Here is a 57,671-nt window from a genome sequence, read left to right on the forward strand (position 1 = left end):
ATGCCGCTCAGGTCATCGGTGCTGGCCATGATCTGTCCGTTTTTACTGTCGTTGACTGCCTGCTTGTCCTCAAGCTCAGCCTGCATGGTGCGCACTTCCTCGTTCAGCTCTGAAATCATGGACTGCTGGAACAAAAGACCGATGCAGACCACAAAGATAAGCACTGCCGCGATCATCAGGTAGGATAAGGCGGTAAGCTCCTTGGCCTTGGCGCGGCCGCGGTGTTTTCGGCTGCCTGCCCTGGCGGCTTTTACGTTACTTTTAGCTTTTTTATGTGATTTTTTGCGGGTGCTGGCATGGCCCAGGCTTTCGCTGGCTGAAGCAGCATCCAAATTCATGGTATCAGAAATAACCCAACTGTTCTGCATGTTCTCCATTTTGATTTTGCTCCTTGTTCTATAGCTTTTCTGCAATTCTTAATTTAGCGCTTCTGGACCTGCGGTTGGCCTCGATCTCCTCCGCTGATGGAAGGATCGGTTTGCGCGTTATAATCTTGACTTCCGGTTTTTTCCCGCACACGCAGGTGGGGAACTCCGGCGGACAGGTGCAGGGGTTCTGCTTGTCCTTGAAAAAATGCTTGACGATCCGGTCCTCAAGGGAATGGAAGGTAATGATGCACATGCGCCCTCCGGGCTTCAGTGCTTCGATCCCCGCTGAAAAGGCATCCTCTAAAATGTCCAGCTCATGGTTGACCTCCAGGCGGATGGCCTGAAAGCTTTTGCGCGCCGGATGCTTCTCCTTGAAGCGCTCTTTAGCCGGGTAGGCGGCCTTGATGAGCTCGCTGAGCTCCAGGGTCGTCTCGATGGGCTTCGTTTCCCTTTCCTTTATAACGGCGTTTACAATACGGCCGGCAAAACGCTCCTCCCCATAGACCTGCAGCACCTTTTTCAGGCGCTCCGGCGGATAGGTGTTGACGACCTCATAGGCCGACAGCGCTGCCCCGCTGTCCATACGCATGTCCAGTGGGCCGTCGTGATGGTAAGAAAAACCCCGGGTTTCATCATCGAACTGAAAGGAGGAAACCCCCAGGTCGTAAATAATGCCGTCGATCTGTGAGACGCCGATCCGCTCGAGTACCTCTTTCAGATTGACAAAATTATTTTTGACAAACTGCTTGTGGCACGCGCAGGGCGCGAGGCGTTTGCCCGCATAGTCCAGAGCAAAATCGTCCTGGTCGATGCCGATCAGGGTTCCGTCTTTACTCAGGCGTTTGCAGATCAGCTCTGAATGGCCGCCGCCGCCCAGGGTACCGTCTACATAGGTACCGTCTGGCTTAATCATCAGCCCATCTACGGTTTCGTGCAAAAGCACCGTTGTGTGTGAAAATTCCAAAGGCTCCCTCCTTTCTGCTAAATTCCCAGCTCTGCCATTTTATCGGCAATATCGCTGACGTCCATATTGTTGTAGTTGTCCCAATTTTCTGTGTTCCAGATTTCAAGCCGGTTGGAAACGCCGATAATCTTGGTTTCCTTCTCCAGCTCCGCATGCTTTCTGAGCGTCGCGGGAATGGAGATACGCCCCTGCTTGTCCAGCGCGCACTCGGAGGCGCCGCTGAAAAAGAAACGTGTGAAATCCCGGGCGTCCTTATCCGAGATGGGCAGAGTTCTGAGCTTGTTCACAAAGATCTCCCACTCCTCGGTTGAAAAGACAAAAAGGCAGCAGTCAAGCCCCTTGGTGATGACAAAGTCCTTGCCCAGCGCCTCCCTGAATTTGGAGGGGATGATCAGACGGCCCTTGTCGTCAATATTATGCTCGTATTCGCCAAAGAACATACCAAACGCCACCCTTTCTTCCACTAATCTCCCACTTTATTGGGTTACTACTCCAATTCTCCCCACATTATACCACAATGCACCACCCAGGGACAAGTTATTACCACCAATCTTAAAAAATTAAATATTTACTTTTGCTCTTTATTTTAATGATTTTTGGGTATTACTTAAGCTGAAGTCCGTTTCAACCCACATTACCCCTTGTTCTGCGCGCTTTTTTAGTTTAATATAGTAGGGATCATTCAAATACTTTAACGCTATTAAATTGTAAGGAGTACGTGTATAAATGAGAGCAGTAGTTACGGTCATTGGTAAGGACCGCACAGGAATTATTTACAATGTGTCCAAAATTCTGGCAGAGAGCAACGCCAACATTGAGGACATCAGCCAAACGGTTATGCAGGACTTTTTCACCATGATCATGCTGGTGGATGTCACCAAAATGACCTGCGATTTCGCGCAGCTCAAGGAAGAGCTGGAAGCGCTCAGCAAGACCATCGGCATGTCGATCCGTATTCAGCATGAAGACATTTTTAATGCCATGCATTCCATTTAAGAGGTGATGCGCGATGGCAATGTTTAAAGATGTGCTTGAAACCGTCCGTATGATCGAGAAGGAAAATCTGGATATCCGTACCATTACCATGGGGATCTCTCTGATGGACTGCATCGACGCCGACGGCGAAAAAGCCCGCCGCAAAATTTATGACAAAATTACCCGAATGGCTGAACACCTGGTATCCCAGGGCGAACGCATCGAAACCGAGTTTGGCATTCCAATCGTCAACAAGCGCGTCTCGGTGACGCCCATTTCTCTGATTGCGGGGGCCAGCAATGACACGGACTATGTGGCCTACGCCGAAACCCTGGATAAAGCCGCCCACGAAATCGGCGTCAACTTTATCGGCGGGTTCTCCGCGCTGGTGCCCAAGGGCTTTACACGGGGGGACCTCAACCTGATCAACTCCATTCCCGAGGCGCTGGCCTGCACCGAGCGCGTCTGCTCCTCTGTCAACCTTGGCTCCACCAAAACTGGAATCAACATGGACGCGGTTAAAATGATGGGCGAGATTGTCAAACAGACGGCTTACCTCACACGCGACGAGGACTCCATCGGCTGCGCAAAGCTGGTGGTCTTCTGCAACGCGGTCGAGGACAACCCCTTCATGGCAGGCGCCTACCACGGCATCGGCCAGCCGGACACTGTGCTGCATGTGGGTGTCAGCGGACCGGGCGTTGTCAAAAAGGCGCTTGAAAAACACCAGAATGCCAGCTTTGACGAGATGGCTGAGATCATTAAAAAGACAGCCTTTAAGATCACCCGCGCCGGCCAGCTTGTGGGCACCACAGTCGCAGAGCGCCTGGGCGTTCCCTTTGGCATTCTGGATCTCTCTCTGGCTCCAACTCCCGAAATCGGCGACTCTGTTGCCCGTATTCTTGAGGAGATGGGACTGGAACACTGCGGCGCCCACGGAACCACCGCAGCGCTGGCCATGCTCAACGACGCGGTTAAGAAAGGCGGCATCATGGCCTCTACCTCCGTTGGCGGCCTGAGCGGCGCTTTTATTCCCGTCAGTGAGGACGAGGGCATGATCGAGGCAGCCTCCATCGGTGCGCTGTCCCTCGACAAGCTGGAAGCCATGACCTGTGTCTGCTCCGTCGGCCTCGACATGATCGCCATTCCGGGCGATACCCCTGCCGCGACCATCTCCGGCATCATCGCCGACGAGGCGGCCATTGGCATGATCAACGCCAAAACCACCGCTGTGCGCCTGATTCCAGTATACGGCAAGGGCCTTGGCGAGTCTGCCTCCTTTGGCGGGCTGCTGGGTACTGCGCCCATCATGGCAGTCAATCCCAACGACTGCTCGGTCTTTGTGAACCGCGGCGGCAAAATTCCCGCTCCGATCCACAGCTTTAAAAATTAAAAAAATTCGAATTCAAATTTAACGCCCGGCCTAAGATAAATGGCAAAATACAAGACGCAGCGCCGTTCATAACGAAAGCGCATCCAATATATGCAGCTGATTTTGAACGGTACCGCAGCGCGGCATTCTGGCATTTATCGGCGGCCGGCAAACAGGGGGAGAAAACATGGAAGATTTAAAAGTAGCAGTTTGTGTCTGTACAGAATGTGTCATGAAAGGCGCCATGGACATCATCGAATCCATCGAGAGCTTAAACGATGTGAAGGATGTCCTGGAGCTCTCACGCGGTATTTATATCGAAACGGTTAAATGTATCGGCGAAGCAAGGCATGGAATGAAATCCCCTATTGTTTCTGTCGGAGATGTTGTGATCGAAAAGGCAAATACTGAGACTGTTATGGCACAAATTCTTGAAATGACAAAATAATCAAGAAGGAAGTGAATTTGTAAATGAGAGGAATTTACACACCTGTGACCAAAATCCGTCGTCAGGTTTTTGCCGCCATTGCCAAAATGGCCTATGAGGGCGGCGATTACGCCAGTAGAGTGGAAGAAATCCCTTTTGAAATTATACCCGGAGAGGTCGCAAACTACCGGGACAGCGTTTTTAAGGAAAGGGCCATCATCGGGGAGCGCCTGCGTCTCGCCATTGGCCTGCCCTTATACCCGGTCGACCAGCCTTCTCCCATCTCCAGAGATGTGGAGGAGAGCGCCATCGCTGAAAAGGTCTATGATCCACCGCTGGTTAATGTTATTCCTTTTGCCTGCGACGCCTGTGAGCCCAAGGCTTTCATGGTGACGGACAACTGCCGGGGCTGCCTGGCGCACCCCTGCGTATCGGTCTGTCCGGTAAACGCAGTCTACATGAAGGACGGCAAATCCCATATCGATAAAGAAAAGTGCGTGCGGTGCGGCCGCTGCCGGGAGGCCTGCCCATACGAGGCCATTGTAAAATACGACCGGCCCTGCGCGGCTGCCTGCGGCGTCGACGCCATTGAGAGCGACGAGCTGGGACGGGCCAAAATCAATTACGACAAGTGTGTTTCCTGCGGTATGTGCCTGGTCAACTGTCCCTTTGGCGCCATCGCGGATAAAACCCAGATTTTTCAGCTGATCCACGCCATCAAGGAGGGCGATGAGGTCATTGCCGAGATTGCCCCGGCCTTTGTCGGCCAGTTTGGCCCCCTGGCAACACCGGAGAAGATTAAAGAGGCCATTAAGGAGCTGGGCTTTGCCGATGTGGTGGAGGTTGCCCTGGGCGCTGACCTGGGCGCGGTCGAAGAGGCCCACCACTATGTCAACAAAGTTGTTAAGGGTGATGATCCCTTTATCGGCACCTCCTGCTGCCCCTCCTGGTCTGTCATGGCCAAGACAAAATTCCCGGAGATCGCCCACTGCATTTCCGGCGAGCTGACCCCAATGGTGGCCACAGCCCGTATTATTAAAAAGGAACACCCCAAGTCCAGGATTGTCTTTATCGGCCCCTGCGCGGCCAAAAAGCTGGAGGCCTCCAGAAAAAGCGTGCGCAGCGACGTGGACTTTGTCATCACCTTCGAGGAGCTCATGGGCATGTTCGTGGCCAAGGGCATTGAATTCGGCGACCTCGGGGACGACGGCAAGCTGGACGACGCAACCGCGGCCGGCCGGGGTTATTCTGTGGCCGGGGGCGTCGCAGACGCCATCTGCAACGCGGTCCACGACCTCTACCCGGGCGTGGATGTAAAGATCGACCGCGCCGAGGGCCTGAGGGAATGCCAGAAAATGCTGAAGCTGGCCCAGGCTGGCAAGCGTGACGGCTACCTGTTGGAGGGCATGGCCTGCCCGGGCGGCTGTATCGGCGGCGCCGGCACACTCATGCCGATTAAGAAGGCCGTCACAGCGGTTACCAAGTTCCAGAAAGAGGCCGACGAAAAACTGGCGACCAAGAGCGCCTATATGTCTGAGCTGAATCTGATGGACGATAAAAAATAAGCGCTCTAGAGAGCATCTTTATAAAATATTTATACGATCCGCCAAGCCTTAACACCACCTTCACGTCAAACGTGATAAGCTATCCTTAAAGAAGGTGGAAACTATGGCAAATATCTTTTTACTCGTAATATTCATTTTTACTGGCATCGCGGGCTATTTCGCCGCCTCCCACATCGACAGCTTTATAAGAAAGCTGCGCACTTACGGGTGGCGCAGGCTGTGAAGTGATCACGTATCATTAAAAAGACGACCGTACGAAACAGGCGGCCGTCTTTTTTTGATACTCCCTCCCTGCTTTGGGTATAAACGAGACAGAAAGGCATTTATGCCGTTTACGATGAGGAGGAAAATAAAATGACCAAACACACCATTGCAGGCGAATTTGACAAAATAAAAAACAAGCTGCACCGCAAAGATAAAGCCGGGCATCCCAAGAAGCTGGATGTGGAGGATGTGATTTCGGAAGAAATTGATCTGAATTCAGAGGCAGCGGTAAACATCAGCGAGCACAACAGCCGCGAACACGCCAGCCATCCGTCCATTGACGATATGACCCGGTAAAACCACGATAAGCGGGCAGGCCTTTTGACCTGCCCGCTTTTTTATTCTCACTATCCAATAATACGCTTAACTTCCTCTACCATGGCCTTGCCAAGCAGCTCGTGCTGGTCTGCCTGAAGGTGGAGGCCGTCCTCATCGCTGCTTTTTACCACTGTTCCGGCGTCGAAGAACTCGACCCCGTAGGCTTCAGCCACACCCTTGTAGAACTGGGCGACATCCTTGGATTTTTCTTCGTTGCCTGCAAACATGTACTTGAACACGCCGTCTGCGATTGGCCCCAGCGGCGGCGGTCCTACCAACAGCACCTTGGGCTCGCCGGTATAGTCTCCGACCTGATGCAGGGCCTTATCCACCAGAATACCCACACCGTTGGCGATATCCTGGGGCGATACGGTATAGCGCACTTTGAGGTCATTGGTGCCCACAAAGATGATGATCATGTCAAAGGGCGCCTGGGCGTCCATGGTTGGAATGATCTGGTCCTTGCCGCAGCGGTATTCCTCGATGGGGTCGTCCCAAACTGTAGTACGGCCGTTAAGCCCGTCGGCAATGACCTTGTACCCGTCCCCCAGGCCGGCCTGCAGCACGCCCGGCCAGCGCACATCGTCATCCCAGCGCTCCAGCGGCTTGATCATGTCGTTTGAGGGCTTCCAGCCCCAGGTGTTTGAGTCTCCAAAAATCAAAACAGTCTTTTTCATTATATTACCTCCACTAAAATATATTTTAAGCCCGAAGGCTTATGAACCAATGGTCTGCCATAATGCCGGCTTGGTAACGGCCGCGGCCAGGGCGCCATTATCCAGGGCTGCTGTCACCAGCGCTTCCTCCATGCCCAGCCCGCCTGCCAGAAGCGGCACCCGTATCTGGCGCAGAATGGCCTCGTAGATGCTGCCCGGTATGGTCATGGGCATGACCAGTCCCGCGTCGGGCCGGCTCTCATTAATGCTCTGGATGCCTGTGGCCAGGGCGTTGGTATCAATGAGGAACAGCCCCAGAATCGAGAGCATTTCCTCCTCCTTTATCCACCGCACACACTGGGGCTTCATGGTGACCACTGCGTCCGCCCCCAGCCTTGACAGAAAATCGATGCTGGTGCGGTCCCGGGCCAGCCCCTTGATGGAATCCTGATGCACCACCGCTTTGCGCCCGTACTGGTGAATGAGCCTGATGATTTTTGGCAGGGTGTTAATATCTCCCAGCTTGAGCATAACGCAGGGCAGGCTGGTCTTTGTGAGCACACACTTCAGCCCCTCTGCCGAATTGACCGACGGGATGATCCGCGTGCCGGCGAGCAGCAGCTCCAGTTTAGACGTTTCCAAAGAAATCCCTCCTGATTTTAGGTATAAAAAATCCGTATCATACCTCATCGCACAACAAATAAACGTTACACTGTGTAACAAGGTATAATACGGACAACTCTTAGACTCAAGTCCCTAAATGAATGATTAATTGTTTACATTATATGCTAAACCTTTTCAGTTGTCAAGCTTTAAATTAGAGAAGCCGTAGAGGGGCAGATTTGCACCTGAACTTTCCACTATCCACTTTCAACTTTCAACTGAACAGTCCTCTCTTTAACGCTCTGCCTGTTCATGATATCCTTTGTCTGCACTCTGAGACGGCCGCCCGTTTCGTACGGTCGTCTCTTTCTTAATCGTTCCAGCCAAGAATGTGGATGAGCCTCAGATCAGAATAGGCGTAGGCACTGGCCGGGTAATTGATCCGGTCGGTGGTGTTGGAGTTGATCAGGTAATCCTTGACGCTGCCATCAACGTCTTTCACCACATCGGTGATGATCACAGAATGGTTCCACTCGCCGTCCACGCCGTACTGGAGGATATCCCCGGCCTGTCCTGTGTAAAGATTGGCGGTGGTATCCGCTGCCAGGCCATAGCCGGTGTTACCTTCGGCATAGTCATAGAATTCCTCAACCCCTGCCCAGGAGCCGGAGCGGCCGCTTGCTGTCTGGCGGGTATTAACGGAATCACCATACCATTTCCACTGCTCCTCCCCCTCGGTATCCATGGGGATACCGCCCGCGTACAGGCACTGTGAGATATAGTTATTGCAGTTGCCGCCGTATTCGTCATAGCGTCCCCAGGCGTCGTTTCGGATAACGGACAGCGGGTCCACCCAGTCCATGGCGTAGGCCACAGCGGCAGTCCGGTCATAGTCATGGCCGCACAGGGCAGCGGGCTCACTGCTGGCCGCAGCCTCGCTTTTTGCCTGGCTTAACGCGTCAATATCCTGCCGCGCCTGATCCAGCAGCTCTGATTTGATCTGGTCCAGAATCTGGCTGGACTGAGCGTGTACCGCGCCCTGGCTTTCCTCGTCATAGAGCTCCTCGATGAGCAGATAGCCGTCCTCCTCCTTTTGGTGCTCAATGATCCGGCAGTTGTTTCCATCCCGGCGGATCACAAAGCTATGCTCAATGCCGGAGCTGTAGGAATCAACCCCGTCGGTAAAGCTGAAGCACACCGTATGGTCCTCCTCCAGCGTCACCTCCAGATCGCCGTTTTCCAGCGTCTGGGCTCCGGTATAGGTCACGCCGCAGCTATAGCCCGTAAGCCGCAGGTCATTATCCTGGAGAGACCGCACCCCCACCAGAAAGGACAGGGCTGTCTGGTCGATGGCGGCGCTGACAGCCCCCTGGCTGTCGGACAGGTCAAAATACTGGGTCACGTCCTGCTCGCTGAGGTCTGCCAGAGCGCCAAACCAGGTGTCCAGATAATCCCTGATGGTGTCCTCCTCGCCGCTGTCGATGCCATAGGCGGTTCGGCTGTTGCGCACAACCACCTTCTTTTTATCCTCCGAGCTGTCTGTGGCGGCCTCCTCGACCGGCGCCTCAACGCTGCGCCCCGCGGCCAAAGCCCTTGTCACATGGCGCACAGCCGCAGAGCCCGCCACGATGAACACTGCCATCAGCGCCACCAGCGCTGCCGCCTGCCGCCTCTTTCTGTTCTTTCTTCTGGTCTGTCTTGTATCTGGTCGTCTTTTCATTTATCAATTTCCGATCCTTCCTCAAAGATAGTTTACATTATAGACGACTTTTGTGACAGTTTCGTGACAATTATGTGACGTAATAAAAAAAAGATGATGAATGGTTTCATCATCTTCCTTTAATCGTTCCAGCCCAGCACGTGTATAAGCCTGAAATCATAGTAGGCATACGCGCTGGCCGGATAGCTGATTCTGTCGGTTGTGTTGGAATTGATCAGATAGTCCTGAACCCTGCCATCCTCGCCGTAGATCACATCGGTGACGATCACGGAGTGCCGCCATTCCCCGGTGGCGCCGTACTGCAGGACATCTCCGGGTTCTCCGGCGTACAGGTTTGGATGAACATCTGCCACCAGGCCAAAGCCGCTGTTGTTCTCGGCGTAGTTATAGAACTCCTCGACCCCTGCCCATGCCGGCGACCGGCCGCTTGGCTGGTTCCAGGTATCCACCTCATCGTCAAACCATTTCCATTGGGCATAGCCGTCCCAATCCATGGGGATGCCTCCCGCGTAAAGGCACTGCGAGATAAAATTATTGCAGTTGCCGCCGTAGCCGTCGTAAAGAAACCAGTCCGGGTTGCGCTTTACGGTGAGCGGGTCGACCCACTCCATGGCGTAGGCCACTGCCGCGCTCCGGTCATAGGGATGGGCGTGGGGCTTGTCGGCCGCCTTACTGTCTGCCGCTGTGTCACGCTGGGCGTTCTGGTAATCGATGGCCGCCCTGGCGCTTTCGAGCAGCGAGGACTTGATCTGGTCCAGAACCTCTTTGACATTGGCGGGGTCTGCGCCGCCGGTTTCCTTCTCATAGCATTCCTCAATGAGCAGGTAGCCGTCCTCCTCCTTTTCGTGGGCCACAATGCGGTAAGCATCGCCGTCTTTGCGAAGTGTAAAGAGATGCCGGATACCGGTGCTGCAGGCATCGACCTCCGGAATAAAGGCAAAATTGACGACCTGGTCCTCTAACACCTCGATCTGCACGCTGCCGTCTGGCTGCGGCACTGCATTAACATAGGTAACGCTGCTGCTGCAGGCGTCCATTTTAAGGTCGTTTGGCTGCAGCGCTCTCACCCCGATCAGGTAGGAAAGCGCGGTCTGGTCGATGGCCGCGGCCCTGGCGGCCTGTGGGTCCGCGAGGTCCTGTTCTTCCAGGGAGGCCACACTATCAAAATACAGGGACATATAGCTCAGAATGCAGTCCTCTGCCGCGGTGTCAAGGCCAAAGGACTGGATATCGTTCCGGGCCGTTACGGTGATTTCATGGGCTTCTGTCAATCCCTCCAGGTCTCTGAAGCTTCTGGACCAGTTTTCATAGGCCAGGGCTCCGCCGGATACAAAATCGTAGGCTGCCAGCCCCTCCAGGAAAACAATGGCCAGAATCAGAATGGTCAGAACCAGCTTGCTGCATGGCTGCACTGTTTGCTTTTTATCACTCATTCTGTTCTCCATTTGAAGGTATTCGCTTCATTATATCATTTTTGGAGCCGTCTGTGTGATAAAATTTCACTCAATTCCATCAAGAATCTGTATTAAGGGCTTCCTCCAGGCGTGCCAGCATAATCTGGCTGGTGCGGATAAAGTCCTCCCGCTCCTCCCGCGTCATTGCACCCAGGGCCTTTTCCTCAAAGGTGCCCAGATCCTTTAGCAGCCGGCCCGCATACTCTGTGCCTGTCCTGGTAAAGACGATACGCTTGTTGCGCTTATCCGAGGGGTCGGCCTTTTTCTCAACGATTCCTTTTTTGGTCAGCGCCTCTAAAATAGTGTTGACGGTCTGCTTTGGCAGCATCAGCTTCTCACAGATCAGCCGTTGGTTACAGCGCTCCGGATACGCGTCCACTGTGTAGATCACAAACAGGGTATTGACTGTAATGCCCTGCTGTTTGGCCCATTTCTCGTACAGTGCGTTGCAGCTGAACCAGAAATCATAATAAGCGCTTAAGGTATCATGAATGCTATCCGGCATACTCTGCCTCCCTGCTCCTGAGCGTGCTTCTGTGCAGCCCCCATAAAACCATGAGCACTGCCATGATCAGCGCCTGGGCGCCCGGGAGCGCCATCCACACTCCCTTGAGGCCAAAAAGCCTGGGCAGGATAAAGATGCACAGCGGCGTGAACAACACCGGGTCCAGATAGACCAGCAGGGTAGAGTACAGGGTCTCGCCGCAGGCATAAAAATAGGAGGTGAACAGCTTGCCCAGGCCCATCATCGGGAATGCCAGCCCCAGAATGGGCAGGGCCGACCGGATGATCTCAGCAGTCTGGGCCGAGGTGCCAAAAAAGCCGGGCAGCAGGTCCACCGCCGGCACACAGGCGATCAGGAACAGCGCTGAAAAGACGAGTACTGTCATCAGACCCTTGTTTTTCAGCCGTTTCATGGCCCCGTAATCCCCCGCGCCGCTGGCGTAGCTGATCAGCGGCTGCATCCCCTCTCCCACGCCCTCCAGCAGCAGAAGCACTGAGCCGATAAAGTAATTGATGACCGCGTATGCCGAGACGGCCAGATCGCCGCCGTAGGCCAGGCACTGCAGATTATTGTAGATGGTGATCACCGACGGCATGAGCGACAGGCCAAAGGGTGACACGCCAATCTTCAGCATCCTGGCCATCATGCGCTTCTGCAGACGGAAATGGCTCCTGCGGACAGGGTGTGCACGATCTTTGAAAAGACAGGCCAGGCTCCCAGCCACTGTCAGCGACTGGGCGGTGATGGTGGCCAGTGCCGCGCCAGCCAGCCCCATGGGGATTATCATGGTAAAGCAGGCGTCCAGAATAATATTGCAGACAAGGCCAGTGCCCATGATCATCATGGCCTGAATGGTCTTGTGGCTGTTCCGGATCATGGGGATCAGGCCCGAGGCCAGTATCTGCATGCTGCCGCCGATGGAAATAATCCGGATATAGGCCATGGCCGCGTCGTACACCTCGCCCCTTGCCCCCAGGGCGTATACAAGCGCCGGATTCATAACGACCAGCAACAGGGTGAGCAGTGCACTGGCAGCCGCCAGCAGCATCAGGGTGTTGGCCCGAGCCGCGTTGGCGTTTTCATCACACCCTGCGCCCCGCGCCGTGGACATCAGCACTGAGCCGCCCACCCCGATGCCCATGCCCAGGGCGATGAGCACCGCTGTAATAGGCCATACGAGGCCGATGCCTGCCAGGCCCACATCTCCCACCGCATGTCCCACAAAAAAGCCGTCTACAATGGTGTAAAGCCCATTTAAAAACATGGTAAACATGGAGGGCAGGACAAATTTAAAAAACTTTTTATCAATCGCTTGCGCTTTCATTTTTCACCTCATCAAATTAGTCCGGATTCGGACTAATAAATTTTAACACAGGCTTAAAGAAAACGCAAACCAAAGTTTCGACTGGCCTTTTTGCCAAAAGCGTGTTATAATCATTTAAACAAAATAATTAGCACGCAAAGGAGTTGACCGTCATGCGCTATGAAGGACGTGTATTCCGGCCGCCCAGCGAGGCATACAGCCTGATCATTCAGGCCACCGTGGGGTGCAGCCATAACAAATGCCGTTTCTGCGATATGTATAAAGAAAAAAGCTTTCATGTCCGGACTCTGGAGGAAGTCGTTGAGGATCTGAGGCAGGCCCGTGAGGCCTACGGCCCTGTGGGCAGGATCTTCCTGGCCGACGGGGACGCCCTGGTCCGCCGTTTTTCAGATCTGGAGGCCATCCTGTGCGCCATTCAGGAAATCTTTCCGGAGTGCTGCCGGGTCACCAGCTACGGCTCGCCCAGAAGCATCCTGATCAAAACACCGGAGCAGCTTAGAAGGCTCAGAGCCCTGGGGCTTAAGATGATCTATATGGGCCTGGAATCGGGCAGCGACGCCATTCTCTCCCATGTGAATAAGGGCGAGACTGCCAGCGAGATCATAAAAGCCGGCCAGATGGTGCGCGAGGCCGGCATGAAGCTGTCGGTCACGGCTATCTCCGGCCTCGGGGGCAAAGCCCACTGGCAGGAGCACGCTGTCAAAACAGCCGAAGCCCTGAACGCCATGAATCCCGAGTACATTGGCCTGCTCACCTTCCGCCTGGAGGGGCAGGCGCCCATGATCGCCGAGGTCGAGCGCGGTGATTTCCAGATGCTCACCCCCATCGAGGTCGCCCAAGAGACCCTGCTGATGCTGGAGCATCTGGACAGCCCCGGCTCGGTGTTCCGTTCCAACCACATCTCGAACTATATCAGCCTGGCTGGTACCCTGAACCAGGACAAGCCCCGGATGCTCGCCGAGCTTCACGAGGCACTGGGAGGACACGTGGCCTTTAAGAGCGAGGAAATGCGCAACTGGGACCTTAATTTTCATTAACACAAAAAAGACTGTTCATTTTTTTGAACAGTCTCAGAGTGTAGACAAAGACAAAATGTAGTTACAAAGTTAAAGCAAGAGGCGACTTCAATGGAGAATTGAGAATGCAGAATGGAGAATTAGAGGAACAAAATGCTGCGCATTTTGATTGGATTTTCGGCCAAAGACCGCTGTTTCAATCGTTTTTTCGGCAGAAAAAGGGCTCAATCATTCTCCATTCTCAATTCTACATTCTCCATTAAACAACCCTCACTTTAACGTTTCATCTCCTTATGATAACATTTGTCTACACTTTAAAAAAGACTGTTCGTTTTTGAGCAGTCTTTTTATATGCTCTGATTTTATTTTGAAATAAACGACATTTGTGTCATTTATACACACTTTTCAGAAAAGCCTTGTGTTTAAAGCGATTTTTAAAATACAAAGCGATTTCTTTCTTCGTGTTCTTAAATCTCAACATGGATGTAGCCATGGGCATAATAAGGCAGGACGTTTAAACCCACATCCTTTGCCGCCCCGGCCAGCTCTCCCACCGCCACACCGGGACAATAGAGATCTGCCGCGCAGCCCCGCATGTGGAAGGACCACGCCACACCGCCCACCTCCGTGTTGCGCGCCTCGCAGCGCACGCCGGAGGTAATGATGACAGGACGCCCAAAATAGCACCGGAGCGCCTCGATCTTCTCTAAAAGCTCTGGCCGCATTTCACAGGGCCAGCCGCCGCAGTAGCCCGCGCAGTCACACCGGTATTCCTCCATGGCGAAGTGGTCGGTGGCCATGAGTACTGGCGTTTCAACCTCTGGCACTTCCTCCGGTACCCCGGCCGGTACTTCCGGCTCAGCGGGCAGCTCCTGCTCTGGCTCCCCCACTGCCTGCTCCGCTGTCGGCACAGGCTCCTCCTCCGCCCTAAGGCTCAGACCTATGAGAAAGACACAGGAAACGAGGAGGAGGACTGAGAGGATTAATCTTTGACTGATGGTTTTATAAATGTTTTTCATGGTTTCTCCCTTCCACTTTCAACCTTCCACATAAAAAAGGGGCCTTTCGCCCCTTTTTTTAAGCTGTTTCCTCAATGGCCACCTCGGTTTTGGTGGTGTCGACCTTCACCGCGCCCACCACCTTGGCCAGGGCGAAGCCGTCGGGCTCGAAGGCTCCCTGATCCACAATGGCCTGGGCCCCGGTCTTGATCTCGGCGTCGGTAATACCCTCCTTGTAATCCGGGATGGTGATCTTGTGGTCCTTCCCGTCTGTACGCTGGAATGTGATGGTTAAATCCTTGTTGGTTGTTGGCATTTTAAAATTTCCTCCTGTTTTTTAATTTTGTGCTCTTGTCTGCGGCACGACGAGGGCGTCGTGCCCTACGTTTTTTAATGGAAGGTTGAAAGTTGAAGGTGGAAGGTTAAGGGCCAAATTCGCATAGCGAATTTGATCTAAATCAAATCAGCAAAGCTGATTTGCACCAGAACTTTCCACTTTCCACCTTCAACCTTCCCCCCCCATTAATTGCTGCTATTTTCCCATTACGCTACTTCAATTAACTCTTCCGCCGTCACCTTTACCTGCTTTTCCCGGATGGGCTCCTGCATGCCGGTGATGGCCTTGGCGGTGGCCATAAAGGCCTCGTCGGTCACGTTCTCCTTGATGTCGCCGTAGGTTTTTGAGGACTTGACGATTTTTCCGTTCTCCTCGCCATGATTGACGGTGATCTTCATCCCTACGGATTCGGTGTTTTTCTGAATGGTTGCCATTTTTCTTACCTCCTGTATTTGCGTTTTGGCATCGCTGCCTTACACTAATACAATCCGGTTTTAGCTTAAATTTTAACCCCCTGCTTAAAAAAATTTAAAAACACTGGTCATAAATGCCGCTTCATTGCTGCCAGGGCCCGTTTGTGGGTCTGGGTGACGGCGGCCGGGCTCACCCCCTTTTGCGCCGCCAGCTGGGAGAGGGTGCCCTTTCCAAGATACTGCCACTGCAGCACCTCCCGCTGTCCGGGCGAAAGCTTTTTGAGGGCACGCAGACACGCTTTTCTCTGCTCCGACGCCACACAGGCGCCCTCGACATCCGCCCGCTCATCCAGAATCAGCTCGATGAGCGCCACAGCTCCGTCTTCGCCCTCCACCGGCATGTCCAGAGACACCGCGCCTGTCACTGAGGTGCTAAACCGGCCCTCCCGCCGCTTTAGAAAATAGTTGACCAGCCGCCCCCGCATAAAGGTCTGGAAGTAGACGCCGGCCTCCAGTGCAAAATCCCGGACACCCTCCATAAACACCACGCAGGCCTCCTGATACGCGTCCTCGAGCGCCCCCCGGTCATAGACATAGCGGCCGACCACCGACCAGAGCAAGGGCTTAAAGGCCAGCAGCAGCGTCTCTAAAGCGGCCTTGTCCCCCTGCTGGCCCCGCCGGACCAGCTCGTCCAGATACGTGTAATCCAAGGTTGTTTTTCCTTTTTGCAAATAAAGCCCCCTTTCAAAATAACGGGTCCTCCTCCCGGAGATCCCGCAGCTCCAGAACAATTTCCGGAAAGTGGTCCTCCACCTGGGCCGCGTACGCCTCAAATTCTGCCTCGGCCTCCCCGGGGCTTCTGGCCCAGAGCATCAGCCCTGCCCGGCAGTCTGCCCGGGCATAATAGGGGCGGCGCATGCTCACCACCGGTCTTCCTCTGCCATATCGGTTCATCCTTTCACCTCATTCCTCGTAAAGTTTAAAAATATCGGTTCCAAATACGCTGTTCACGTTGCGCTTCATGGCTTCCATGGCTGCCTCCGGACTGTGGGCCACGCCGCCGTCAGGAATACTACTGCATAGAGAAGCATGCTTATTGTTTAAAGCATTGTTTATAAACAGTCCGCCTGTGTGTCCGCTTTTGGCGCTGGTTTGCGTCCACACCTGTGTCCGCTCCGCTTGTTTTTCAAGCTGCGCCCACCCGGGCTCAAGTCCCTTATCAAAGGGGATCATCCGGTACCAGCCCGCCCGGTTGCCGGTGTCCTTCTCATAGGCCACCAGGCCGGCCTCAACAAGCTTGCTTCTCTGTCGCATGACTTTGCGCCGGTCGTCAAGGCCAAGGTACGCCATGACGACGGAGTTGGGTGCTTTAAAGGCGACAGGCCAGTGCCAGACGCCGGACACATCGGGCAGGGCGCTCTTGTTGTTAAAATACATGAGCAGGTGCCAGTAGGCCTGAAGCAGCCCGGGCATGGGGTGGGCCGAGAGCCAGTGGTAAAAGGCCAGAAGCTCGGTCAGGTAGTTCAATTATGCCGGCCCGGTTTTGCCCGGCGCGCGGTATCTGCATGGGTGGACAGCCACCTCACCCAGACGGGCCTTTTCGTGAAAGAGCCTTAAAAGCTCAGCCTGCCCGGTTCCGGTCACCAGCACCATGGTCTCGAGCACCGAAACGCCGCCCAGGATGCGGCGCTTCTCCTTTACCTTAAACCACCCTCTTTCCATACACCAGGCGTAAGGCGTGTTAAAGCTGCTGGGCTGGGAGCAGAGGTAGCCCCAGCGGCGCAGCAGGCGGTACAGGTTATTCCGGCCAAGGGGACAGTCGTTATCCTCGTTTAAAAAACCTGCGTTTGCCAGCATTTTGGCCGTATCGCCCATGGAGCTGGCGTTTTCGGCGCCGCCGATGGTGTCGTAAAATTCGATCTTGGGCTGGGCCTCGGTCAGCTCGTCCAGCAGGGCGCAGCTGTGGGCCTTCTCACGGCTCAGCGCCTCGAACAGCGCGTCTCTGGCCGCGTCGTCGCTCTGGGCCTGCGCCAGCACCTCAGGCTCCATATAGGCCCCGTAGCGCTGGATGGAGGGCAGCACCACCCGCTTCACAAAATCCCCCAGGCGGCGGGCGTCCTCCATCTGGCTGCCGAAGATGAGCCCGTATAGGCCTGGCTCGTTGATGATCCACATCCGCTGGCTGCGTCCCGCGCCGTCCACGACCGTCCGTTTCGTACGGTCACCGGGCGCCACGTGGCGCAGAATGGCGTGGGAGGCGTTGCGGTACTCCAGAATGTCGGCCGCGTCCTTGCCCACAAAGCCCACATCCCGCCGGGTGACGGGGTTTCCGAAAGCGTCGTGGATGGCCTCGCCCAGCTTATCATAAACCGGCCATTCAATGACCAGTGTCCGCAGGCTGGTGACGCCGTCAAATTTAAAGACGCGCTTGAGTAAATAATCCTTTTTCATCACAGTGTCTCCCATCCTCGTTTTAATTTCACATCAATGCCGAGCCGCAGCGCCTGCTTTCCCTCAAGGAGCCTTTCGATGTTGACGCCGACCAGAGCCAGCTCCTGGCTGAGCGCCCCGCGCAGCTGCGGGTCCACGGCTGTTTCCAGCAGCAGCGCCCGCTCCAGGCCCAGGTAGTCCAGAAAATAGACCTCGCGGCAGCCCTCGTCGCTGGTATCGTCGGGCACCTGAAGCCGCACAGGCTTCAACAGCTTAAAATAGCGCTTCAAAAAGCCGAAGAATTTAATCCCCAGCAGGGCCGCCAGTCCCTCACTGCTGAAAAGCGCCTGGTTCTTGTCCCTGAGCACACACTCCAGATCGCCAAGCTCTCTGTGATGCCAGATAAAAAGCCGCTGCTCCACACTGCTCTCATCCACGCTGTCAAAGTGCAGACCATCCGGAAAGTAACCCATATAGCCCCGGTAATTCATGCACAGGCCTTCATAATTCTCCAGGGTGGCGTCGAACAGGCAGCCCCCGTCCTTGCCGAGCCCCCTGTAAAAGCAGTTCGTGCACATACACTGCTCCCTGTTTACCTTTCGCACTGTTTTCTGTTTTTGGCCGCAGGAAAACAGAGCCTCCCGTGTCGATTTTTTGGAAAAACCCTTTTGTACCGATTGTTCTTTCATTTAATCAGTACCTCCTTGTTTATGATTAACGCCGCGCTTGCTACCGCCTGCGTTGGGATTATTATATTCCCGTTTTAACCTTGAAACCATCCACTCTGCGTTGGATTTGCTTTTATTGGGATCAAATTTTACCAGCATGGGTCCCCATTTTCGTCCGAGCATAGCCGCCGCAGCCGGCTGTACCAGTTTTTGACGGGCTCCGCTTCGCCTGCGCGGCGCACCTGCTCCCTTGTCCAGACCACCAGCTGTTTACGTCTTAGCAGCAGCCGGTCCTTCCGGCTGGGCTTCTCTCCCCTGCGCAGCCAAAGACGGATATCCTGGGGGATCACCCGTTCTGATAAGGGCCCGGACAGCCTGGCCTGGGCGTAACCGACTGTTTTCTGAAAGTCCCGTTTGACAGCCACAGCCTGCTCCTCGCTGAAATAAACCTCCACCTCCGGGTATTTTTTGGCAAAGCCCTCGCAGATCAGCGCTTCATAAACCGCTGACTCATACTGCCGCCGCTTTACCATGGATTCCGGCAAAATCCGGTGGCAGTACTGAGCCTTAAAGGCCTCATCCATGGCCCGCCGCTCCTGGCAGTCCGGACACAGCAGCACCGGCGCCAGAAAAATATGGATATGATCCATCAGGCTGATGAGAACGCGGATGGCAAACCCGTTTTTGTTCAGCCGCTGTCCGCATTTTTCGGTATCTCCGGTCTCTCCAGGGTTATGAGGACGTTTCCAATCCAGCCCGGACTTCTTTGCTCCCAGCACATCCGACACCCAGTCAATGGTGTTTTCGCAGAAAAAGTCTTTCAGAAGCCTGATCCTGCTGACCGCCGGCGAATACCCGAACTGCCTTTTAATATCTGTGAGCAGTGCTTTTAAAGCCCTGCTCCTGGTTTTTTTAAAGGCTGTGTCAAAATCTTCGTTCTCCTCAATCAGAACCTCCAGCTCAAACGTGCCCGGCTCTGCGCACTTCGACATAAAACCCTCCTTGCCGCTGATTTAAAGTAATAAAAAAACCGGTACGCGAAGCTTTTACGCTTCGCGTACCGGTTGATTGGGATGTGTCCCGGAAACCATGTTTTGTTGTGGGGTGGGTAGGTTTGTTTTTTTGTTAATCCTTAGATTACAATCTTATGTGCCCCTTGGTGTTTATCTTTATTACATATCATATCTGAAATTGATGTTTTTTTCAATCATTTTTCCAGTATCCAGATGGCGGCACAATTTAAGTGATCATTTTAACTTCATATCAACATAAGACGATTGTTTGATATGTTATTTAAAATATCATTTTTGAACTGTTCTTGTTGCGATTTATATTATTTTTTAGTTTTATATTGTTATTTTTTGCCGTTTATGTTATATTTATAATGTTTTATGATTACTAAAAAATCTTTCCGTTTGTTATTTAATATAACATTTTAAAAAAGGAGCAAATAAATGAAGAAATTATCCCTTTCACTGCTAGCTGAAACAGTTACCAGCAAAAGAAAAGCACTTAAAATGACGCAACAAGAGCTTGGCGATGCGACTGGTATCAACCGTGCATTGGTATCGAGATTAGAAAAGAAGGATTTTATGCCCTCTATCCCTCAGTTAGAAAACCTTGGAAATGTACTTGGATTCGAGCCCGATACATTATTTGTAAATGCTCATACCACAGCAAAAATAGAATCTTCATCTCCCATGAATATTGCAGTGGCAGGTACTGGATATGTGGGATTATCCATCGCCACGCTTCTTGCACAGCACAATCATGTGACCGCTGTGGACATTGTTCCAGAAAAAGTGGAAATGTTGAACAATAAAAAATCTCCGATCCAAGATGACTATATCGAGAAATATCTGAAAGAAAAAAAACTAGACCTGACAGCCACCTTAGATGGCGAAGAAGCTTATAAAAATGCCGATTTCGTAGTGATTGCGGCACCAACCAATTACGATAGTAAAAAAAACTACTTCGACACATCCGCTGTAGAAGCTGTTATCGAACTGGTGCTTAAAGTAAATCCAGATGCCATCATGGTAATCAAATCTACTATCCCAGTGGGCTATACAGAAGCCACCCGTAAGAAATATCATTCCGCAAACATTATCTTCAGTCCAGAATTTTTACGTGAATCTAAGGCATTATACGATAACCTCTATCCAAGTCGTATCATTGTATCGACCGATAAAAATGATGAACGATTGGTAAAAGTATCTCATACCTTTGCCGCACTCCTGCAGGAAGGTGCCCTTAGAGAAGACATTGATACACTATTTATGGGATTTACCGAAGCAGAAGCCGTAAAACTTTTTGCCAACACATACCTGGCACTTCGCGTTTCTTACTTTAACGAATTAGACAGCTATGCAGAATTGAAAGGATTAAACACTCAGGATATTATCAATGGTGTCTGTCTGGATCCGCGCATCGGAACACATTACAATAACCCATCCTTCGGATATGGCGGATACTGCCTGCCAAAGGATACCAAGCAGTTGTTGGCAAATTATGATGATGTACCTCAGAATATGATGAGCGCCATCGTAGAAAGTAACCGAACCAGAAAAGATTTTATTGCCGATCGGGTTTTACAGATGGCTGGATATTATGGGTATGCGGACGAAAATCAATATGATTCTAAAATGGAAAAAGATGTCACCGTTGGTGTATACCGGCTAACCATGAAATCTAATTCAGATAATTTCAGACAAAGCAGCATTCAAGGCGTTATGAAACGAATTAAAGCAAAAGGCGCTGCTGTCGTAATCTACGAACCAACACTTGATGATGGTACAACATTTTTTGGAAGCAAAGTTGTGAATAACCTAGAGCGATTTAAGGAAATGAGCAATAGCATTATTGCAAATCGATATGATACTTGTTTAGATGATGTAAAAGATAAAGTTTACACCAGAGATTTATTCCAGAGAGATTAAGAATTTACGAGAGTGCGAAGCTTTTTCTGTAAAAAAGGATTTATAAGGTTCTTCTATGATAAAAAAATCAAAGGAGAGCCTTTTATGATGACAAAATGGTCCTATGTCAAGATTTAGCACAAATTAAAATGAGTGATTTTGCCTGCTAAGCAGCAGACAAAGAATCAACCCTCTCATATAGTTTCTCATATTCGTCAGGAGACATATAGTCACAATGGCTATGTATCCTGACAGTGTTATAAAATGTTTCGATATACTCAAAAACAAGCGTGTATGCGTGTTTATAATCACGAATGCTAAAGCGATTGAGCCATTCTCTTTTTATTAATGAATGGAAGTATTCGATCCATGCATTATCGTATGGATAGCCTTTGTGAGAATAGCTGCGAGTCATATTTTCAGTAGCATCGCGCCAGGCGCTGGACACGTACTGGCTGCCACGATCTGAGTGAACGATCAAAGGTTGTTCTGTGTTTCGATAAGCCTTAGCCCTGTTAATTTTTTTAACAACAGATGATACCTCCTTGTGTTAGATAGTGTCCAGGCAATGATTTTTCTGGCAAATAGATCCATAACACAATTTAGATATACAAAGCCATCTTGGGTCCAGATATAAGTGATATCGGTACACCAAACGGCATTAGGACGTTCCGGATTGAATTGCTCATCAAGAATGTTGTGAAGTTCTTCGCTAAAATCGGAATCTCTGGTAGTAGTCGTCCATGGCTTAATCCACAGGGCCTTAATGCCCATTTCACGCATATATTTACCAACTGTGCGTTCAGCAATAAGTTCACCAGATTTACGGAGTTCCTTGGTGATTTTGGGAGCACCATAATTCTGTTTTGAATTATCGTAGATCTTTTGGATTTCCTTTTTAACAGCTGTTTTTCGCTGGCGGGAAGGAGAGACTTTTCGATTAAGAAAAGCTCGATAACCCGAACGAGATACGCCTAAAAATTTCAGCATTCCGGAGATGGAGACACGGCGTCCAGTAACCTTGGATGACTCCACCTTGGCAGAAACTTCACTGTAGATAGCTTCTGTTAATCTTTTCCCAGAATGCCGATGGCTTTTTTTAACACATCAAGTGCATCCTGTGTATCGCGAAGTTCACGCTTCAAACGAGCAATTTTCTTTTGCTCATCAGATTCATAGTTCCCAGAGCCTCTGACAGGGATATCACCATCGTGGTCTCTGAATTGGGCTTCCCACTTGCCTAATGTACTGACACCTATTCCTAAGTTCTTGGCACATTCGGTTTGGGTTAGATCGGGATGCTCCCTACGATAGTTGATAGCATCCAGCTTGAATTCTTTGGTGTGTTGTTTGGTTTTTCTTGGCATAATGAGTTCCTCCTATTTTGTATTATACAATATTTTAAGGGAATATCTCATTTTACTTTGTACTAATTAGATGCTAACACTAATAAGAGTAGAAAGGGGCAGACAGAAGAGTTCGTCTAGAGTTTTGGGTGGAGTGGGAGGGTTGCAATCACTATTAGTGTTTTAAATCTATAACTCCACTTCCTCCAGTCATATATATTGTATCACCAACTATCAAATCCCCTAAATCACTTACCATAAGTACTGCTTGTGCAGCTATTTCACTAGGTAATGCGTAACGTCTAGATGGTTGTAATGGATTACTAATACTATCGCCGTCATTTTTTCCCATCATAGCTGTTGCTACCGGTCCTGGTGCAATTGCATTTACTACAATACCATATGGTAATAGTGCATCAGCCATTCCTAATGTAAGGCCTCGGATTGCCCACTTAGACAATTGATATGGAGTTTGAGCAGGTCTGAGCGCAGATGATGAAGAAACATTCAAAATATGTCCCTTTATTTTATTTTTTATCATATGCTTACTTACAGCTTGACTAACAAAATACGTTCCTTTTGCATTTGTATCCATAACCGAATCATATTCTTTTTCTGTCATCTCAAAAAAAGTATTTTTCGATGTAATTCCTGCTGAATTCACAAGAATATCAATTCTGTTCTCAGCGAACAAAGCTGCAGCAAAATCAATTCTATCATTCATTAATTCTATATCATCCACTACATTCAAAACTATATATTTTACATCGCCATTAAGTTTCTTTATACAGCTTTTCAATTTTTCTTCATTTGTTCCCGCAATAATAACTTTACATCCGCTTTCCAAAAATGATTCTGCTATTGACAAGCCTATACCTCCACTGCCACCTGTAATTAATGCCACCTTACCTTCAAGTAGTTTTTGTGCATTAATAGGCTTTGGAATAGGATATAATTTCTCTTCTTCTGTCATCATTATAAATCTATAAATAATAGATTTTATTTTTTGTTTTATTCCCATATAATCACTCCCAACAAATAAATTTTAACTGTCAAATTAAAATAATATTAATTCGCTTTGTTTTTAAATTTTAGAAAGACACCCTTAACAATATCTATTAATTCTTGTTTATTCAGCATCACAATTAATAGTGTCAATAAAATACTAATTATGTACCATAAAGGTGGTTCAAGAATTGTAACGAGACACTGTACGGCAACAAAAGTATAAGAAAGTAAAATGCAACCCCATTTCATTTTTATAGGCATAAATTTTCTAGTTGATTTCACCCTCATTAACCACACTACAATATAACTGAATAGTGTAGCTATTGCAGCGCCCATAGCTCCGAGTGAAGGGATCAATGCAATATTTAAAATGATGTTTAGTACTGCACCAACAATTGTTGTAGTAAATATTTCTCTTGTTTTCATTGCAGCCCCATAAATAACTCCTAGGAATCCACCCATTGCCTGAAAAACTGCACCAAACGTAAGAATTATTGCATAAGGCCAAGCATTATAAAATTCATTAGCAAATAAAACACGCGCAATTACCCTAATTAATAAAATAACAAGAGAACACCCAATAACGTATATCGTAGAATATTTATGATACACATTTTGAAAAAAGTTACAAGATTCCTCATCATCATAGTTCTCAATAGCTGATATTTGCCACGCACTTGTAAATACGCTTGAAATAACGGATACAATAGAAGGAATTTTATACGCAACAGAATATACGCCTAGAACTGCTGTGCCACAAAAATATGATAATATATATCTATCAGAAGAATTGCTAATCCACCAACTTATTGAATTTGGTATCAGAGGAATTGAATAAAGCAAAAATCTTTTAAACAATAATGAATCAATTTTCCAAGGATAATTAAAATATTCCCATATTTTTTCCGAGAAAATAATATAAATTATTTGAACAATGTTACCAATTATCATTGCTAATAAATATCCATCAATACCCATTTTCAAATTTAGTAAGAATAGTACATTGCAGGCAATGTTAACTGCTGAACTTATGATTCCTGAAAAAACAAATCTTCGAATATGCTCTAGCCCTTTTACAAATTGCAACAAAATTGAAGATAAAGCAAAAGTAATATAGTATATAACAAAGTAAGCGTGATAATTATTTAGGTTTAGTAAATCTAAAATGCTTGAAGAAAAAGCAAGCAAAATTAATAGTCCACCCAAAAACAATGAAATAGCAATTGTGAATACTTGTGATTTATCATTTTCTTTATCTAATGTAAACCTTAGTATTCCTTCAGAAGCTGACACTGTTAATACCGGCATTAAAAGAGAAACAGTAACTGTAATTAAATCAGACGTTCCATATTCTGCAGTTGATAAACAACTTGTGTATAAAGGAACAAGGAAAAAAGTTGACAATTTCGTTGAAAAAGCACCTATTGTCATCCATATAGTATTTTTCCCTAATTTTGAATACTTACTATCTTTCACACTTTATTCTCCTTTTAAACTCTTGTACATTTTTTTAAACTTATCAGTGCCTTTATCTCCTAAAAATGATTTTGTTGACTCCTTAATATATGATGCTGCTGTTTTTCTAATATTGTAAATCAATTCAAGTGCTTTACTCTCTTCTTCTGTTTCAGTGAACACTTCAAATACAATTGGCTTCTCACTAATCTTTTCACTAACAAATACGTTCAAGTTAGATATATATTCATTTTTGTTTGAAGCACTTATATAATCAAAGCCCAAATTCAATGATAAGTCTTTTATTAAAGATTTAGACTTATTTCCAAAATGTCCTGCTGCAGCAATATAATCATCTGCATAATCACCTAGTTGTGATGCCCAATTTCCATAGTTTCTAAATTCATTTCCTTTTCCGTTATTAACAACTAAAATTCTTACATTATTCGAAATATGTCTATTACCTATTGAATTCATATCGTAAAAAAACAATAGATCCCCAAAGACTCCAAAATATAATTTATTCTTATCAAACAATGAGGCTCCAACTAAAGACGAGACTCCACCATCAATTCCAAAACCACCAGTATTACAATAACCCATTGTATTATTTGGTAACTCAAAATAATTCCATGATCTTAACGAATTTAGAATTCCAAAATGAATGACTGAATTTGTAGGTAAACTGCCAGAAGTATTTTGTGCAATCCACGCATTGGAGAACGGTAGATCAGGTACTTTTAACAATATATCATCGCATTCATTTCTCCATACGTTATAATAAGAAATATTATTACTATTAGAATTGTTTGCATTATAATTTCTAAAAAAATTTAATTCGGTAGTCTCAAATACGCATGTCAATTTTTTATAAGTATCTTTAAGTTTTCCATCCTCATGAATTCTCCACACTTGCGAAGGATATATAGATAAATATGCCCCTGACATTTCACCTATATGTATTAATAAGGGTATGTTACGACATTTTGCGGTATATCCTTTCTGCGAACACAAAATATTTGGAAGAACTCGATATTTTCCCCAGTAATTACTTGTGTGATCACATAAAACAACCCCATTATACTTTTCACAGAATATTTCTATTTCTCTGGTCAATTCATTGGATAATTTAATATGAGCACCTATAAAAATAGCCACCTTATCAGACTTAATAGAAGGAAAATCATCAATACTAGAATACTTGTTTATCATTTTATACTCAGGTAAAGATTTTACAGAAAAATCTGGAGTATATAAAGTTGTTAATTCTATGTGAACAGGACCCTTTCCATTGTGTGTAAGAGCCAATAACGCATCATTAATTTTAACGCGCGTAGCCCATCTTTGTTCCTCATTATAAATAAAAGGTATTTTCACACTATTTTTTACAACATCGTTAGGAACTACTGTTCGATCTAATACTTGAGGAATATTATGCCCTATTCTTTCAATTGGTTGTGAAGACGTAACCGCTAATATAGGTAGTCCTCTATAAAACGCTTCAGTTAATCCAGGCATATAATTTCTAGAAGCCGTCGCTCCTGTACAACTAATAACTACCGGTTCGTTTGACTCTGCTGACAATCCACATGCCATATACGCTGCAGATCTCTCATCAACACAAGAATATAACTCAAAAAAATCATCTTGTTGTACACTTGCAGCAAATGCAATATTAGTACTCCCAGGGCTTACTATTATTTTTGATATTTTATGTTTCTTTAATAAAGATATCAATATTAAAGTATTTTCTTCCAAAGAATAGTGAACATTCATTTTTTATTCCCCCTCATTATAGATATTGTTAATTTGTTTTTTTAGACAATCATAGTATTTAGTTTTAAAAATATTAGGATTGTTACAAGGTGAATTATTATTATATAATTCAGCCGCATATGAATAGGCTTCATCAAGATTTTTTGCTAATCTGATATTTTTATATCCATTTTTTATAAACCAATCAACTCCAGATGTAACTTTATGATCATTTGTTTTAAGTACAATAACTTGTGTATTAGCAATATTAGAAATAATAGTTCCATGATATCTATCTGTAATTATTACTTTATATTTTGAATAATCTATAATTGTTTTCATTAGTATTTTTTTAAAATTATCATAGAATTCATGTCTATCAATTTTAGCAATTGTTGTATCTGTAACTTTAACATTTATATTAATTTCATTAAGTTTATATATTAATTTCTCATATTCACTTGATTTATAATACTTTTCTCCATCGTTTCGTACACATAGTAAAACATCTTTTTTATCATCACATATTTTTCCAGTACCAATCAATGTAGTAACTATATCTGGATAATTTAAAAGATGAATATCTAAATGTTTCTTAACTGCATTATAAGAAATATCATCTCTTGTCATAAATATTAAATTTTCATTTGATTCAAAAGCTTGTTTTGTTTCTTCCCATTCCTTATCTGACGTTATATTCACTGTTTGTGGTAAAATAATAATTTTATTATCTTTGAAAGTTGAAACAACTAATTTATGCATTTTATGGTCTGCATGTCCTTGATGCGAACAATAACCACTTTGAATATAAATAACATCGTCCTTTTTTATGTATTTTGATAATTCTTTTATAAATTTTTTGTTTAACAGTGCACATGTATTAAATTCATTTATATGCGTATCCGGATAATTTGTCATTAACCATTTCTTTGTACAATAAGTTTGTGCCATATCCCCGATGTTGGGATGTCTAGGAATTCCAAAATAAAAAATATTATTTCCATTAGAAATTTTCTTTAATCTCACATAATTCTCTTCGATGATTTCCTTATCTAAATTATTTTCTCTATAATTTCTTAAAAATCTAATGGGAAGATATGGTATTAATAAAATGTTATACACAAATTTATTAGATTTTATTGTATTTTTTAAATCACATAATTTCATAAAATATTAACGATATTCTCACTTTACGAACATCTTTTTCCTTTCTTAAAAAATAATCAATCCATCAATATAGCAAGCATTCTAATCTTCTACTTCTTTTAGAATTTATTACATAAAAGTAAAAGGGTTAAGTCTAGGTTCATTTACAATTGAAAAATAAAAATAAACTATTAACAATATTACTCCAATAATTTTCATCAAAATGCGTGTTTGAGTAGTTGTAATTTTTCTTATCATCGTAGGAGTATAAGAAATAATCAACATTATGTAAAAACAATTAGCTCTTGCAATCACAGAAAATGTATGAGCTAATAAAGTTAAAATAATTGCAAACGAAATAATAAATAAATGAAAATCATTATTTTTTGTAGCTTCAATAAAACTGTTTGAAGAAATTTTCATTTTAATTTGTATATTATTGTTTTTGAATATCACCATTCCAATAATTAGCAATACATGTAATAAAAGAAGCAAATTATATCCGCCTCCGCTACCACCATATTTTGAACCAATATAATGAGAATACTTTCCAACGATTTCAAAAATAAATCCAACTATTTCTGCTCCAAATACAATTGCAATCATTTCAAAAACTAACAAATATAGACAATATATTTTTTTGAATTTTTTTCCAAAAACAAAGTATAGGGGAATTGCAACAATAGCAGAATAATGAAAAGACATTGCTAATAGTACAAATAATATAAATTTGAAAAATTTTCTATTTTTAATGTGCTTTATTGATAATAGTAATATAGAAACCGATATCATTTGCCTAAAAATTCCCAAACTATAAGCAAATAATTCGAAACACATATAAAATAGCAAACTAAATATCACATCATCAGATTCTTCATATATATAAATAAATACAGGTATATATATTAAGCAGGCAATTACAATCAAAAACTGAGTATCTGAAAATCTTGCAAATGCAAGCAATTTCGTTAAAATCATATACCCGATTTCGTAATCAATATTCCATGGATTAGGAGTTGTAAAAATTGCTTCGATTGGCATATTTCTATAATAATTTAATGCATATAAATAATTCTTTGTATCTACACCAATATTTGTAGATCTTAGTCCTGCAAATAAAATTAACTCTATGCAAACAATAGTCATGAAATTTTTTTTATTTTTGACTTTATTTTTTGAAAAATAGTAAACAAAACTTTCAACAATAATTAAAAATATCAAGCTAAGATACGGTGTCATATGTCTAATCCCTCATATAATCTTTCGTAATAGATTGCCATATTAGATGAAGAAAATTCTTTTGATTTAGCTAATGCATTTTTCCCCAATTGTTCTCTAAGTTCCTCATTTTTATACAGTGTTGTTAAAGCTACAAATAATGAATTCATATCACAATCTATCAGTATACCTTCCTTCATATTTACAATCATGTCTGGTACACCTCCGACATTAGTTGCAATAATTGGAATTCCACTACCCATAGCCTCTATTAATGTCATTGGTATCCCCTCATAATCAGAAGGTAGAACGAAAACATCACAATCACTATAATATGGATACACATTATCTGTCGTTCCTACAAAATTAACTTTTTTTGATAGTTTTTTGTTACTAACCATTTCTTTAATTTTATTTTCTAAATGGCCCTCACCAATCAAATATAATTCTGCATTAGGAAAATCGGCTACAAACTGTTCAAAAGTATTTATAAGTCTTTCGTGGTTTTTTTGCTCAGTAAATCTCCCGACATGTAAAATTTTAAATTCATGTTCAATCTTAAAATTCTTTTTCACTTCACATTTTACTAAATTTACTCCATTAAAAATTACTGGTACTTTGGAGTCTTTTATCCTATATAAATCAGTAATTGTTTTTTTTATTTCGGAACTTAATGCTACAGGAATAACTGAAAAATATTTATAAAAAAAGTAAGCTGAAATTTTTGCTAAAGTACCAACCTCTTTCTCAGCTACATTATGAACGGTATGTATTCTTTTCTTAATACCACAAATTACTGATGCTGGAATTGCATACTGCATTACATATCGATGTGTATGTATAACATATGGCTTTTCAGTTTTAAATACACTTACTAATTTAGAAATCATAGATATGTCTAGGCCGTTTTTCTTATTTAAATAATAAACTTTAACATTAGCGTTTTCTAGCCTATTTGTAATTGGAGAATGATAATTATATAAACTTATCACAACTACCTCGTTTCCTCTTCCTATTAACTCATAGGTAAGGTTTTCGCACATAGTTTCTGCACCTGCTAGGCCAAATTCAGGCATAATTTGAACAATTTTCACAGTGTTACCTCTCCTCTCTCATTAATAATTCATATAAATAATTCGACTATGGAGACTTCTTGGGAGCGTTCAATATACCTATAGATTCATATATATTGCATAGTCTTCAAACCATTTGTAATATTCAGAATATTATTGCATGTTTAATTATTCAACTATTTTTTGAATGGCTTTTTTAATAAAAGCTCTTAACTTGTAAAATTTGTTTGACTCATACTTTTCCCACATATCAGCATATTCACAAAAGACATCATTTGAAAATAAATCTCCTAAGACCCTAAGTTGAGCAACATGAAGATGATGATAAAACGGACTAGCAATCCTTCTTCCATCATCGTAATAAGACCAATACCCACAATCAAACTCACTTAATTTATATTCTAATGATTTTACGGTTTTATCTAATAATTTTTTATATTCCTTATCATTACTTTGAATAACGTAATCATAAAGTCCAAATATTGCAAAAATCCATCCGTTTAAAACTAAAGGTAAATGCGTATACTCTAGTAATTGAACATCTTCTTTGTCAAATAAAGTCGTCCCTCCATTATTAACAGGCTTCAACATAAATTCTATAGCCTTCTCAGCAGCTATTAAATATTTTTCATCACGAAACTGTAAATATGCTCGTAGTAATAATGAACACCCTTCTCCCTGCGCCATTGCAGAATATTTGTTATCAGGATATATGAAACCAAAATTATCCCAAGATCCATCTTGCGCTTGGTTGTCCAATGCCCATTTGGCGTGACTTCTAAACTTATCAAGCATAAGTTCATCTTTCGTCATAAGATATAAGTCATAAGAACCTAATCCATATTGAAAAATTGCAATTGGAAAAAAAACATCTTTAACACCTTCGCACGCTGTTTCAGATTTATGTGGAAATACGTTTGTTTCATTATAATGATCAGAGTCTTTAGTTACCTTCTCGGTCAAATCATTATAATATCCAGATATTTCATCTTTAGAATATGTTTTTCCGATTCCTTGATTTACATGCATAATACTTTTACCTAGTATCATATTTGTCCATTTTTTTATATCGTAAAGACTTAACCCCATACTATTTCAACTCTTTCTCTATAAACTTCAAAACATAAGCATCAGTATATTTTTCATATTCGTTTATACAATTTTTTTTTAAATTATAAATCAAATTAGGATTTTCTACGCATTTTAGCATTAAATCATATAATTGATCTGTATCGCCAAATTTAAAACCGTATCCAGTTTTTCCATCTATGACAATATCATCAAAACTTTCCCATCTAGAAGATAATACTGGCAATCCTGCTGCATATGCGTCAATTATAGTCCCGGGAATTCCTTCTGTATAAAAATGTGTTGGAAATAATAATGCAAAATAATCTTTTAATATATCTGACGTCTTATCATATGGAACTACACCTTTATAACAAATATATTTTGAAAAACTGGTCTTCATCCTTTCAAATTCTTCTATATACCTAGCATCTACAACACCATATATATCTAATATTGCAGTTCCATCTCCACACTCTTGATTTATTTTTTCCACTGCGAAAATTGCATCCTCAATTCCCTTTTCTTTTAAAACTCTAGAAAAAGTACAGAATTTATATGGTTTAACATTTTTAGTAGATAGCTTATCGACATCTACAGGATTCAGAACTTTAAAATTAGGCACAACACTTATATTCGAAAAACCTTGCGACTTAAGTGCTTTAGCCATAGATTCGGTTTCTACCCATATTCCATTAAATCTAGTTAATCTTTTTGCTAATCTTTTGTTTCGGGAAGTTTCTGATGGAAGCCATCCTCCAATAACGGAATAAAACAACTTCTTATTTCTAAACAAAAGTAGTAATGAAGAAAAAACCTTGACCCCGTTATGAGCAGGTAACATAATAAATTTATCCACTTGTTTGGATGTCTTAAAAATTCTATTTAAAAGCAACAAGGGATTTCGTTTCCAATGCATCGTGTCAATACAGATAACATTTTCTTCACCATAGTTTTCACTCAACAATTTTCCTAAGGCTCTACTTTTATTCTCTTGTCCACCATTATAATGTGAATTAAACGCAAAGAAACCAATGATACATACTTTTTTATTCATAGCTAGTCTCCTATGATTTTTAATAATTGTTCATAATAATATTTTTCGTTAAAAGCTGCAGCTCTATTTCTTGCTTTTCTTGATAATTCATTCGCAACTTTTTCTTCGCTAAAAAATCTTTCAATATTGGATTTTATATTTTTAACAAGATTACTATCCCTCTCTAAAAGAATACAATTTCCATTACCAACATATTCAGGTATTCCGCCAGAAATAGTTGTAATTAGCGGTCTTCCACAATCCATTGCTTCCACCATAGTCATACCTGCTGGCTCATTCCAAATTGATGGCAAAACAACTACATCTGCAATATTATAGTAATTTGGCATATCTGCATTATCAACATATCCTGTAAACATGATTTTATCTCGGATAGGTTTACACATTTCTTGAAGTTTTTGCTCGTATGGTCCTATAATTTTTGATTTGTAAAAATTTGATCCTACTATTAATAAAATATAATCAATACCCTCTAATTGAGTTACTGCACTAATAACTTCTTCAACACCTTTATCAGCACATACACGGCCGGCAAATAGTATAATTTTCTTTTCTTTTGTAATATTTAGTTTGATTCTTATTTTTTCCTTTTCACTAATGCTTAAAGGTTTAAAGAGTTCGTCGTTGATACAATTATACATAACTGTATAGTTATCTTTAGTTGTATTCAATCTATTGTCTTTCTGCATTTCTTCAGCGACATACTCACTAACGCATATAATTTTTTTACAATTTTCTACTATTTTTTCATTGCCGTAGTATTTTCTAGGTACGCTATGCATGTGCAAATAGTATTTACCCTCATATTTTTTCTTATTACCAAAATATTTTATTGCGGTTAACACTAGAAGCGAATTTTCAAATATTACTTCATCATACTCTTCTTTTCTTAGCTCATTACCTACAAAAAAAGAAAACCAAATTACTCTAAACAAAAAACTCAGAGAATGTAATCTATTTATTCTAAAAATATTTTTTGCTACCCAATATAAAAATCTATCCATTATAGACACAAAATTAGGAACTTTAGCCCAAATATATGATGTAGATGGATATTTTTTTGAAATGTTAATAGCATCTTCATCATGATAAGAAATGCAAGTTAAATCAATATTTTTTTCTTTCTCTTGTTGATGAATTAACTCTTCAATAAGTGTAGGAACAGCACCTCCTTTAACTGCTGGAGTTGGTAATTTACTAGATCCTACAATTAACACCTTTCTTTTCATGACTTTTCCTCCGTTTATTTCACAACATTCTCATAATTTCTTTTCTTAAGCACACCATAAAACATATTCCAGCATGTGTACCAAGCAGCTACAATTGCAGGCTTCTCATCACACATATGGAATAGGTCATAATGGCTCTTGAATTTTCTTCTAAACTTATCATGACTAATGCTTACTTTTCTAACTCTATACAACGCTAAATCTTCTTTTAATAAGTAAGCACAACAGCCAGGTTTCTTATATAACTGCAATCTGATTGCATAATCGTTATTTTTCTTAATATCTTTAATTTGGATAAGTCCGAATTCTTTAGCACTGTACATCATTGTCAATTGACCGATATAGTCATAGTTATACATTTTTCTTTTATTAACTTTATCTGGTCCACTAACGTAAATTCCTAACTTCTTAGAATCCTCATCAATTTTTTCATATTCCGTGAAAGATAATTTATAACCATTATCATTCATGAATTTAATTTGATGCTCCAATTTTTCCGGCATCCATAAATCATCAGAATCAAGGAATGCAATCCACTCACCTTGAGCTTCTCTCATAGCTCTATTTCGTGTAAGTGCAGCACCGCTATTCTTTTCATTTTTAAAATACTTTATTCTTTCATCTTTATAACTAGCCACTACTTCATCAGTTTTATTAGTGGAACAGTCATCAACAATCAGTAATTCCCAATTTGTATAAGTTTGAGCTAGCACTGAGTCGATTGTTTCTTTGATGAATCTATCTGTGTTCCATGATGGCATAATTATTGAAACTAATCCGTCGATCATATTACTCATTCTCCTTATACTCTTTCCCGCAAACAGCAAAGAAAGTCATAAACATTAATTTAATATCATTCCAGAAGCTGAACTCTTTTATACCTTTCAAGTTCCACTTCATTTTTATAGGTAGTATCTTTTCAGCATACTCCTTATCTACATCTTCTACTCCGCTTAATAGCTCATCTTCATCCTTGAAGTAGATGCATGTTAGGTTTGTAATTCCAGCTGGTAATAGAAATGTCGCTAACCATTCATTTTTATACTTATCAACGTACTTCTTAACTTCAGGTCTTACTCCAACAAAAGTCATATCACCTTTAAATACGTCAATGAGCTGAGCAATCTCATCAAGTCTACATTTACGTACTAATTTTCCGACCCTTGTGATACGTGCATCATTTCCGACAGTTACTAAAGAACCTTTCTTATCTGCTCCATCACACATGGATCTAAATTTATGGATTTTGAACTTTCTACCATATTGTGTATATCGTTCTTGACGGTAAAATACTGATCCTCTACTATCCAACTTAATAGCTGTAGAGAGCAAAATGATAACCGGGGACAATAACACAAGCAACACAAAAGATACCACAATATCATATACTCGTTTCAAGAAAAGCGAACCTTTCTTTTTCGCTAAGATATCATAATACTCTCTTACTTCCGGCAGTTGTATCTCCACTGGCAAATCTTCCCATTTCTTCATTAAACATATTCTCCAACAACTTCTTTAAACTTCTCAACCACATACTCCACATCTTCATCACTTAACTTTGTATGAAGTGGAAGTGTAATCTCGTTTTCGTACAATTTATAAGCATTGGGGAAATTTTTAATATTCCATCCCATTGCCTTATAAGCAGTCATCATAGGAAGTGGTTTATAGTGAACGTTACAAGCAACACCAGCCTCAGCCATTTTAATGATTATTTCTCTACGTTCCTTGTCCCCTAATCCTGATAATCTAACCAAATACAAATGTCCGGAAGAAGTATGTTCTTCTGTGTAATGAGTAAGATGGCTCATTCCAAGTTCGTCACAAGCTTTATCATATTTCATAATAATTTCTTTTCTTCTTTCAAGCAACCCTGGGTATCTATCAAGCTGTCTAAGACCAATAGCTGCCATAATATCTGTCATATTGCACTTGTACCATGGACCAACTATGTCGTATTCCCAAGCCCCAAGCTGTGTTTTAGCAAGCGCATCCTTGCTCTGGCCATGAAGTGAGTATAGCTGAAACTGTTTATAAATTTCCTCATTATCAATTCCTTCAACATCTCTCCAAGTAGCAGCTCCGCCTTCAGCAGTAGTAAAATTCTTAACAGCATGAAAAGAAAAACTTGTAAAATCAGCAATTGAACCTGTCATTTTCCCATTTATGCTTGCTCCAAGAGCATGCGCACAGTCAGAAACAATAGCTACTCGGCCAAGAGCTTGTTGTATACGACTTCCCAGGTCATCTCCCTCTTTTGCTTTAAACAATCCTTTTTTACTTTCCACAGCATCGAAAATCTTATCATAATCACAAATAATACCGGCAAGATCAACAGGGCATATAGCCTTTGTTTTCTCTGTAATAGCATCTGACATCTTGTTACAATCTATCTCAACAGATTCTTCCCGTGAATCAACAAGCACAACAGTTGCACCTACATGAATCGCTGCGGAGGCTGTTGCTGTATAAGTATAAGCTGGAACAATAACTTCATCCCCAGGTCCAATACCAAGGATTCGAAGATTAAGCTCCTCAGCTGCAGTTGCGGAATTTAAGCATACAACTTTACTTGTTCCGCAATATTCAGCCAATCTTCTTTCCAACTCTTTTGTTCTGGGTCCTGTTGTAATCCATCCGGATTTGAGGGCTTCAACAACCTCATTGGCTTCTAGTGAAGATATGTCCGGAGGTGAAAAACCAATATTCCTAAATGTTAACGTTCCATTTACATTTTTACTTTCCATTACTAAAACTCCTTGCTTTTGCAACTTGCTATTTTTGTCTACAGTTTTCTTATCCTAGTTATCTTAAGATAATTCTATTCTATCCAAGAAACTCTAATATACTAAAAAGCAAATCTGCCTCTTGTTATCTTTTTCAATTTCAATTAAAATATATTTACATACAACAAGTAGCCCATGGTAACCCGAAGATTATCAAAAGGCTACCTGTTTCATTTCATGTCTTTTCAGTTTTGGGTTTAGTAAAGACAATCCAGCTTACCACCGAAATAGCAGTATCTTTACTTCCCTTCTTAGAAAAATCGTAATCTATAAAAACAGGAAAGCCCGTAAAACCGCTTATTTCCGGTATTCTTGCTAGTTGTCCCTATTATACAATCTTTCCTAGACTTTGCTGAGAAACGGTTTTATATCAGTTCCTTTGAACATGATGTTGCTCTCCATATATGTTTTGTACTCTGTCATACTGCTCATCGTCTCCTTTCGGAGGCATCCTCTTTTATAGAGTTCGTCCTTCTCAGAAGATCTGATAAGCACACCAATGGAATGATGTGCTTATCAGGCATTCTGAGAATATTTTCGGGTCAGTATTTCGACCACTGATAGCGCAGTATATTGTGAATCTTAGTAATTTGCAGCAGATTTCCATCCAGAATACACTTACAGTTAATTTGCTTTTCCTCTACTGACTGTTTAATTATCAAATGCTATATACAGTGACCGCAATCACTTTCAATCGCACTATATAGTGTTTGTAATTAAGTTGCAAATATTAAAAAGCTGTTTATGAATTCCCACGCATTTTTGTTTAAAAAAGATCGATCCTTTAGAATCGGCTTTGATGGCAATGACAAGGATGCCGTAAACGGGTGAAAGAATGACCAGTCCAACTGTGGATAATGAAAATCTCAGTATACACTTGATATATTTTTGATAGATCATCTTACACTCCTATTTCAAAGCTGTAAACAGATTGTTTCTCCTTCTGATTTAAACTGTTCTTAAAATTCCATGCGGTCTCAATGATCTTTTCAACTTCTGGATATCTGGGTTCCCAGCCAAGCTCTTGTTTTGTTTTCTCACTGCTGGCAATAGAGATTGCGATATCGCCCGGGCGCCGCTCTGTTATAATGGCTGGCACGGGATGGCCGGTGACTTTCTTGGCGGCTTCGATCATTTCCATGACGGTGAAACCCTGGCCGTTGCCAAGGTTGTAGATGGCGCTTTCATTTTTAAAAAGCTTGTTTAATCCTAAAATATGGGCGTCGACCAGATCGACTACGTGGATAAAATCTCTGACGCCGGTGCCGTCTTTGGTGGCATAGTCATCGCCAAAGACTTGGATGCTTTCCCGTTCGCCTGCGGCGACTTCTAATATAATCGGGATCAATGCAGTGTTATGCTTGACGGCCTGACCGATGGGGTATTTTTCATGGGCACCGGAGACATTGAAGTAACGGAACACGCAGTAGTTTAGCCCATAGGACTTGTGGCAGTCTTCTAGAATCTGCTCCACAAAGGCTTTGGTTCGCCCATAAGGGCTGATGGGTGCTACCGGAATGTCCTCGGTCACAGGCACGGCTTCGGTATTGCCATAGACGGCGGCGGTAGATGAAAAGATGATATTTTTCACGTTGTTCTTCAGCATGGACTGTAGTAATGCAACAGTACCATAAACATTATTGTCATAATATTTAAGTGGATCGATCTCGCTCTCTGCCACGACGATGTCTGCGGCGAACTGCATGACGGCGTCGATCTTTTCCAATTGAAAAATGGCGTCCATAAGTTTGTGATTTCTTATATCGCCTTTTACAAACCGGGCTCTTTCATCAATGGCCCAGCGGTGGCCGGTGGATAGATTGTCGACCACGACCACTTCATAGCCTTGGTCTATGAGCTGGACGACGGCATGGCTGCCGATGTAGCCGGCACCGCCACAAACTAAAATTTTCATTTCCTAATTCCTTTTGCGTTTTATATTAAAACTCATCTAAATTTAACATCTAAAAAAATCAGAGCCCTCACGCTCTTCTTTTTCTTACAAAACATCGACTTTTTCAATATCGAAACCTATTATAACATTTGCTCCTAAGAATTGCACGTAAAATTTTGAAATAATTAAAAAAATATATTTAAATTCGATTTATAATGGTTGTTTTCTAATAATTTGGGTATAGTGTCTGCCTTTGACGACCGTACGAAACGGACGGTCGTCTTTTCAATTCTTTATTCGGGGCTCTGCACAATTTTATAATACGCGCGCAGTTCGGTTTTCATTTTACGGGTATATTCCTTTAGCATCTGGTACAGCTGTTCCCTATATTTGGCCAGGCCCTTTCTGTAGAACTGGGCAAATGCGTCGTGTTTTGCGGTTCTCTTTTCCTTTTTAAAGAGGCCTTGAAAAAACTGGCCGATATTGTCGCCTGCGGCCTGGAGGGCATCGGTAAGGTGGAGCTTCATTCTCAGGGCTTCCAGAGGTTTTCTGGGCTTTTTGGCAAACCCGACGGGGTTTTGCTCGAGGTGGTCGCAGAACTTCCAGTAATAGCGGTAGGCTTCGGAGATCAGGGTATCGTAGGACTGCTCGATATCGCTCTGCGCTTCCTCCGCGTAGGCGGTAAAGAGGCGGTTTCGTTCCTTCTCTTTGTGGGAGCTGATACCGCCGGGCTTTCTGAGGTCGGCGTCGATGCGGTAGCAGCAGCGGGTATACCAGGTCTCGATGATCTCTCTGCCCTCCTCCTCAAAAATATGGGGGATCTTCTGGCTGATGGCGCTCAGCAGGCCGGCCTTAATCCGGCTGATAATGGCTTCCCGGCCATAGGCCTGGGTCTTTTTCCCGGTGAGCAGGGTTTTGGACTGGCTGTTGACCGGGAGGATATCCTCCTCGGGCACATGGCCGCTCTGGACAATGGTCTGGAGCATGGTCATGAGGTTATCCTGCCCTCCTGCCACATCGGCGTGGGTCAGAGCCACGATCACCTGGTTGCCCCCCTGGCGGAGGCTCTCGATGATCTCAAGGTCGAAGTCCTCTACCCGGGCGGCTTTGGCCGAAATACAGTAAATGATGGTATGAAACCACTTGGTGATCTCGGGCACGTCATGGGCTTTAAGGGTATCGTCTATGAGCTGCTTCCAGTCTCTGGCCTTATCGGCCTCCAGACCCCAGGAATCGTACAGGTGCAGGGTAAAATCCGGGGACAGGGTCACTGCCTCCTCGTAAATGCCCATGCCGGTAACAGGCCGCCCTGCCCCGGTAGCGTAGACGTTTCTGCCAAAGATATAATTGAAGAGGGCGGTCTTCCCGGACCCGGTTTTGCCCAGGATAAGCACATTAGCGTCAAGTGTCTTTTCCATTTTTATGCTCCTTCAGCCAGCTTTCCACAAAGCCGGAAAGGATTGCGCTGTCAAAGAATTCCGGATAGGACTGGGGCTTGCTGCCCTCAAACACAGCTTTTGAGTAGTTGGCACAGCTCTGGGACAGGGCCGCGCCGATGGCGGCGGTAAAGGTGGAGGCCACAACGGTGTTCACGGCAATGCCGGCCGCGGTGCCCACGCCGGGAATCATCTTTACCACTCCGGCAGTCAGGCTCTGGGCCAGCATGCGCCCTGCCTGGGTCACCACCAGGCTGCCCACAAAGGAGATGAGCTCCTCGGAGACTTTATCCAGCCCATAGGTTCTTAAAATATGCATGGCCATGGAGACCTGTATGGGTTCCAAAAGCACCGCGTCTGAAAACGGAATGGGTGTCGCAGCCACACCTGCCGCCGCAGTGGTATAAATAGGGATGATCTTTTTTGTGACCAGTTCCTGCTTTTTCTGAACATGGCCTGCCAGCGATCCGATAAAGCCTTCCTTTAAAGAGTCGTCCAGCTCGCGGATAGCCCAGTCGATCAGGGCCTCCCACTCAATATAAGGCTCCATTACCTCCTGGATATATTGATCCTCATGGGCGCTGGTGGCAAAGCAATGGACATTACAGTTTTCTGTGACGGCTCTGAACATCTCACGGTATTCCTCATAGTCGACGCAGTCCAGCTGGGTCAGTACCACAACAGTTGGAATATTTTTTTCTAAAAGGGTCTGCACCACAGAGATATCCATATCGGTCACCCGCTTGTTGGCAGCGGAGATACAGTACCAGGCCTCGTGGATCTGACCGGCCAGCCCTCCCTCCCGGCGTTCCTCAATCCATTTTTCCACATTGTCCCGATAGGCGGAGATTTTTTCCTCGCCGATCTCATAACCTTCGGTGTCGAAAAGATTGACGCTGGTGTCCTCACTGCTGTACTCGGTAATGCCTCTGGTCAACGGCCTTCCTGTGCCGGTGGCGGCCACATTTTTGCCAAAAATCCAGTTGACAACGGTGCTTTTGCCTGCTCCAGTGGCCCCGCAGATCAGGATATTGGGCTTTCGGATTCCGGCCACTACCTTTTCCAGTTCTCTATGAAAATTAAAATTTTTTACTTTAATATCGCTCATGGTTGCGCCTCTTTTCTGATGGTTGATCCTATAGGTTCATTATACCCTTTTATCCTTTGTTCTTCCACCACAAAAAAAACGATGGATCAACGATCCACCGTTTTGGGTGTAGTCAATTATTGATTGCAGGGGACGACCGCCAGAGCAGATCAAATAGCGCGGAACCACGAGGCGTGGTTCCCTACAAAATAATGGCGAAAGCTCTATCCCATCAAATCTGCCAAAGGCTGATTTACACCATAATTTTCCATTCTCCATTTTCAATTTTCCATTGAATTTCTCTTAATTTGCCCAGTCAAAATTTTCCTCGACCTCCTGGGGCTCACCGCCCTCCACCTGGAGCTCTGGATTTTTAACGCTGACCTTTGAGCCTGCCGGGACAGACTGGGTGATAAAGCAGTTCCCGCCGATGATGGAATCATGCCCGATGACGGTCTCGCCGCCCAGAATAGACACGTTGGAGTAAATGGTCACATTGTCCTCAATGGTGGGGTGGCGCTTATGCCCGCGCAGGTTCTGGCCGCCTCGGGTAGAGAGGGCTCCCAGGGTAACGCCCTGATACAGCTTGACATAGTCGCCGATAATGGTGGTCTCACCGATGACAATGCCGGTGCCGTGGTCCATAAAAAAGTATTTTCCAATGGTGGCGCCTGGGTTGATGTCGATGCCGGTGCGGCTGTGGGCATATTCGGTCATCATTCTCGGTATGATCGGCACGCCCAGCTGATAGAGCTCGTGGGCGACGCGGTAGACCATCATGGCAAACACGCCGGGATAGGAGAAGATGATCTGATCCTTATCCGCCGCGGCGGGGTCGCCGTCATAGGCTGCCTGCACGTCCTGGGCCATGTGGGTTCTGATCTTTGGCAGGGTCTTCATAAAGGCGCAGCTGATCTGCGCGGCCTCGTCGGCCACGGCCTGCACCTGGTATTTTTCGGAATTTTCATACTTGCGCATGAGGCAGAGCCGGATCTGCTTGTGCAGCCTTTCCTCAATCCGCATTAAAATATCCCCGATATAGTATTGGATGGTACAGTTAAAGAGCTCCCGGCTGCCGTAATGCCTTGGGTAAAACAGCTCTCTTATATCACACAAAATGCCAATGATTTCGTTTCTGTTTGGCAGCGCTGTGGAGGTATAAGTGGTGTAGGCGTCATCCTCATGATAGCTCTCCACCATTTCCTGGGTCAGCGGCGTAATACATTGATTAAATTCTCTGCTCACTGGTTCTTCCTGCCTTCCTGATTTCATACTTGTTCTATCAATTAAATATGTGATTAATATTGTACCGCTTTTGCATGAAAACGTCAATGGCTGGCCGGCTAAAATCCCCTTCTATTTCCCTATACTTCAAAGGGAATTACCGAGTCCAGCAGCTTTTTGGCATAAGGGTTCTGTACCTGAGCCAGCTCACCGCTCATGCGTTCCTCCACAATGCGCCCTTTATATAGGAAGACAATTTTATTACAGAGGTGGGCGACGGCCTGCAGGTCGTGGGCCACAAACAGATAAGTCATGTTCATCTCGACCCGCAGCGCGTGCAGCAGGGTCATGATCTGGGCCTGAACCGACACGTCCAGTGAGCTGATGGCCTCGTCCAGAACGATGAACCGGGGGTTCGTGGCAATGGCCCGGGCGATACACACCCGCTGGAGCTGGCCGCCGGACAGCTCGTGGGGATAGCGTTCCTTAAAGGCCGCGGGCAGGCCGACCTTTTCGAGCAGCGTGTCGATCTGCTGGTCCTCCGGCCTTTTTCCAAGGGCCAGCAGCGGCTCCGCAATGGCCTCCCTCACAGTGAACTGCCCATTGACCGAGGAGGTATAGTCCTGGAAGACAACGCTCATTTTGCCCCGGTTCTGGGCGAGCCATGTCTTAACGGGCTTACCCTCGATAAAAACACCGCCGCTGCCCTTATCGGCTTTTTCAAGGCCAAGGATCAGGCGGGAGAGGGTGCTCTTGCCGCTGCCGCTCTCCCCGATCAGGCCCACGCACAGGCCCTCCTCGATGTTAAAGCTCACGCCCTCCAGCACCTTGAGGCGGCCTCCGCTAAAGCCCTCGCCCACCTTCAGGTAGCTCTTGTGCACATCCTTAATTTCTACCAGGTTCTTCATGGCGCGCCTCCTTTTTCATGGCTTTTTTAAAGGAATCGGTGATCATGAGCCGGGTATCGATCAGATACCGGGTATAGTCGTTCTGAGGGTTTCTAAACACTTCCTCTGCCCTTCCAGCCTCCACACCGCAGCCCTTTTCCATGACAAACAGATCGTCACACAGGCGCTTGACCACGCCTAAATCGTGGGAGATAAAGATGAGCGCCGTACCTGTCTCCTGCCGCAGCAGTTCAAAGGCCTCCACCACCTGCTGCTGGTTTACGGCGTCCAGAGCTGTGGTTGGCTCATCCGCAATGATGACAGCCGGCTTCATGGCCAGGGCGATGGCGATCATGCAGCGCTGAAGCATGCCGCCGGATAACTGGTGCGGGTACTTCCTGACTACCTGCTCCGGGTCCCGTATATTCAGGGCTGCCAGCACCTCAGGCGCCAGGGCTTTCGCGTCCTTTTTGTCCATTTTCAGATTCTGCGCAAAGGTCTCGGCCATCTGGCTGCCCACACGCGCCAGGGGATCAAAGGCTGTCATGGCGTCCTGGAGGATCATACAGATTTCCCGTCCCCGGATATGTCTCAGCCGGCTCTCCTCCAGTCCGATCAGCTCTGTCTCACAGTCCTTTTGTGTAAACAGCGCGGAGCCAGTGGTCTTAAGCCAGGGATTTAACAAACCGAGCACTGCCCTCGCCGTCATGGATTTGCCGCTGCCGCTCTCGCCCACAATGCCCAGGCAGCTGTTCGCCCTCAGCTCAAAGCTCAGCTTGTTCACAATGACCTCGCCGCCGCGTACATCGGTGACACTCAGGTCCTTTACACGCAGCAGACCGCTCATGACACCACCGCCTTTTTGCGCGCGAAGATGGATCTGCGCCTGCGCTTAAAGCCCTTGTCCAGCTTTGGATTCATGGCCTCCTCAATACCGTCGCCTAAAAAGTTAAAGGCCGCCACCACCAGAAAAATGGCGATCCCCGGTGCCAGCATCTGGCCGGGGTTGGTGGTCATGACGTTCTTGGCTTCGTTCAGCATCATGCCCCATTCCGCGGTGGGCGGCTGGACCCCAAGGCCCAGAAAGGACAGGGCGGATATGTTTAAGATAATGGCCCCGGTATCCAGCGTTGCCAGCACAGCGATCTCACCAAAAGCACCCTTAATCAGATGCTTTCTGATAATATAGCCGGTGCTGCACCCCGCTACACGGGCAAACCGGATGTCATTTTTATCCATAAAACGGATCACAATGCCCCGGACCATGCGCACATACCAGGCCCACTTGGCGATGATGGTGGCGATGACAATGTTAAAGATGCCTGTACCCAGCATCCCCACAATGGCTAAAATCATGACCTCGCTGGGGAAGGACAGCATCATGTCGCACACGCGCATGATCACCTCGTCCACCACGCCTCTGAAATAGCCTGCAATCACCCCCAGCGCCACCCCGATACCAATGGTGCAGAGCATGGTGACAATGGATAAGAGCACGGTAATCCGGCCACCGTACAGAATACGCGAAAGGGTATCCCTTCCCAGCTGGTCGGTTCCAAACCAGTGCGCCAGAGACGGCCCCTGGAATTTCATGACGATATTCTGAGCGGTCGGGTCATAGGGCGCAATGACTGGCGCCAGGGCCGCGGCCAAAACGACCAGCAGCAAAAATACCGCGCTGGCCACAGCCAGCCGGTCAGCCTTAAAGCGTTTGAAAAATCCGGTCATACTACACCTCCTGCCGCATCCGCGGGTCCATGAGCGTGGTGATGATATCCACAGCAAAATTACAGACGACGAAAAGCACTGCCATGATGAGCACATAGGCCTGGATCACCGGGAAGTCCCGGTTAAAAATGGCGGTCACGCAGAGCCTGCCCATGCCCGGCCAGGCAAAGATATTCTCAATGACTACTGTGCCCGCGATCAACTTGGGAATGGACATGCCCAGGGCGTTGAGCGCAGTGTGCAGGGAGTTCCCCAGCACATGGCGGGTGACGGTGCGCTGGCTGAGGCCCCGGGCCCGCAGATAGAGCACATAGTTCTCTCCCTGGTTTTTAATCATGTTATTGCGCAGCAGCCTGGCGTAGGTGGCGATATACCCCAGCGACAATGTCACCGCCGGCAGGATCACTGAGCCCGGCGCGGTCATACCGCTGGTGGGCAGCAGTCTCAGCTTGACAGCAAAGAGCCACATGAGCAGAATACCCGCCCAAAAGGCCGGCATGGCTGTGCCGATAAAGATAACTCCCCGGATAATCCGGTCACCGATGCTGTCTCTGTAAAGCGCGCACAGCACCCCGGCCCCTACCGAGACCACCAGTATGATGACCAGGGAGACAAAGGCCAGGTACAGTGTCGGCGGCAGTGCCTTTGCGATCTCAGCGCCAACAGGCTTGTTGTTCGCGTAGCTGTTGCCAAAGTCACCCCGAAGGGCATCCCCCACCCAATGGAAATAGCGGGTCAAAAAAGGCTCGTCCAGGCCAAGTTTTTCCCGCATATCCGCAATATTCTGTTCCGTCGGCACCACCTCGTTGACCCGCAGCGCCACCTCGGCAGGATCGCTTGGGCTTAAATTAATGAGGATAAAAGCAAAGAAGGAGATCCCGATAAGAATCGGGATCATCCAGAGCAGTCGCTTTATAATATAGTTTTTCATTGAGGTCTCTCTTAAAGGTTATAATCTTAATCTATCAGGAAAGATTTTTTGAATGGAGAATTGAGAATGCAAAATGGAGAATTTCTGAACAAACCAGCAAAGCCGGTTTGTTCTTTTAATTCTCCATTCTCAATTCTACATTCTGCATTAATTCCAGTACATCTTCTCAAAGGGTATCTCGTACTGAGAATCGTTGAACGTTACCCCCTGCAGGCCTTTAATCCCAACTGCCTTGGTCTTGGAGTAGGAGATGGGCACGTAGACGCACTGGTCGTTGATGTAGGTCAGGATTTCTTTGTACATACCCGCCCGGGCGTTGTCATCTGCCTCGATCATAATCTTAGTGATGGTATCGTCAAGCCACTGCTTCCTTTCAAGGCCAGTCTGCGCCTGGTAATCGCCGTGTGCCGGGATTCTCCAGGAGGAGACATAGGACTGGGGATCGTATGGTGTTCCCCAGGACAGGGAGTACTGAAGATCAAAATCACCGGACTTCTGGCGGTCCAGGAATGCCTGCTTTTCTTCTGCCAGGATATTCATCTTAATCCCAACGGCGGCCAGATCGGCCTGGATGGATTCTGCAATGGTTCCCTCCTGGGCGTTCTGAGAGTTGTAGGAAAAGGTCACTTCGCATTTTTTGCCGTCCTTCTCACGCACACCGTCTGAGCCCATGGCCCAGCCCGCCTCGTCCAGAAGCTTTCCGGCTTTATCCGGGTCGTAGGAATAGGTCTTTAAGTCAATATCACAGTAGGGTACGGTTTTCGCCATCAGTGTATCGGCCTGGTCCTCGGAGCCATTTAAGATGCCCTCGATGATGTTCTGCTTGTTAATGGCCATCTCAAAAGCCTCACGCACCTTCAGATCACTGGTGACCGGCGCCTTGCTGTTCAGCAGAATCGCTCTCGAGGCTACCGGTTCACTGAGGTAGGTCACATAGGCGCCCTCTGATTCCAGCTTTTTAAAGGAATCCAGATCAATCTGGTCGCCGTCAGCGCCGAAAAGCAGATCGACCTCGCCGTTTTGCAGGGCCAGCAGAATGGTCTGAGGATCGGGCATCACTTTCCAGTTAATCTTGGACACCCTGGCCTTGTCACCCCAGTAGTTATCGTTGCGGGTAAAGGTGGCGTACTGGTTGTCTTCATGCTCCGACAACACCCAGGGGCCTGTTCCTGCGTAGCCGCTGACGCCGTCCTTGGTATTCCCATCCACAAAGCATTTGGGGGAGATGAAACGGAAGGGCCGTGTCAGGCCCAGCTCGACCAGTGTCGGGTAATAGGGATGGGCCAGCACCAGCTGGAAGGTGTTGTCATCCACGACCACGGTATCTGCGATTTCGTTGACCATATCCAGCCAGGCATGGCGCTCCTTGTTGCTGATAATGGCGTCAAAATTCTGTTTGACCGCCTGGGCGTTAAAGGGCTCGCCGTCCGTAAAGGTCACGCCTTTTCTTAAATGAAAGGTATACGTAAGCCCGTCATCCGAGATATCCCAGCTTTCTGCCAGGGCAGGCTTTACCTCACCGCCTTCATTCTTTGTCAGCCCTTCAAACACCATGTTCTGGGCAGACATTTCTCCTGAGTACAGGTGTGGATTGATGTCCCTTATATCCTTGGTGCAGGCGTAGTTGATCTCATCCTTCCCGGACACATCTGTGCCGCCTGTGCTGCCACAGCCTGCCAAAAGGCTGGTGCACATGACCGCTGTCACGAACAGCGCTGCAATTTTTTTAAGCTTCATTTTCTTCTCCTTATGGGTTTTAGTGTTTTAAACAAACACGCCTCTGCCACTTCACAGACGCTGTAAAATGGTAAAGGCGTATCCATAACGTTTGATAGATGCGCGGCCTTATTTGGTCGCTGCGATCATGAACATGGGGGTTGAGGCGTAGTTCACCTGTTCCTCGTCGTCCCAGACGCGGTCTCCCATATCCTGTTCGATCATCACTTTTTTAAAGCCGATGTTCAGCAGAACCGCGGCGTCCCACTGTGGGCGCATGGTACGGCTCAGCGGTAAATTTCTGGCAATCTCTTCCATGGCTGTGGTGTCTGTGCACACGTAGTGGTCGTTGTAACCCTGGGCCTGGGAGTTATTGCGGTCCTCAAAGTATTCCCGGCGCTTGTCCTCATCGTAAAGATGCAGGTACCAGTTTGCATCAAAGTTTAGCATTCTGCCGCCCGGCGCCAGCACGCGGTGCCACTCCTCATAGGCTTCATCTGGTCTTTCCAGGTTCCAGGTCAGGTTTCGGGTTACGATCAGATCAAAGGTGTTATCCTCAAAATCCAGCGAGTGGGCGTCCATGCGTCTGAAATCAATGGCGCTTTTATAAATGCCGGCGTTCTTTTTAGCCTTATACAGCATGGCGTCGGTGTAATCCACAGCGGTAACGTCATAGCCGCAGGAGGCCATGGTGATCGCAAAAAATCCCGGGCCTGTGCCGATGTCCAGCACCTTCAGCTTTCGGCCGATCACATCCGGCTTATAGCTGTTGATCAGGTCTTTCCACACATCCATTTTATAGCTGTTCAGCTCAGCCTCGTTTACTTCAGAATAGCCGTCTGCCCGGCCTTCCCAATAATTTTCGACTCTCTCTAAAATATTCTCCATTTTTAACGTCCCCTTTTGATTATTATCACGCTACTTGTTCATTACAAAAAATAAAGCCACGAAGAACCAAAGCGGTCTGCAAACCGCAAAATAAGCCTTCATGACTTTGTATATACAGGTATTAACTTGTGAATATTTTCTCATATTTGACGGTCGTTGTCAATGGATTTTTAGATTTTTACTTTAAAAAAATTGACGCTATTTAAGCATTCTTTCCAGATGCCCCAGCGCTTCCAGAAAGTCAGCCTCAAAGCGGGTATCTTTAAAAAAAGGAACATACCAGCGCACGCTCTCGTCGTAGTACTTCTGCCGGAAGGCCCGGCTCGAATCCGCGGTTGTCCTCAGGTTATGAATCCTGTCCGCGCACTTTACATCCTTTGCCATGGCGTTTCGGTCAATCCCGCCCAGGTAGTCGGCCATGTCGTAGGGTTTGGGCTTGGTCAGCAGGATCACAGCGTCCAGCACTTCCCTGTCACTGCGCTTTAAAATCTCTTCCTGGGTGGTGTCCGTATCCTCCAGCAGGTCATGAAAAAGAGCCGTGAGTAAGGTATTATCATTATAGCCCCGCTCCTGTAGATAAGCCGCCACCGCCACAGGGTGGGTAATAAAGGGGATACCGCCCCAGCGCAGCTGGCCCGCGTGTTTATCTGAAGCAAAGTCCAGAGCATCCTTTAAACGTGAATCGGTAATCTGAAACATAATGCGCCTCCTTTTTAACATTATACCCTCTTTTACATAAAATTACTATTGCCCGTAAAGCCCTTTCCAATCTAAAAGAGGCAAAGCCATCGCTTTACCCCTAATTGTTTTTATTGTTTAAATGATTGAATTCTGCGATCAGACTGTTGATGATATGAATCTGATCGTCTGTTAAAAAGTCAAGATTAAAAACGCGCTCATCGGACAAGCCCAGGAGAAAGTCGGTCGACGTATTTAAAGTTACCGCTATTTTTCGCAGTACATCGACCGACGGATACTTTGCAGAGGTCTCATAGGCCGAAACACTCCCCTTGGTGATCCCCAGCTTATCTGCCAGCTGCTGCTGTGTATATCCTTTTTCCTGTCTGAGTTGTCTGAGCTTTGATCCGAAATATACCATTTGCTTTTCTCCATCGCGTTTTTAATAACAATACCATTTGCTTGTATTCTAATAATAAACTAATATACCCTGAGTTGACTTTTTACCCGATGAGTGTTATTATTAGTATCATCATTAAAGGTATTATGAAGAAAAATAGTTAATGTCAATCAATAAATAATAAAGTTCACTATCTATGAGGCAGTTCCTTTCTCTGCCCACAGTGAAATCAGGCGGAAGCACTTCTCTCTTGGTATCCAAAACTGCTCCACACCATTTACTCGCTTCCGCCTAATAATAAAAATAAAAAGTGCCGGTTGGAAGCCTCCAGCCAGCACTTTTTTTACAAAACACCAAAGCTTTTCTTAAGAATTTTCACTTCATCCCTCACGCCTTTTGCCATTCAGGCCGCACCTTAGTCATTTCTCTTATTCTCTAAAGAAATTTATCCTGACAGGCTAATCCTTTCTACTCTTCCCGCCTGTATTTCATTCACGAACGTATGAAACGGACGGTCGCAACAGAGTGTAGCCAAAATCCGCCGAAGGATATTCAGGTATGTGGCACAATCAGGGTACTCTTACCTCACAGCTTCGGCGGTCTGCGAAAAATGTGCAACCTTCTTTCTCAATGAGACCGCAGGCTCAGTTCGGTAAAGTACCCTGCTCGCGCCACACGGGGAGAATATCCTTCGGCTCCTCTACAAATGGTGGTTTTGCGGTGCAGCGCCTAAGAGTGAGAGGGCAGTATAAATCTTATCAAGTTTCACAGAGCTGTATACCAGTTTGTCAATTTTCTGAGGAAGCAATGGATTTTCTATCTGTCCCGCTGCAGAGCGCGGCACTTTACCGAACTGAGCCTATGGTCTCATGACCAGACAAATTTGTACAGAGTTGCGCAGACCATCGAAGCTGTGAGGTAAGAGTGCCGCGATTTGCGGCATCCTAAAGAAAATCCATTGCTGGTTCCTCGCTGCACTGCAACCTCCGTCTCCACCACGACCGTCCGTTTCATACGGTCGTGTTCTCTTTGCCGGGCAGCTCCAGCGTCACAGTTGTGCCCTGACCTTCTTCGCTTGTGACCGTCAGGCCAATTTTGTGCCGCTCTGCGATCTCCTTGGCGATGGGAAGTCCCAGACCGGTTCCCTCGGCATTTTCCTCGGACAGGGTTTTATAAAAGCGTTCAAAAATATGCTTCTGATCCTCCGCGCTGATGCCGCAGCCATGATCGGTAATGGTAAGCGTATGCTCAGACAGGCGCATTTCAATCTGTCCGCCCCCTGGTGAAAATTTTATGGCGTTGCTCATGGCAATCATGAGCAGCTGCCGCAGGCGCAGGTAGTCACCCTGCATAAAGTAAACGCCCGTGTCCACCTCAGTGGTGACAGTCAGTTCCTTTTCCTTTGCCATATTCTGGGCACTGCGCCGCACCTCGCTGATGATATCACAGAGATTCACCTGCTCCAGGTTAAGGCTGAACTCGGCATTCTGGAGTCTGGACAGGTCCAGCAGGTCATTGACCAGCCGTTTAAGAGCCAGGCTTTCCGCGTACATTTCCTGATGATAGGCAGCCACCTGAGCCGGATCCGTCACCACGCCGCCGGCCAGAGCTTCTAAAGAGCCGCAGAGCACTGTCACCGGGGTTTTAAGCTCATGGGAGATATTTGAGAAAAAGGCCTGCTGCATTTTCTGGAACCGCTCGTGCTCCTCACTGGAAAGCTTAAGCTGATGGCTTAAGGTATCCAGCGAACCGGCCAGCTGCCCGATCTCATCCTGCCGCTTGATGTGGCTCGCGGCTGTATAATCACCCCCGGCCAGCCGCCCGGCCATTACCTGCATTTCTTTCATGGGCTTTGTGAAGCTGCGGGCCAGCAGCACCGCAAAACCAATCCCGATCACCAGCGCCACGCACAGGCTGATGGCCAGGGTTCTAAAGCCCTCATTGGCTGCGCTCTCAATCCCCTCCACCGGCGAGTGAAGCAGCACCACGGCCTGTATATTGCCCGAGCTGTCCCGGACCGGGGCCCCAACCGTCAGCGTCGGGGCGTTTAGCAGGCCCGAGAAGCCCTCGCTCGCAGTGACCTGCCCCCCAAAAGCCTGGTCTACCACCGTTTCGGCATCGGCCGGCAGATCGGCGTAGTTATAGGTAGACGCCGGGGTCTGGTGGCCTTCGTGGGTGGATGGCGTTACCAGGTTGTGGTCGGCATCCACGACCCACACATCCGCCATGGCGATATCGTCCAAAAAACGGATATAGGCCGCGTAGCCCATGCCATTGCCGTTCCCTGCCCCGCGGCTTCCCTCGCCATGCTTTCCGTCTCTGCTGCCTTCGGCGGATATAAAGGTGCCAAAGGTATCCGCTATGGCGCCTGCCCGGTCCTCCAGCTGCTTCTGGGTCAGCGCGACATTCTGCTTTTTAAACAGCAGAAAAAACACCGAGCCTGCCACCAGCGCAAAGGCCAGAAGGGCCAACGCAAAATAGAGTCCCAGCTTAAAAGCAATGCTACGCTTCCTCATCATTCACCTCAAAGCGATACCCAACCCCCCAGATGGTCGCGACGCTCCACCCGGGATGCTCTCTTTTTCCCAGCTTGGCCCTCAGGCGCCGGATATGGGAATCGACCGTGCGGTTATCGCCGTAATAGTCATAGCCCCACACAGCGTCCAGCAGGTTGTCCCTTGAAAAGACCTTTTGCCGGTTCGTGGCAAGGGTCCAGAGCAGCTCTGTCTCTTTTTTAGTGAGCGGTACTGCCTCGCCGTCCACCGTTGTGGTATAGGTGTCCAGATCGATGGTCAGGCCCTTATAGCTGAAAAACTGATGTCTGGCTCCGCCATCCCGGGACAGCCGCCGCAGAATAGCCCGCACCCGCGCCATAACCTCTCCGCCGGAAAAGGGCTTGACAATATAATCATCGGCGCCAATGTCCAGCCCCATGATTTTCTCAAAGTCTTCGCCCCTGGCTGTTATCATAATAATGGGAACGGCCGATTCCTCTCGTATTCGCCTGCAGACCTCAAAGCCGTCAAGCTTTGGCATCATTACATCCAGCAGAATAACTGCCGGGGCTTCCCGCCTGCAGGCGGCGAGGGCCTCCTCACCGTCATAGGCGACAACAGGCTCAAAGCCCTCCTTACGCGCGTAGGCTGTGAGCACTGCTGTTATCTGCCTGTTATCATCCGCAATCAGCATTTTTTCCATATTCTTTACCTCGCATAAATTTCCTTACGCCTATTATACCTCAGAAGTATGACAAAAGGATGACGAAAGTTAGACGGTTGTCAAATTTGAAATGTATATGCAAAATTAAAGCAAGAAGCAATCCAGGTGGAAGGTGGAAGGTTAACGAACCCTTTGGCTGACGCCAAAGCGATTAAGCAGGATACGACGCCTTCGAGGTCTGCCCCATAGCTTGCCGCCTTACGGACAAACTGAAGCAGGTATCGTGCCGCCAGGGCAGATCAAATGCCGCGGAACCACGGGGGCGTGGTTCCCTACAGATTACAGTCCAGGAGTCCATTAGCGGCCGCAGGCCGCATCCAATCAAATTTGCCCCAGCGGCAGATTTGCACCTGAACTTTCCACTTTCCACCTTCAACTTTCAACTGGTCAAGCTTCTTTTTAACGCTTTTCCTTTTTATGATAACATTTATCTACATCCCAAAATTGCCTGTACCTTTCAATTTGATCACCACTCTGCCGTGGCCAGTCTGGAGATCATTCTCCAAACACAGGCTGCCGCCGTGCTGCCTGATAATACTGTCTGTAATGTAGAGCCCCATACCATAGTGTTTTTGGGCGCTCCTGCTTTTGTCGCCCATGTAAAATTTACGGGCCGCGTTTTTGAGCGCGTCTGCGCTGAACCCTGGTCCGCCGTCTGTGACGGTTATGGAGATCACACTGCCGTCTCCCTCTGCCTTAAGGCTGAGGCTGCCGCCCTCTGGCGTATAGTCGGCGCCGTTGGCAATGATATTCATGACCGCCCGGGTCAGCAGCCCACGGTCGCCGGCAAAGGCCTCCGGCAGGTGCTCAGTGTCAAAGCGCAGCTGTATCTGCTTCCCGGCAGCATAGCCCTCGGCCTGTTTTTTTATCTGCTCCATAAAGGCCGCGGCCGGGATGGCCTCTGCACTCAGATTCCAGGCCGCTCTGTCCTGGGACACCTCCATCAAGAGGCGCGTGTACTCCTCAATGACCTCGGCGTTATCGTGGATATAGCGGACACATTCGGCCTGGTCCACCCTCAGGTCATCCTCGGCGAGCAGCTCGCTGTTCCCTTTTATAATGGTCAGCGGTGTCTTGATATCGTGGGCCAGCGCGCTGATCTGCTCCTGCTTTTCCTGCTTCTCACGCCACTGCTGCTCCAGAGATTCTTTCAAGGCGAGGCGCATATCATCCATGGAGCTAAGCACCTGGTTAAACTCCCATATACCAGATGGGCCGGCCCTGTATTCCAGATCCTGATTCCGGATGGCATTTGTAGCCTCCATGAGCGGGGCCAGCTCATTTTTCAAGCGTTTGCTGAATGCTCTGGTGCCTAAAAAGATCACCAGAATATAGAGCGCTGCCGCTGTGATGATCACCGCATTCATCAGCCACTCCGGAGAGGGAAGCTTCTGGTTTAGTGCCTCGTCCTTATAGGACGCCTTGATATAGTATTGAAGGACACAAACCCCATCGGCCCGGGGAATCTGATAATAAAACCGATCGCCAAAGAGGTTCTGCCCTCTCTGGGCATACTCCCGGGCCTCTGCCAGCATTTTTGGATCCATATCGGTATCAAGCACCTGACCATCGTGGTCAATTAGCGCGTAGCGGCTCCCCTCCGGGACAAGTGACGCATCAAAGGGCTCTGCGGCCTGGATGGCCTCCTTCTGGTCCTGGATCGCGTTCTCCACACTGTTGGCCGGGACGAACTGGTCCGATGTGATAATCTCGGTCAGGGCGCCGGCAGCCATGACCAGCACCACCACAAAGGACAAAACGAGCAGACAGGCATAGATTAAGATAAGCCTGCTGATCTTTTTAGGATGCGCTCTCATTGCCATTTATACCCAATCCCCCAGACCGTTTCAATGGGCGCGCAGCCGTAAACACTCAGCTTTGCCCGGATATTTTTGACATGCTCCGCAATGGCAGAGCTGTCTCCCTCACCCTCGTAGCCGTACACCGCCTCGTAGATCTGTTCCTTGGAAAAGACCTGCCCGTGGTTTCTGGCCAGGAATTCACAGATGGCATACTCGCTTTTGGTCAAAGGTACCTTATGCTCTCCTGCCATCACCTCATGGGCGCCGAGGTTAAACCTTATGCCATCCAGACTCAGCATGCTGCGCTTTTCACGCTTTTCACGCCGCAGATGCGCTGCCACTCTGGCTCTCAGCTCACCGTTTCCAAAGGGCTTGGTAATGTAGTCGTCGCCGCCAATACCCAGGCCGTACATAATATCCTTCTCCATGGTTTTGGCGGTCAGGAAAAGGATAGGACAGTCCACATTTTCCCGAAGCTCCCGGCAGAGGGTAAAGCCATCGGTTCCAGGCATCATCACATCCAGAAGGATGAGGTCAAAGGCCTCAAGTCCGCTCATGGAAAGCTCTCCTGGGTCTGACAGGGTTCTGACCTGATGTCCATCCTTTTCCAGCACACGCTTCACCAGATTTAAAATACCCTTTTCATCGTCAACTGCCAATATTCTCGCCATCGTGTCCCCTCCTGTTGTTTCCATATTTCTACCATCAGTATAGCCTTTTGCGCCCCGGCGCACAAGCACTAATTATTCGCTGGCGCTTCTCCCCTCCCAACGCTTAAACCAGAGCAGACAGAGCGCAAAAAGGAACAAGGTGGCGCAGCCGACAGCCAGCCATCCCACGGTGTTTTCGTTCTGGATAAACGCGAGTCCTTCCACCGTCGGGGCCGTCAGCGCTTTTATCACAGCCATATCGCAGAAGCGCACGCCCCATCCCCAGGGAATAAAATACCAGATTCCTTCCCCGAGGCCTGTCAGCATCAGCGCCGACACCAGCGAACCCGCAACCCCCACAGAAATAGACGCGCCCTTGCCAAAACGCAGGCTGATCCAGAGGTGGAGTAAATATAAAAATAAATCAGAAGCAAACAGAGCGCCTGCCAGCTTCAGATACAGAAGCGCCGGCACAACCTGCTGGCCCGGCAGCAGGGCAAAGCCCACTCCGTAAAGGCCGACAGCTGCCGCCAGCGCGCCAAGCCCCAGAACCGCGAGGAACCCGAACTTTCCTAAAAACGGAACCAGCCTGGACGGCAGCACCCCGAGCAAGTTCTGAAAACCGCCGGCCTGCTCCTCCTGGGAGGCTGCCATGCCGCAGACAATACCAATGAGCATTGGAAAAGCCAGGGCCAGCGCCTCAAAATAAAAGGTCACCAGAACCTCTGTGCTCCATGCCGATATGGCGCTGTAAAAAAGAAACAGGCACACCCCCACAAGGGGAATGATCAGATGCAGCCACAAAATGGGCGTGTGTTTTATTTTAAGAGATTCGGCCTTTAAAGACCTGAAAAAGCTTTTCATTTATGCCGCCTCCTTTTTGCTGAACCAGCGCACGCAGAGAAGGGTCAGGGCTGCGCACAGTACCAGAGACAGCACAATCGCCACCGGAACCACGCTCGCGTCAAGCAGAGGGCTTCCAGGCTCTACCAGCAGATTGTTTGGCCTGATGCCCAGCACCGGACACATCGCACGGGGCGTCCAGGAGTATGGGATCATGAACCAGAAGCCCTGCTCCGCCAGTATGACGCCGCCGACGGTGCCCACGCCCACATTGAGCAGCACTGCTCCCAGAAAGCCAAGCTTTTTGGCAAGCATAAAGCAAAGGGGTATCTCCCATACACTGGTCAGAAAGACCACAGCCATCCCCAGTACCATGGGTAAAATAGTGTCTGAAAGCGGCAGGGTTGTCCCCTCCCAGAAAAAGCCTTTGATTTCAGTGCCCAGAATAATGCCCAGGAGCACCACACCGCAGCTCAGAAGCACATAAAACGCAGCCACACCCATTTTAGCCAGCCAGGACGCTCTGAGGTCCACCGGCACTGCGTATAGGTTCTGATATTTAAGCTTTTTATTCCCGTCCTTCTGGTTTGAAAGGGCTGCGAACAGCGCAATACAGCCCGGGTAGATCAGCGTATACCACCAGTTAAAGGCGTTGACCTGATAGTAGCCAAAGCCAAAGGTAAAGCTCAGAAGTATGAGCCCCAGAGGCCCCAGAAAAATCAGCATACGGCTGAATGTCCGTTTAAATTTCATGTTCTCTGCCTTCATTAGTTTTAGCATGATACGCTTCCTCCCTCCTGCGCACGGCTATTCTTAACGACCTGCATAAACAAAGCCTCCAGGTCCTCTCCTTTATGAATTTTTGACTGGTAGCCCAGCACCCCGTCGCTGATAATGCCGATATCATCGGCCATAAGCTCGACCTCTGAAAGAATGTGGCTGGACAGTATCACTGTGATTCCATGCCCCGGAAAGGAACGGATCAGCTCCCGCAGCTCCTGGATTCCGATGGGGTCCAGGCCATTGGTGGGCTCGTCCAGAATCAGCAGCTTCGGGCTGCCCAGCAGCGCCAGAGCGATCCCCAGACGCTGTTTCATCCCCATGGAGAACTGCCCGGCGCGCTTGCTGCCAGTATTTTTAAGGTCAACAATTTTTAACACCTGCCCGATCCGTTTTTCCGGAAGACCCAGCAGCGTCGTGCGGACCTTCAGGTTTTCCTCTGCGGTCAGGTTGTCATAAAGGGGCGGCCACTCAATCAGGACTCCCATGTTTTCAAGGTCTTTTCTGGACCAGCTGTGCCCGTTAAAAATAATCTCGCCGGCGGTGGGCCGCAGCATGCCGGTCATCATTTTGAGGGTGGTGGACTTGCCCGCTCCATTGGGGCCCAGAAGGCCGTAGATCGTATTTTTTCTTACCCTCAGGTTCAGCTTTTTGACAGCCTCTGTTTTCTTAAAGCTCTTGCTCAGAGCCCGCGTTTCCAACAAATATTCAGTCATGTTATCACTCCTTACTTTTTTGATGCTTCTAGTATATAAGGCAATTTTCAGGAATTTATAAGGATTGCGGAAATTTTATGGTATAATTGAAAAAACATCTTTTCAACCCACCACCGGAGGATTTTAATGACTCAAATTAAAACTGAAATCCACGCGCTGCTGCCGGAAATCATCCTGCTGCGGCGGCAGCTCCATCAGAACCCTGAGCTGAGCCTTGAGGAATACCAGACCGCGGACTGCATTGAGGCCCACCTGGACGCCCTGTCCATCCCACACCGCCGTATCGAGCCCACTGGTGTGGTCGCTGACCTTATCGTCAATCCCGGTTACCCTACCACCGCCATCCGGGCCGAGAT

At 46.8% G+C, this 57,671-nt stretch carries 60 protein-coding genes (2 of these 60 cut by a window edge); 8 read left to right on the plus strand and 52 right to left on the minus strand.

Annotated features, from left to right (window positions below; translation table 11 throughout):
• The 3 genes in view from DW091_RS12480 to mraZ are tightly spaced (at most 19 nt apart) and all read right to left on the minus strand, a layout consistent with a single transcriptional unit that may run on beyond the window.
• Positions 1 to 377, minus strand: partial view of a hypothetical protein gene (locus DW091_RS12480; RefSeq protein WP_074617299.1) — the 5' portion only. Its footprint begins 136 nt before the window's first position; the window shows 377 of its 513 coding nt (coding positions 1-377); the start codon lies at positions 375 to 377; its stop codon lies off the left edge, out of view.
• 19 nt (positions 378 to 396) lie between these two features.
• Positions 397 to 1,332, minus strand: coding sequence for a 16S rRNA (cytosine(1402)-N(4))-methyltransferase RsmH (rsmH, locus tag DW091_RS12485; RefSeq protein ID WP_118518283.1), 936 nt, complete (start codon positions 1,330 to 1,332; stop codon positions 397 to 399).
• Positions 1,333 to 1,349: 17 nt separating this feature from the next.
• Positions 1,350 to 1,772 (minus strand): division/cell wall cluster transcriptional repressor MraZ, encoded by a 423-nt coding sequence (gene mraZ, locus DW091_RS12490; protein ID WP_058694239.1) that lies wholly within the window; start codon positions 1,770 to 1,772, stop codon positions 1,350 to 1,352.
• A gap of 286 nt (positions 1,773 to 2,058) precedes the next feature.
• Here mraZ and DW091_RS12495 point away from each other — a divergent pair, with 286 nt between their 5' ends.
• The 5 genes from DW091_RS12495 to DW091_RS12515 all read left to right on the plus strand — a co-directional run bounded on the left by DW091_RS12495 (position 2,059) and on the right by DW091_RS12515 (position 6,232).
• Positions 2,059 to 2,328 carry an ACT domain-containing protein gene (locus tag DW091_RS12495; RefSeq protein WP_013380838.1) on the plus strand — a complete coding sequence of 90 codons (270 nt, stop codon included), beginning with the start codon at positions 2,059 to 2,061 and terminating at the stop codon, positions 2,326 to 2,328.
• Positions 2,329 to 2,341: 13 nt separating this feature from the next.
• Positions 2,342 to 3,700, plus strand: coding sequence for a PFL family protein (locus tag DW091_RS12500; RefSeq protein WP_074617298.1), 1,359 nt, complete (start codon positions 2,342 to 2,344; stop codon positions 3,698 to 3,700).
• Between the two features lie 166 nt (positions 3,701 to 3,866).
• Positions 3,867 to 4,127, plus strand: coding sequence for an NAD(P)H-dependent oxidoreductase subunit E (locus tag DW091_RS12505; protein WP_058694237.1), 261 nt, complete (start codon positions 3,867 to 3,869; stop codon positions 4,125 to 4,127).
• Between the two features lie 23 nt (positions 4,128 to 4,150).
• A complete protein-coding gene (locus DW091_RS12510; protein WP_058694236.1) occupies positions 4,151 to 5,671 on the plus strand; it encodes a 4Fe-4S dicluster domain-containing protein in 1,521 nt (506 codons plus the stop codon).
• Positions 5,672 to 6,025: 354 nt separating this feature from the next.
• Complete coding sequence (locus DW091_RS12515) at positions 6,026 to 6,232, plus strand: hypothetical protein (protein ID WP_074617297.1); 207 nt, start codon at positions 6,026 to 6,028, stop codon at positions 6,230 to 6,232.
• A gap of 50 nt (positions 6,233 to 6,282) precedes the next feature.
• On the opposite strand, the gene DW091_RS12520 is transcribed toward DW091_RS12515, so the two are convergent.
• The 6 genes from DW091_RS12520 to DW091_RS12545 form a co-directional block, all read right to left on the minus strand.
• Complete coding sequence (locus tag DW091_RS12520; RefSeq protein WP_058694234.1) at positions 6,283 to 6,930, minus strand: SGNH/GDSL hydrolase family protein; 648 nt, start codon at positions 6,928 to 6,930, stop codon at positions 6,283 to 6,285.
• A 39-nt stretch (positions 6,931 to 6,969) separates the two neighbouring features.
• Entirely contained in the window at positions 6,970 to 7,551 is a 582-nt protein-coding gene (locus DW091_RS12525; RefSeq protein ID WP_074617296.1) for a glycerol-3-phosphate responsive antiterminator, read from the minus strand.
• A 331-nt stretch (positions 7,552 to 7,882) separates the two neighbouring features.
• The gene (locus tag DW091_RS12530; RefSeq protein ID WP_118518285.1) at positions 7,883 to 9,232 is read right to left on the minus strand and encodes an amidase domain-containing protein; all 1,350 of its coding nucleotides are present in this window, start codon (positions 9,230 to 9,232) and stop codon (positions 7,883 to 7,885) included.
• Between the two features lie 119 nt (positions 9,233 to 9,351).
• The gene (locus DW091_RS12535) at positions 9,352 to 10,665 is read right to left on the minus strand and encodes an amidase domain-containing protein (protein WP_158577889.1); all 1,314 of its coding nucleotides are present in this window, start codon (positions 10,663 to 10,665) and stop codon (positions 9,352 to 9,354) included.
• Between the two features lie 79 nt (positions 10,666 to 10,744).
• The gene (locus DW091_RS12540; RefSeq protein WP_118518287.1) at positions 10,745 to 11,191 is read right to left on the minus strand and encodes a MarR family transcriptional regulator; all 447 of its coding nucleotides are present in this window, start codon (positions 11,189 to 11,191) and stop codon (positions 10,745 to 10,747) included.
• Positions 11,181 to 12,515: an MATE family efflux transporter gene (locus DW091_RS12545; protein ID WP_096919664.1), complete on the minus strand. Its 1,335-nt coding sequence runs from the start codon at positions 12,513 to 12,515 to the stop codon at positions 11,181 to 11,183. Before DW091_RS12545 ends, DW091_RS12540 begins: the two co-directional genes overlap by 11 nt.
• 152 nt (positions 12,516 to 12,667) lie before the next feature.
• Here DW091_RS12545 and DW091_RS12550 point away from each other — a divergent pair, with 152 nt between their 5' ends.
• Positions 12,668 to 13,552 (plus strand): radical SAM protein, encoded by an 885-nt coding sequence (locus tag DW091_RS12550; protein ID WP_118518288.1) that lies wholly within the window; start codon positions 12,668 to 12,670, stop codon positions 13,550 to 13,552.
• Between the two features lie 446 nt (positions 13,553 to 13,998).
• On the opposite strand, the gene DW091_RS12555 is transcribed toward DW091_RS12550, so the two are convergent.
• The 9 genes from DW091_RS12555 to DW091_RS12595 form a co-directional block, all read right to left on the minus strand.
• Entirely contained in the window at positions 13,999 to 14,550 is a 552-nt protein-coding gene (locus DW091_RS12555) for a D-Ala-D-Ala carboxypeptidase family metallohydrolase (protein ID WP_118518289.1), read from the minus strand.
• A gap of 58 nt (positions 14,551 to 14,608) precedes the next feature.
• Entirely contained in the window at positions 14,609 to 14,845 is a 237-nt protein-coding gene (locus DW091_RS12560) for a DUF2922 domain-containing protein (RefSeq protein ID WP_118518290.1), read from the minus strand.
• Positions 14,846 to 15,072: 227 nt separating this feature from the next.
• Positions 15,073 to 15,300 (minus strand): DUF1659 domain-containing protein, encoded by a 228-nt coding sequence (locus tag DW091_RS12565; RefSeq protein WP_118518291.1) that lies wholly within the window; start codon positions 15,298 to 15,300, stop codon positions 15,073 to 15,075.
• A 107-nt stretch (positions 15,301 to 15,407) separates the two neighbouring features.
• Positions 15,408 to 15,989 carry a sigma-70 family RNA polymerase sigma factor gene (locus tag DW091_RS12570; protein ID WP_158577890.1) on the minus strand — a complete coding sequence of 194 codons (582 nt, stop codon included), beginning with the start codon at positions 15,987 to 15,989 and terminating at the stop codon, positions 15,408 to 15,410.
• A gap of 34 nt (positions 15,990 to 16,023) precedes the next feature.
• On the minus strand, positions 16,024 to 16,233 hold the full coding sequence (locus DW091_RS12575) for a hypothetical protein (protein ID WP_058694223.1): 210 nt from the start codon (positions 16,231 to 16,233) through the stop codon (positions 16,024 to 16,026).
• A gap of 9 nt (positions 16,234 to 16,242) precedes the next feature.
• Positions 16,243 to 16,806, minus strand: a complete 564-nt coding sequence (locus DW091_RS12580; protein WP_118518293.1) for a restriction endonuclease subunit S — start codon at positions 16,804 to 16,806, stop codon at positions 16,243 to 16,245.
• Complete coding sequence (locus tag DW091_RS12585; protein ID WP_158577891.1) at positions 16,807 to 17,730, minus strand: phage antirepressor KilAC domain-containing protein; 924 nt, start codon at positions 17,728 to 17,730, stop codon at positions 16,807 to 16,809.
• Positions 17,730 to 18,398, minus strand: a complete 669-nt coding sequence (locus tag DW091_RS12590; RefSeq protein WP_118518295.1) for a hypothetical protein — start codon at positions 18,396 to 18,398, stop codon at positions 17,730 to 17,732. The genes DW091_RS12585 and DW091_RS12590 overlap by 1 nt, the downstream gene beginning before the upstream one ends.
• Before the next feature lie 128 nt (positions 18,399 to 18,526).
• Entirely contained in the window at positions 18,527 to 19,369 is an 843-nt protein-coding gene (locus tag DW091_RS12595; protein ID WP_118518296.1) for a hypothetical protein, read from the minus strand.
• 462 nt (positions 19,370 to 19,831) lie between these two features.
• Here DW091_RS12595 and DW091_RS12600 point away from each other — a divergent pair, with 462 nt between their 5' ends.
• Positions 19,832 to 21,316 (plus strand): nucleotide sugar dehydrogenase, encoded by a 1,485-nt coding sequence (locus DW091_RS12600; protein WP_118518297.1) that lies wholly within the window; start codon positions 19,832 to 19,834, stop codon positions 21,314 to 21,316.
• A gap of 456 nt (positions 21,317 to 21,772) precedes the next feature.
• On the opposite strand, the gene DW091_RS20585 is transcribed toward DW091_RS12600, so the two are convergent.
• The 34 genes from DW091_RS20585 to DW091_RS12770 all read right to left on the minus strand — a co-directional run bounded on the left by DW091_RS20585 (position 21,773) and on the right by DW091_RS12770 (position 57,315).
• Positions 21,773 to 22,285, minus strand: a complete 513-nt coding sequence (locus DW091_RS20585; protein WP_224168797.1) for an IS3 family transposase — start codon at positions 22,283 to 22,285, stop codon at positions 21,773 to 21,775.
• Between the two features lie 77 nt (positions 22,286 to 22,362).
• A complete protein-coding gene (locus DW091_RS12610; RefSeq protein ID WP_118518298.1) occupies positions 22,363 to 22,662 on the minus strand; it encodes a transposase in 300 nt (99 codons plus the stop codon).
• A 154-nt stretch (positions 22,663 to 22,816) separates the two neighbouring features.
• The gene (locus DW091_RS12615) at positions 22,817 to 23,662 is read right to left on the minus strand and encodes an SDR family oxidoreductase (RefSeq protein WP_118518299.1); all 846 of its coding nucleotides are present in this window, start codon (positions 23,660 to 23,662) and stop codon (positions 22,817 to 22,819) included.
• Between the two features lie 47 nt (positions 23,663 to 23,709).
• Positions 23,710 to 25,125 carry a polysaccharide biosynthesis C-terminal domain-containing protein gene (locus tag DW091_RS12620; protein ID WP_118518300.1) on the minus strand — a complete coding sequence of 472 codons (1,416 nt, stop codon included), beginning with the start codon at positions 25,123 to 25,125 and terminating at the stop codon, positions 23,710 to 23,712.
• A 3-nt stretch (positions 25,126 to 25,128) separates the two neighbouring features.
• Positions 25,129 to 26,880 (minus strand): thiamine pyrophosphate-binding protein, encoded by a 1,752-nt coding sequence (locus DW091_RS12625; protein ID WP_118518301.1) that lies wholly within the window; start codon positions 26,878 to 26,880, stop codon positions 25,129 to 25,131.
• 3 nt (positions 26,881 to 26,883) lie between these two features.
• A complete protein-coding gene (locus tag DW091_RS12630) occupies positions 26,884 to 28,026 on the minus strand; it encodes a polysaccharide pyruvyl transferase family protein (RefSeq protein ID WP_118518302.1) in 1,143 nt (380 codons plus the stop codon).
• A gap of 108 nt (positions 28,027 to 28,134) precedes the next feature.
• A complete protein-coding gene (locus DW091_RS12635; protein WP_118518303.1) occupies positions 28,135 to 29,244 on the minus strand; it encodes an EpsG family protein in 1,110 nt (369 codons plus the stop codon).
• Positions 29,241 to 30,317, minus strand: a complete 1,077-nt coding sequence (locus DW091_RS12640; RefSeq protein WP_118518304.1) for a glycosyltransferase family 4 protein — start codon at positions 30,315 to 30,317, stop codon at positions 29,241 to 29,243. Before DW091_RS12640 ends, DW091_RS12635 begins: the two co-directional genes overlap by 4 nt.
• 147 nt (positions 30,318 to 30,464) lie before the next feature.
• Positions 30,465 to 31,385: a D-glucuronyl C5-epimerase family protein gene (locus tag DW091_RS12645; protein ID WP_118518305.1), complete on the minus strand. Its 921-nt coding sequence runs from the start codon at positions 31,383 to 31,385 to the stop codon at positions 30,465 to 30,467.
• Position 31,386: 1 nt separating this feature from the next.
• Positions 31,387 to 32,421: a glycosyltransferase gene (locus tag DW091_RS12650; RefSeq protein ID WP_118518306.1), complete on the minus strand. Its 1,035-nt coding sequence runs from the start codon at positions 32,419 to 32,421 to the stop codon at positions 31,387 to 31,389.
• 2 nt (positions 32,422 to 32,423) lie between these two features.
• Entirely contained in the window at positions 32,424 to 33,650 is a 1,227-nt protein-coding gene (locus DW091_RS12655; protein ID WP_118518307.1) for a glycosyltransferase family 4 protein, read from the minus strand.
• Between the two features lie 14 nt (positions 33,651 to 33,664).
• Entirely contained in the window at positions 33,665 to 34,438 is a 774-nt protein-coding gene (locus DW091_RS12660) for a glycosyltransferase family 2 protein (RefSeq protein ID WP_118518308.1), read from the minus strand.
• A 1-nt stretch (position 34,439) separates the two neighbouring features.
• Positions 34,440 to 35,141: a sugar transferase gene (locus DW091_RS12665; protein WP_118518309.1), complete on the minus strand. Its 702-nt coding sequence runs from the start codon at positions 35,139 to 35,141 to the stop codon at positions 34,440 to 34,442.
• Entirely contained in the window at positions 35,141 to 36,397 is a 1,257-nt protein-coding gene (locus DW091_RS12670; protein WP_118518310.1) for a DegT/DnrJ/EryC1/StrS family aminotransferase, read from the minus strand. Before DW091_RS12670 ends, DW091_RS12665 begins: the two co-directional genes overlap by 1 nt.
• Positions 36,398 to 37,135: 738 nt before the next feature.
• A complete protein-coding gene (locus DW091_RS12675) occupies positions 37,136 to 37,336 on the minus strand; it encodes a sugar transferase (RefSeq protein ID WP_224168798.1) in 201 nt (66 codons plus the stop codon).
• Position 37,337: 1 nt separating this feature from the next.
• Positions 37,338 to 38,351: a UDP-glucose 4-epimerase GalE gene (gene galE / locus DW091_RS12680; RefSeq protein ID WP_118518311.1), complete on the minus strand. Its 1,014-nt coding sequence runs from the start codon at positions 38,349 to 38,351 to the stop codon at positions 37,338 to 37,340.
• Positions 38,352 to 38,623: 272 nt separating this feature from the next.
• Entirely contained in the window at positions 38,624 to 39,748 is a 1,125-nt protein-coding gene (locus tag DW091_RS12685) for a GTPase domain-containing protein (RefSeq protein WP_118518312.1), read from the minus strand.
• The gene (locus tag DW091_RS12690; RefSeq protein WP_118518313.1) at positions 39,732 to 40,874 is read right to left on the minus strand and encodes a GTPase; all 1,143 of its coding nucleotides are present in this window, start codon (positions 40,872 to 40,874) and stop codon (positions 39,732 to 39,734) included. The genes DW091_RS12685 and DW091_RS12690 overlap by 17 nt, the downstream gene beginning before the upstream one ends.
• Positions 40,875 to 41,156: 282 nt before the next feature.
• Complete coding sequence (locus DW091_RS12695) at positions 41,157 to 42,098, minus strand: serine O-acetyltransferase (protein WP_096919643.1); 942 nt, start codon at positions 42,096 to 42,098, stop codon at positions 41,157 to 41,159.
• Positions 42,099 to 42,217: 119 nt separating this feature from the next.
• The gene (locus DW091_RS12700) at positions 42,218 to 42,985 is read right to left on the minus strand and encodes a dipeptide/oligopeptide/nickel ABC transporter ATP-binding protein (protein ID WP_118518314.1); all 768 of its coding nucleotides are present in this window, start codon (positions 42,983 to 42,985) and stop codon (positions 42,218 to 42,220) included.
• The gene (locus DW091_RS12705; RefSeq protein ID WP_118518315.1) at positions 42,963 to 43,811 is read right to left on the minus strand and encodes an ABC transporter ATP-binding protein; all 849 of its coding nucleotides are present in this window, start codon (positions 43,809 to 43,811) and stop codon (positions 42,963 to 42,965) included. The genes DW091_RS12700 and DW091_RS12705 overlap by 23 nt, the downstream gene beginning before the upstream one ends.
• A complete protein-coding gene (gene opp1C, locus DW091_RS12710; RefSeq protein ID WP_118518316.1) occupies positions 43,808 to 44,692 on the minus strand; it encodes a nickel/cobalt ABC transporter permease in 885 nt (294 codons plus the stop codon). Before opp1C ends, DW091_RS12705 begins: the two co-directional genes overlap by 4 nt.
• 1 nt (position 44,693) lies before the next feature.
• Positions 44,694 to 45,623, minus strand: coding sequence for a nickel/cobalt ABC transporter permease (gene opp1B, locus DW091_RS12715; RefSeq protein WP_058694196.1), 930 nt, complete (start codon positions 45,621 to 45,623; stop codon positions 44,694 to 44,696).
• Positions 45,624 to 45,770: 147 nt separating this feature from the next.
• Positions 45,771 to 47,360, minus strand: a complete 1,590-nt coding sequence (nikA, locus tag DW091_RS12720) for a nickel ABC transporter substrate-binding protein (RefSeq protein ID WP_118518317.1) — start codon at positions 47,358 to 47,360, stop codon at positions 45,771 to 45,773.
• Positions 47,361 to 47,468: 108 nt separating this feature from the next.
• Positions 47,469 to 48,227, minus strand: coding sequence for a class I SAM-dependent methyltransferase (locus tag DW091_RS12725; RefSeq protein ID WP_058694194.1), 759 nt, complete (start codon positions 48,225 to 48,227; stop codon positions 47,469 to 47,471).
• A 198-nt stretch (positions 48,228 to 48,425) separates the two neighbouring features.
• On the minus strand, positions 48,426 to 48,926 hold the full coding sequence (locus tag DW091_RS12730) for an HD domain-containing protein (protein WP_058694193.1): 501 nt from the start codon (positions 48,924 to 48,926) through the stop codon (positions 48,426 to 48,428).
• Between the two features lie 100 nt (positions 48,927 to 49,026).
• The gene (locus tag DW091_RS12735) at positions 49,027 to 49,326 is read right to left on the minus strand and encodes a helix-turn-helix transcriptional regulator (RefSeq protein WP_013380888.1); all 300 of its coding nucleotides are present in this window, start codon (positions 49,324 to 49,326) and stop codon (positions 49,027 to 49,029) included.
• Between the two features lie 989 nt (positions 49,327 to 50,315).
• Entirely contained in the window at positions 50,316 to 51,824 is a 1,509-nt protein-coding gene (locus tag DW091_RS12740) for a HAMP domain-containing sensor histidine kinase (RefSeq protein ID WP_224168799.1), read from the minus strand.
• Positions 51,808 to 52,503, minus strand: a complete 696-nt coding sequence (locus DW091_RS12745; RefSeq protein WP_118518319.1) for a response regulator transcription factor — start codon at positions 52,501 to 52,503, stop codon at positions 51,808 to 51,810. Before DW091_RS12745 ends, DW091_RS12740 begins: the two co-directional genes overlap by 17 nt.
• Positions 52,504 to 52,955: 452 nt before the next feature.
• On the minus strand, positions 52,956 to 54,347 hold the full coding sequence (locus DW091_RS12750) for a HAMP domain-containing sensor histidine kinase (RefSeq protein WP_118518320.1): 1,392 nt from the start codon (positions 54,345 to 54,347) through the stop codon (positions 52,956 to 52,958).
• Positions 54,338 to 54,997: a response regulator transcription factor gene (locus DW091_RS12755; protein WP_118518321.1), complete on the minus strand. Its 660-nt coding sequence runs from the start codon at positions 54,995 to 54,997 to the stop codon at positions 54,338 to 54,340. Before DW091_RS12755 ends, DW091_RS12750 begins: the two co-directional genes overlap by 10 nt.
• A 72-nt stretch (positions 54,998 to 55,069) precedes the next feature.
• Positions 55,070 to 55,840, minus strand: a complete 771-nt coding sequence (locus DW091_RS12760) for a lantibiotic immunity ABC transporter MutG family permease subunit (protein ID WP_118518322.1) — start codon at positions 55,838 to 55,840, stop codon at positions 55,070 to 55,072.
• Positions 55,841 to 56,599: a lantibiotic immunity ABC transporter MutE/EpiE family permease subunit gene (locus DW091_RS12765; protein WP_058694187.1), complete on the minus strand. Its 759-nt coding sequence runs from the start codon at positions 56,597 to 56,599 to the stop codon at positions 55,841 to 55,843.
• Positions 56,593 to 57,315, minus strand: a complete 723-nt coding sequence (locus DW091_RS12770; RefSeq protein ID WP_058694186.1) for a lantibiotic protection ABC transporter ATP-binding protein — start codon at positions 57,313 to 57,315, stop codon at positions 56,593 to 56,595. The genes DW091_RS12765 and DW091_RS12770 overlap by 7 nt, the downstream gene beginning before the upstream one ends.
• Before the next feature lie 126 nt (positions 57,316 to 57,441).
• Here DW091_RS12770 and DW091_RS12775 point away from each other — a divergent pair, with 126 nt between their 5' ends.
• Positions 57,442 to 57,671: the start of a M20 family metallopeptidase gene (locus DW091_RS12775; protein ID WP_118518323.1), read on the plus strand. Its footprint extends 925 nt past the window's final position; 230 of the gene's 1,155 nt are visible here — the first part of the coding sequence; it begins with the start codon at positions 57,442 to 57,444; the stop codon falls past the right edge of the window.

This window comes from Eubacterium sp. AM05-23 (genome assembly GCF_003477535.1).
Lineage (GTDB): Bacteria > Bacillota > Clostridia > Eubacteriales > Eubacteriaceae > Eubacterium > Eubacterium maltosivorans.

Excerpts from the sequence above, each read along its gene's own strand:
- mraZ (WP_058694239.1), bottom strand. The coding sequence starts at position 1,772 with ATGTTCTTTGGCGAATACGAGCATAATATTGACGACAAGGGCCGTCTG.
- DW091_RS12495 (WP_013380838.1), top strand. The coding sequence starts at position 2,059 with ATGAGAGCAGTAGTTACGGTCATTGGTAAGGACCGCACAGGAATTATT.
- DW091_RS12500 (WP_074617298.1), top strand. The coding sequence starts at position 2,342 with ATGGCAATGTTTAAAGATGTGCTTGAAACCGTCCGTATGATCGAGAAG.
- DW091_RS12505 (WP_058694237.1), top strand. The coding sequence starts at position 3,867 with ATGGAAGATTTAAAAGTAGCAGTTTGTGTCTGTACAGAATGTGTCATG.
- DW091_RS12510 (WP_058694236.1), top strand. The coding sequence starts at position 4,151 with ATGAGAGGAATTTACACACCTGTGACCAAAATCCGTCGTCAGGTTTTT.
- DW091_RS12515 (WP_074617297.1), top strand. The coding sequence starts at position 6,026 with ATGACCAAACACACCATTGCAGGCGAATTTGACAAAATAAAAAACAAG.
- DW091_RS12520 (WP_058694234.1), bottom strand. The coding sequence starts at position 6,930 with ATGAAAAAGACTGTTTTGATTTTTGGAGACTCAAACACCTGGGGCTGG.
- DW091_RS12530 (WP_118518285.1), bottom strand. The coding sequence starts at position 9,232 with ATGAAAAGACGACCAGATACAAGACAGACCAGAAGAAAGAACAGAAAG.
- DW091_RS12535 (WP_158577889.1), bottom strand. The coding sequence starts at position 10,665 with ATGAGTGATAAAAAGCAAACAGTGCAGCCATGCAGCAAGCTGGTTCTG.
- DW091_RS12540 (WP_118518287.1), bottom strand. The coding sequence starts at position 11,191 with ATGCCGGATAGCATTCATGATACCTTAAGCGCTTATTATGATTTCTGG.
- DW091_RS12545 (WP_096919664.1), bottom strand. The coding sequence starts at position 12,515 with ATGAAAGCGCAAGCGATTGATAAAAAGTTTTTTAAATTTGTCCTGCCC.
- DW091_RS12550 (WP_118518288.1), top strand. The coding sequence starts at position 12,668 with ATGCGCTATGAAGGACGTGTATTCCGGCCGCCCAGCGAGGCATACAGC.
- DW091_RS12555 (WP_118518289.1), bottom strand. The coding sequence starts at position 14,550 with ATGAAAAACATTTATAAAACCATCAGTCAAAGATTAATCCTCTCAGTC.
- DW091_RS12560 (WP_118518290.1), bottom strand. The coding sequence starts at position 14,845 with ATGCCAACAACCAACAAGGATTTAACCATCACATTCCAGCGTACAGAC.
- DW091_RS12565 (WP_118518291.1), bottom strand. The coding sequence starts at position 15,300 with ATGGCAACCATTCAGAAAAACACCGAATCCGTAGGGATGAAGATCACC.
- DW091_RS12575 (WP_058694223.1), bottom strand. The coding sequence starts at position 16,233 with ATGAACCGATATGGCAGAGGAAGACCGGTGGTGAGCATGCGCCGCCCC.
- DW091_RS12585 (WP_158577891.1), bottom strand. The coding sequence starts at position 17,730 with ATGAAAAAGGATTATTTACTCAAGCGCGTCTTTAAATTTGACGGCGTC.
- DW091_RS12590 (WP_118518295.1), bottom strand. The coding sequence starts at position 18,398 with ATGAAAGAACAATCGGTACAAAAGGGTTTTTCCAAAAAATCGACACGG.
- DW091_RS12595 (WP_118518296.1), bottom strand. The coding sequence starts at position 19,369 with ATGTCGAAGTGCGCAGAGCCGGGCACGTTTGAGCTGGAGGTTCTGATT.
- DW091_RS12600 (WP_118518297.1), top strand. The coding sequence starts at position 19,832 with ATGAAGAAATTATCCCTTTCACTGCTAGCTGAAACAGTTACCAGCAAA.
- DW091_RS20585 (WP_224168797.1), bottom strand. The coding sequence starts at position 22,285 with ATGCTGAAATTTTTAGGCGTATCTCGTTCGGGTTATCGAGCTTTTCTT.
- DW091_RS12610 (WP_118518298.1), bottom strand. The coding sequence starts at position 22,662 with ATGCCAAGAAAAACCAAACAACACACCAAAGAATTCAAGCTGGATGCT.
- DW091_RS12615 (WP_118518299.1), bottom strand. The coding sequence starts at position 23,662 with ATGGGAATAAAACAAAAAATAAAATCTATTATTTATAGATTTATAATG.
- DW091_RS12625 (WP_118518301.1), bottom strand. The coding sequence starts at position 26,880 with ATGAATGTTCACTATTCTTTGGAAGAAAATACTTTAATATTGATATCT.
- DW091_RS12630 (WP_118518302.1), bottom strand. The coding sequence starts at position 28,026 with ATGAAATTATGTGATTTAAAAAATACAATAAAATCTAATAAATTTGTG.
- DW091_RS12635 (WP_118518303.1), bottom strand. The coding sequence starts at position 29,244 with ATGACACCGTATCTTAGCTTGATATTTTTAATTATTGTTGAAAGTTTT.
- DW091_RS12645 (WP_118518305.1), bottom strand. The coding sequence starts at position 31,385 with ATGGGGTTAAGTCTTTACGATATAAAAAAATGGACAAATATGATACTA.
- DW091_RS12650 (WP_118518306.1), bottom strand. The coding sequence starts at position 32,421 with ATGAATAAAAAAGTATGTATCATTGGTTTCTTTGCGTTTAATTCACAT.
- DW091_RS12655 (WP_118518307.1), bottom strand. The coding sequence starts at position 33,650 with ATGAAAAGAAAGGTGTTAATTGTAGGATCTAGTAAATTACCAACTCCA.
- DW091_RS12660 (WP_118518308.1), bottom strand. The coding sequence starts at position 34,438 with ATGATCGACGGATTAGTTTCAATAATTATGCCATCATGGAACACAGAT.
- DW091_RS12665 (WP_118518309.1), bottom strand. The coding sequence starts at position 35,141 with ATGAAGAAATGGGAAGATTTGCCAGTGGAGATACAACTGCCGGAAGTA.
- DW091_RS12670 (WP_118518310.1), bottom strand. The coding sequence starts at position 36,397 with ATGGAAAGTAAAAATGTAAATGGAACGTTAACATTTAGGAATATTGGT.
- DW091_RS12675 (WP_224168798.1), bottom strand. The coding sequence starts at position 37,336 with ATGATCTATCAAAAATATATCAAGTGTATACTGAGATTTTCATTATCC.
- galE (WP_118518311.1), bottom strand. The coding sequence starts at position 38,351 with ATGAAAATTTTAGTTTGTGGCGGTGCCGGCTACATCGGCAGCCATGCC.
- DW091_RS12685 (WP_118518312.1), bottom strand. The coding sequence starts at position 39,748 with ATGGAAAAGACACTTGACGCTAATGTGCTTATCCTGGGCAAAACCGGG.
- DW091_RS12690 (WP_118518313.1), bottom strand. The coding sequence starts at position 40,874 with ATGAGCGATATTAAAGTAAAAAATTTTAATTTTCATAGAGAACTGGAA.
- DW091_RS12700 (WP_118518314.1), bottom strand. The coding sequence starts at position 42,985 with ATGAAGAACCTGGTAGAAATTAAGGATGTGCACAAGAGCTACCTGAAG.
- DW091_RS12705 (WP_118518315.1), bottom strand. The coding sequence starts at position 43,811 with ATGAGCGGTCTGCTGCGTGTAAAGGACCTGAGTGTCACCGATGTACGC.
- opp1C (WP_118518316.1), bottom strand. The coding sequence starts at position 44,692 with ATGACCGGATTTTTCAAACGCTTTAAGGCTGACCGGCTGGCTGTGGCC.
- opp1B (WP_058694196.1), bottom strand. The coding sequence starts at position 45,623 with ATGAAAAACTATATTATAAAGCGACTGCTCTGGATGATCCCGATTCTT.
- nikA (WP_118518317.1), bottom strand. The coding sequence starts at position 47,360 with ATGAAGCTTAAAAAAATTGCAGCGCTGTTCGTGACAGCGGTCATGTGC.
- DW091_RS12725 (WP_058694194.1), bottom strand. The coding sequence starts at position 48,227 with ATGGAGAATATTTTAGAGAGAGTCGAAAATTATTGGGAAGGCCGGGCA.
- DW091_RS12730 (WP_058694193.1), bottom strand. The coding sequence starts at position 48,926 with ATGTTTCAGATTACCGATTCACGTTTAAAGGATGCTCTGGACTTTGCT.
- DW091_RS12735 (WP_013380888.1), bottom strand. The coding sequence starts at position 49,326 with ATGGTATATTTCGGATCAAAGCTCAGACAACTCAGACAGGAAAAAGGA.
- DW091_RS12740 (WP_224168799.1), bottom strand. The coding sequence starts at position 51,824 with ATGATGAGGAAGCGTAGCATTGCTTTTAAGCTGGGACTCTATTTTGCG.
- DW091_RS12745 (WP_118518319.1), bottom strand. The coding sequence starts at position 52,503 with ATGGAAAAAATGCTGATTGCGGATGATAACAGGCAGATAACAGCAGTG.
- DW091_RS12750 (WP_118518320.1), bottom strand. The coding sequence starts at position 54,347 with ATGGCAATGAGAGCGCATCCTAAAAAGATCAGCAGGCTTATCTTAATC.
- DW091_RS12755 (WP_118518321.1), bottom strand. The coding sequence starts at position 54,997 with ATGGCGAGAATATTGGCAGTTGACGATGAAAAGGGTATTTTAAATCTG.
- DW091_RS12760 (WP_118518322.1), bottom strand. The coding sequence starts at position 55,840 with ATGAAAAGCTTTTTCAGGTCTTTAAAGGCCGAATCTCTTAAAATAAAA.
- DW091_RS12765 (WP_058694187.1), bottom strand. The coding sequence starts at position 56,599 with ATGCTAAAACTAATGAAGGCAGAGAACATGAAATTTAAACGGACATTC.
- DW091_RS12770 (WP_058694186.1), bottom strand. The coding sequence starts at position 57,315 with ATGACTGAATATTTGTTGGAAACGCGGGCTCTGAGCAAGAGCTTTAAG.